A 57,671-nucleotide genomic window follows, 5' to 3' on the forward strand; every position below is an offset into this window, starting at 1 on the left:
GGGTGGCGGGGCGGGGGGGGGCGCGGGCGGCGCTCACCTTCGGAGGGTGGGGGGGGGGGGGGGGGGGGGGGGCCGGGCCGGGGGCCCCCCACGACCGGGCGGTGAAGGTGGGCAGGGAGGCGCTCACCCGCTCCGGGCTCGGGCCCAAGGACATTGATCTTCTGGTCACGACGCACACCACCTCGTGGACGATCCCGGGCCTGGACGTGAACCTGGTGGAGCCCTTGGGGCTGCGGCCGGATGTGGAGCGGATCGGGCTGGCGACCGCCGCGTGCGTCGGCGGCGCCCACGGCCTGGTCCACGCCGTACGGGCTCTGCGCGGCCGCCCCGGCGGGCGGGCCCTGGTGGTGGCCGCCGAGGACCTCTCCACCCTCTACCTCGCCGGGCCCGAGGAACTGCGTATGCAGGACGTGCTCTACGCCGGGCTTTTCGGGGACGCGGCGGGCGCGGCCGTCGTCCACACCGTGGAGGCGGCGGGCGCGGGCGACCTGGTAGCAGAGGACGTCTGGGAGCTGGTCCTGCCGGACAGTTCGGGTGCGTACTGGGGCGTGATCCATGAGCACGGTGTCACCTTCGATTCGGGCAAGGAGGCCACGACCGCCCCGGGCCGGGTGCTGCCGTACCTGACGGGGTGGCTGGACGGCCGGACGGTGGACTGGGCGGCGGTGCACCCGGGCGGGCCCGGGATCATCTCCGGGACTCTCTCCGGGCTCGGCCTGGACGAGGAGAAGGCCGGGCAGCACGCCCGGGATTCCTTGGCCGGCGGGAATCTGGGCGGGGTGGCGGTGCTCGACGTGCTGGAGCGGACGCTGGGCGAGGGGGCGGTGAGCGGGCCGGGGGTGATGGTGGCCTTCGGGCCGGGGTTCACTGCGGCCGGGTTGTACGTACGGCGGGTGGCGGGTCCGGCCGGAGCCGGGTGAGCGTGCCTGGAGCCGGGTTCGAACCGGCACACCCCGAGCGGGGCAGCGAGTTTTAAGGTCGCCGTGTCTGCGTTCCACCATCCAGGCCGGGACGGTCAGGGGTGCGGCGGGTCCAGCCGCAGGCGGTCCAGGACGTCTCGGCGGGCGAGTCCGGGCATGCACATCCGCCACATCGCCGCGACCTGCGTGTGCAGCTGGTCCCGCTCGGTGAGGGCCAGGGCGAGGAGCTGCACGCCGCTGTAGCAGCCCACCAGGGTCCGGGCGTCCTCCTCGGGGTCCGCGTGGTCCTGGAGTTCTCCGGCCTCGCGGGCGGCGGTGAGGATCGCGGCGACGGCCTCCAGCGGGGCCTGGTAGCTGTCGCGGGTCAGGTACGGGCCCGGCTCGATGCTCAGGCGTACGGCGGCGCGCAGCACGGCATCGTCCAGGATCGCGGTGGTGTACCGGTAGCTGACGTCCACCAGCACCTGGCACCACAGGGCGGGGGCCAGCTCGGCGGACTCCTGCGCCACCTGCTCGAAGAAGACACGTTGCCGTTGCAGTACGGCGTCCCCGACGGCCTTCTTGCTCGCGAAGTGGTGGTAGACCGAGCCTCGCGAGACCCCGGCGACCCGCTGGATCTCGGGGATGCTGGCGCCCGTGTAGCCCTCGCGGTCGATGACGATGCCGGCCGCCTCGATGATGCGCCGCGCGGTCTGCTCGCGCCGCTCGGCTCTCTCCCCGCGCTCCTGCGTCATCGCCCTCACGTCCTCCTCGGCTGGCGCCGACGCTACCCGCGGTCCCGGAACCACGCCCACGCCCACGGCCGCCGCCTCCGTCTCAGACACAGGCACATCCCGCAGGCTGCGCGGCCTCCGGGCGGGGCCCGTTGCGGCGGGGTGCCGCGGCACGGCAGCGGAACCACGCCCACACGCGCTTGCCGCCGCAGGCGCGAGGGGACCAGCCGTGGTCATGCGCGAGGGCCTCCAGGAGCAGCAGTCCGCGCCCGTGGTCCGCTCCTGCCTCGACCGCGACGGGAGCCGGGGGAAGGGGCTGGTCGCTGGGGTCGGTCACGGCCACCGTGACGTGCCCGTCGGCCGGGTCGACGAAGACCTCGACCTCGATGTCCTCGGCGCCTGCCGCCCGGCCCTCCGTGGTGGTGAGAGCGACGGCGTTGGCCATCAGCTCGGACAGGACCAGGACGACCGAGTCGCGCAGGTCCGGGGGCAGCAGCGGAGCCGCCCACCGCCGGGCCGTGCCCACCGAGGCGGGCACGGGCGGCAGAAGCAGACACGTCATGGCGGAGTTCCTCCAAACAGGTGAGTCTCCCGGTGTCGGAGACAGACAGGTCAGTCGGTGAACTTCCTCCAGGTAAACCCCGGCGAGGCCGGAGCGGAACGGCCCGGCCTGGTCGCGACCAAGGCTGGCCGCCACCGCCACCCATGCCCGGGTATGGGTAGATTTGGGGTTCTGCTGAGGTCAGGAGCGCTGATGGTGGGCTATCGATCGCCGGACATGCCGCTCCTACTGGAGCGGTGGCGGGCCCGCCGGCGCGTACGGGACCTGCCCGCCCCGCCGCTCGGCGCCGACCCCGCCGGATCCGTCACCACCGCCCTCATGGCCGAGGTCCTCGACGTGAGCCTGCGCCACTATCAGCGCCTGGAATCGGGCGAGCGCCGCATGTCCAGCGACACCATCGCCGCGATCTCCCGCGCCCTGTCCCTGCACCCCGACGAGATGCAGGCCCTCTACCGCTGGGCCGGACGCCCTGTCCCGCCCCTGCTCTCCCCTACCGCCCCCGACGTCCCCGAGGACCTCTCCGACCACATCCGCCGACTGCCCTTTCCTGCCCTGGTGGAGGCTCCGGATTTCGGGATCCTCGCCGTTAACCGGCGCGCGGAGCGGGCCTGCCCCTGGTCCGCCCGCCCCGGCGCGAACGTGATGACGGACCTGTTGCTGCCTGGGCCCGGGCGGGACCAGTGCGCCCAGTGGGCGGAGCACTGGGCGCCGCCCCTGCTCGCGCAGCTGCGCCAGGGCGCCCTTGCCAACGGGGCGCTGCGGGCGATCGTGGACCGGGTGTGCGAGGACCCGGAGGTACGGGCTCTGTGGGAGCGGACCGCCGACCTGCGACGCCATGCCTACGGCACGACCAGGCCGATGTACCTGGAGGGGGCGCCCACCAGCCCCGCCTGGGTCCGGATTATGGGGTGGCAGCCGATGCACGAGCCGAGCTTGCGCGTGATCACCGGCGAGCCCGGACACGCTCCCGCCGAGGCGGTAGCCCCGAACAAGTGACCTCCACCAGGGTGCGGCGTTGAGTGTGTACGGCCCCGCCGAAGCCAGAAAGTGAGGGAACTGCCGGTGAACGCCATCGCCATCCGCCCCAATGCCACCGGTAAGCGGCTGCTGATCACCGCTCCGTACCATGCCCCCTTCCAGGCGGACCTCAAGGACATCGGCGGCCGGTGGAGCGAAGTGCAGGGCACGTGGCAGTGGAGCACGGACGCGCGGGACGAGGAACGTGTCCGCGCCCTCCTCCGGTCCCACTTCGGCACCGACGGCTCGCCCCAGGACATGGCCGTCCGCGTGTCCGTCCACGTCCCTCTGCACACGTACGAGCTGCCGTTCACCCAGGGAGGGAGGGCCCAGTTCGCGGGCCGCACCATCGCCTGGCGTCCCACCCGCAACGCCCCGGTCAAGCTGGGCAGCGACGTCATCCTGGTCGCCGGGAAACTCCCTGCCAGCGGCGGATCCACGAAGTACCCGCAGATCGCGGCGGGCCCGGACGTGGTCGTGGAAGTACGCGATCTGCCGCGCGTCATGCTGGGCATGCACGACAGTGGCGAGTACGTGATCGTCAGAGAAGAGACCGAGGACGCCGGGGAAGCGGACACGGACCAGCTGCGCGCCCGCCGGGAAGAACTCCTCGCGCAGGTGCGGGAACTGGACGACGTCCTTGGTGAACGCGATCCTGAGGGCGAGACCCGGCGCCGGCAGCAGGCGGACGAGGATACGGCCCGCTCCGTCACCGTGCGCCTGGAGCGCGAGCACGTCCGGGACAAGGCCGCCGCCATCCGTGAACTGGTCCTGGAGCAGCAGCGGCAGGAGCAGGAGCGGGCCGCCGCCGAGCGGGCCGAACGGTGCCAGCCCCTCTCCTGCCGCTGCGGCAAACACACCTGCCCCCCGGTCGGGGACACTCCCGCCCAGTACGCGGAGGCGAAGGGGGTCTCGGCGGCCACCGCCACACAGTGGTGCAGGAGCGGCAGGATCCCCGCCGCCCGGCACAACGGACGCTGGTACGTCGTCGACCACTGAGAACCTGGCTCTGGACGCGAGCCCGGGTAGGGCGGCTGGCGTATGGGCTTGGTGACGGAACGCCCCCGCGCAGTCCGCTGCCCGCCGGTCCGGTGGATGTCCGTGCAGCATCTACTCCTGCATGGTGGCGGGCAGGATTGCGGGGCGGCCGTCATGATGCAGGGCGGCGGTGCCGTCCGCGATGGCGTCGACCTGGCGGTAATACTCCTGCCGCAACAACCGCTCCTGCACGCTCTCCTCCAGTCCCTGCGGACCGAATCCCATCATGCTGTCGAGACCCTGCTCGGACTCGGCCTGGAGGCTGTGCTGGACCAGCAACCTCCTGGCCAAGTCCAGGCCCGCGAGATGCGGATAGCGGCGGTGCAGCTCGGCCTGACCGTGGTGCTCGTCGTAGCCGTAGGCCCGGTACTCCGCCGCGACCTGTGCGTCCGAGCGAGCGCTGTCGTCAGCGAGCGCGGTGGACAGGGTGCGGCGGCTGAGCCCGGTATGGGACTCGGCCTGCTCCATGTCCATCCTCCACAGACGCCGGTCGACCGTTTCACCGGCCGTGGCGAGGACGGCCCGGTGGTCGCGGATGGCCTGGCCCATCTCCGCGACCGCCGCCCGGCGCATCGTCTCGGCCGCCCCGGCCCGCTCCCCCGCCGCACGCAGCCGCCGCTGGGTCTGCTCGTAGGAGCCCATCACCCGGACCGTCTCCCCTACGTCGCCGCGTTCTGTGCCCATCAGCCCATCAGTCCCTTCAGTTCGTCCATCTCAGCAGGGGCGAGGGTGCCGTTGACGGCGCGTACGGCCACGTCCCGGTTGTCGATCCACCAGGCGGCCTCCGTCTGCCGCAGCGCGACGGCCGTCCATGCCTCCGCGGCCGCCCGGCCGCACTCCTCGCCCACCCGGGCCGTGATCCGCCCCTGCATCGAGGTGATCGCCTCGGCGCGGACCCTTTCCGCCCACGCCACCTGCTTCACGCTCCCGGACAGCGGCGGCCACCCACACTCACGAGCCGCCGCCGCAGCGGCCTCGGCCTCCTCCCCGCGCCTGCGCTTCCGCGTCTCCCGCCGGCACTCCGGGCACGGCTGCTCCGCCAGCCACGCGGCGGTACGGGCCCGCTCCCCCCGCACGTCCGTACCGCCGATATCCGCCGTCACTCGATGCCCACACGCATGATCAATAGGCGTCTTCATGGGAAGCAGCTTCCCATGAAGACCCACTTTCGGGAAGCAGCTTCCCGCTAAGGGGGCATCGCTCGCCCCGAACGCTTCTCTGGAAGGCTCATCTCAGGCTCGTGCCCGATGACCTGCGGATTCAGGGCTTGAAACAGCTACTGACCCGTTGGGGGTCCTGCGCCGCTCTCATCAGGTCACGCTGCGGGAGTCGGGTGCCGGTGTGGGGCTGCGGTGCCGCTCACGGCGTGCCGCAGCCCCACACCGGTCACTGGCCGCGTTCGGTACGCCGCCGCCCGCGCGTGGCGGGGCGGGTGGCGGCCTCCTCGACTTCCTGCGCGGTCCACTGCCGGTCGGGGTTGTCCGGATCGGTGAGGCGGTTGCGCAGGGTGGGATAGGAGACCGCGCACTCCGGCCGCCTACTGATCTCCGACAGGGTGTAGTGGCCGCCGAACACGTCGTACGAGGCGGCGGCGGGCCGTCCGGGCCCGCGTGAAGAAGGTGGTGTCCTGCGGGGTGCCTTCGCCCTCCGTGTCTCCGCCGGCGGGGCGGGGACCTCCTCCGGCTCCTGTCGCGCGGCGGCTCCGCTCCGGGAGGGAAGTGCGCCCGCCGTCATGAACGTCGCGCGGAGCTTGGCCCGTTGGACAGGACTGAGCGGGAGGCCCTGAACGGCACGGTCCACGGCCGCGTGCAAGGCGGTGTCCCACACCTGGCTGGCGGCTTCCCTGAGCCACCCGTCACCCGTCGCGTCCCCTCCGAGGGTCTCGTCCCAGGCCGGTTCCAGGTTGGTCAGCGTCAGCTTCTGGCGCACCATATCGGCGCGGTGCCCGCCGGTCATCTCCTTCCCTGCCCGGCGGAGGTTGCCCTGGACGACCTCGGCGTACCGGGCGCGGGCGGCCATCACCTTGCGCTGTTCGGGGTCCGCGAGCTGTCCGGCGGTGCCCAGGTCCACCGGCGCCACCGGATCGTTGTCGATCACGGCACGCTGCGTGCCCCAGTCGATCGCGGCGAACACGGCCCGCAGGCGGGTGCCGGGGCTGATGATGCCGCGCTCGGCCGCCTCGACCGTGTGCCGCAGTACGGCACTGGTCTGCGGGCGGCCGGGGTTGGGGCCGAGGATCAGAGCGGCGGCCCACGGCTTGAGCAGGCCCAGGTCCTCGTCGGTGAACCGCATGGGGGTGATCCCGCGCCCGGATGCCGGGGTGCTCCAGGCGGTCATCGGATCGTGGGCCTGGGCCAGGTCCAGCGCCCGCCCCTCGATCCGGTCGCCGTCGTGCAGCGCGAAGCTGTCCACGCCGCCGCCGTCCTCGGCGGGCGGGCACAGGCGTACGCGCCGGGTCGGCCAGGTGAGCCAGTCCAGGCGTCCGCGCGGTGCGCGGGTCCGCACCGAGGTGGGCGGCTGCTCCTCTTCCCAGACCGGGGCGTCGCCCGGGGCGCGGGGCTGCGGCGGCAGGGCCAGCAGCAGCAGCTCCTTGAGGGTGTGGGCCTCGACGTGCAGGTGGGTGACGATGCCCGCCGGGCCGGGCCGGGCTCCGTAGACCCGGTTGCTCCTGCCCAGCGGGTCGCCGGGGGCCGCTCCCTTGATGCCGGCGGTGTCGTAGGACAGCAGCCAGAGCAGGTTGCGGGCGGCCTCGGCCGCCTCCCAGGCCGGGTAGGCCTGCACACCGTCCCGGGCGGCGCGGAGCTTGCCGCTGAACCAGGCCCCGGAGGCGCCGCCGAGGGAGGCGGGATCGAGGCTGTGGGCACCGCGGTTGTAGACACTCAGAGCCCCGCACTGGAAGGCCGGGTGCGTGGGGTGGAACAGGTCCAGCCGGTGCGCCCAGCGGTCCATGTAGGCGGTGATCCGCTCGGCGTCGAGCGCTTCGGCCCGCCAGGCGGCATCCCACTCGGGGACGGTGCTCGGTCCGCACGCCGCGTCCAGGGATGCGGCCATCAGCCGGAGCAGGGCGATCGATTCGCTCTGGCTGGTGGCGTCGAAGCGCAGCCGGTGCGCGCGGACCAGGGCCTCGGTGAGGCCGACGCTGCTGAACTCGCTGGTGTCCAGGTCCCAGACAGGGATCCAGGGACTGGAGGTGAGAGGGAAGGTCGGGTGATGCATGCGGATGCTCCTGGAACAGGGCTGGAGACCGCCCGGCGGGCGGTCTCCAGCGAGAGGCGAAGAGGGGCGTGGTCAGCGGGGGTCGGCGGAGGGGAGGAAGAGGCTGTCGGCCGCGCTCCTGCGGCGCTCCTTCGCCGTGTCGACCAGCATCTCCAGCAGGAAAGCGTTCTCCTCGGTGACGTCGCTGGAGCTGAACCACTCCTCGATGCCGCCGTCGCCGTCGCTCTCGCCCAGGGTCTCCAGGACCTCGGAGCGGGAGAGGACCACCTGGTGGCGGGAGACCAGGGCGGCAGACCAGACCGCGAGGTCCAGTTCGTCGCCCGTGCCGTCCTCGGTGCGCTCCAGGTACATCACCGGCTCCTCGGTCCGCGCGTTGATCAGCCGGTTCACGTCGTCGGCACCGATGCCGGGAAGCTGGGGCAGCGGGCCGGGCACACCGTCCACGTCCGTCACGTCGAACCGCTCCAGGTTGCCGTCATGGTCCATGCCCATGTTGGCGGCCGAGTCGCGGACCATCTCCTCGTAGCGGGCGTCCGCTTCCGCCTCGGAGTCGTACTCCTCCAGCTCCCGGGAAGCCTCGTCGTGGTAGTCGACGGCCCACCGCTCGGCACCGGTGCCGGGGGCGGCGTAGTGGTGGAGCCGGATGTAGAAGGCCTTGCCGTCCTGCTCGGTCCTGCGGTCGGCGCTCGCGCCGTTGATGAGGGCCTCGACCTGCTCGGCGTACTCCTCGGCGACGTCGCTCCCGGCGTTGGTCGACACGATGTTGCGCATGTGATGCTCCCTGGTGGAGTTCCCGCCCTGGCCGGCGGGCGCTTCGGGTGCCGGGGGCGGACTTCCCCGGCACCACACACGCTACCGAAACTTTTAAAAACCACACAAGAGTCTTCAGCGTAATTTTTAAAGTTAAGGCATGGGGTCATGCGTTCGACACTCCCGGCGGGAGCGATTCGCCTGCTCGTAGGCTGGAGCCGACGCTCGCGGAAGGACTCTCCATGGCCGGTCGCACCCCGCCCCCGGTGGCGGTGACCATGCCGGACGGGCAGGTTGTCCAAGGGCGGCTGCACGAGCGGCGCCAGACCGAGGACGGCTGGCTCTACAAGGTCGGCATCGTCCTGTGGCAGGCCCCAGACCCCGACCGGCCCGTGCCCGGGGAGTACGTCGCCTGGATGCCCTCGACCTCCGTGCAGCCGCTGCCCGGTACGGACTACTCCACGGTGCCCACCACCCGCCTCCAGCAGAACATCCCGGCCCCACCCGTACGCCGGGTGGAGCCCGCGACGGCGTGGACGGTCGAGTACGAGCGGACGGCTGCCAGCTCGGCGGTCGCACGGACCACGGTGCACCGCTCCGACTGCTGGTCGATCCGGGGGCGGCGCGAAGAGATCACGGACGAAGGCCAGGCCCGCGAGGCGATGGCCGCCCCGCACGCTCGCGGCTGCATCCTCTGCGGCACGGACCGGTCACTGGTCTGAAGTTCCAAGGCCTTCCTAGGAACCCCCCGAACGCCGTGAGCGAGCCCGGGGTGATCAAAGCCCCGGTCTGGGGCACCGCCCGGCGTGTTCAGCGCGAATCCGGTACGCAACCGGACACAGTGAGCCGACCGGGCATCGGCCCTGGACGTCAAGCGATCGGAGACACCGGTGTCAGTGAACGGGGAGACAACGAGGCTGGCCGAGCGGGAGCAGCAGGTGGTGGTACAGCTCGCGGGAGGTAAGGAGGAGCAGGCCGCCGTAAGTCTGCTGAGCGACTACCGGGGCGGCCTGTGGATGCGACGTTTCGCCGTGGACCAGACGCCCCGCAACCGGCCGTGGATCATTCACCACGAACACGACCGGCCCCTCATCGACCTCAGCAGCGACCAGCCGCGCGTCGACTGGAACGCAATCTGCCACCTGGTGACCGACAAGAGCTCCTGGGTGTACCGGGCCTCCGAGAGCGAAATCGCCATCCTACGGTTCGCCGCCTCTCTCATGGGGGCCAGCGTCAGCCTCCAGAGCATCACGCGCGCGCTCGCCCTCTCCCTCCGGTTCTACGACGACGAAGACGAAGACGAGTACGGCATGGAGCTCCTCCAGCGTGCTCTGAGGGAGGCCGTGGCCTTCTGACCGGGGGCCCTCCCGCTTCCCGTCAGCCCTGCGACCAGTCCGGCACGGACGTCACGGGCGGTAGACCAGGGCCATGACGACGCGGTGGGCGGTGCGGAGGCGGTCCTGGCACCCGTGGCACACCGGGTGCTCCTCCCACCGGCGCTCCAGCGGCATCTGCCACAGCGTGCCGCACCGCCAGCACGTGCGGCCATGCCGCTCGTCCAGGCACGGTCCGCACAGCCCTTCCTCGCCCAGCAGGGCGTTGGAGGCAGTGCGGCAGCGGCGGCACACCCGCCACCGTGCCATCTCCCGCATCTCCAGCGGACTCTGGCGGCGCATCGGTACGGCGTGCCCCGGCGCGTACCGGGGAATCAGGCGCCCGCCCCGGCTTCGCTCGTACGCGGCGGGCGCCTGCCCCGGACGCAGGTGCATCCGCGCTGCCTGGAGCTGCTGCTGGGTCCATAGAATCCTCGGCGCCTGCCCCGCGCCGTAGACCAGTGCGGGGGCGGAAACGTGCGGCGCGGAAAGGAACTCCGGAAGGCCACCAGCCGCGTCTCCGGCCCGGTCCCCCAGCGCGGCCGCCTGGCGGAGCAGGTCGGCGGTGACGGCGTGTAGGGCATCCCGCCAGCCTTCCGCGTACCCGGCGCCCTCCGATTCAGGGTTCCCGTCGTCGGCCCGCTCGGCCACGGCCTCGGCACCACGCTCCAGGGCACCGGCCTCCACCAGCGCCAGCAGCGCCTCCGCCTGGCCGAGCCCGGAGGCCTGGATCGCCGCTGAGGCCCGCAGCCGGGCCGCGACGCCTCGAACGGTGTGGTCCCCGGGGGCGGGGGCGGATGCGGGGACCGGCCGGAGACGAGTCATATCCGGCTCAACGACGGACAGGCAGTTCGGTGACCTGGGGCGGGGCCCTACTCGGGGTCGGCGACAGCTCCGACGGTGAGCTGACGGACGGTGCGGGATTCCTTCGTCGGGCGCAGCGGGGCGCCTTCGGGGCCGCGGACGTACTCCACCACGGTGATCTCCTCGTGGTGGTGGTGCTGCTTGTCGGGATCGTCCCGGTGCAGGTGCGGGTTCATGCAGTGGGAGCGGTCGTACTCGGAGATCACCTGCCGGTAGTCCAGCCTCCGGCCGCTGGGCACCGACACGGCGGGGGCCGGTTCGGTGAGCTGGGGGCGGCGGCCCCGGAGGGTGACGAGGTGGACGGAGGAGTCGTCCTGGATGCCCTTGCGCCGGTCGCGGCGCAGATCGGTCGGCTTGCGCGGCTGGACGCGCTGCTGGGTGATCGGGCGCTTGGTGACCTGTTCCTGGGTGATGAAGTCCCAGCACGCGTAGACGACGTGGGCGACCTCGTCGGTGGTGCCGATGTGCATCGGGCCCGGGGTCTCGGTGGCGCCCGTGGTGGTCTCGTTGTCGGCCAGCAGTGGAGGCGTGCCAGGCACGGCGTGGGTGGGGCGGGTCCAGAAGGTCAGCCACCACGTCGGCTTCGCCCGGCCGTCGAAGGCCTCGATGTGGCGCGGGGTGCCGTCGGGCCCGAACCAGCGCCAGAACGGCTGACGCGGCCCGGCGACCGGGGTCGGCCGGATGTGCTCGGGGGCGTGCGCGAAGTCGGCCGCCCACGGCCCCCAGGACACCGCGACCACTTCCGCCGGCCGTTCCTCGCCCTCCGGAACGGTCCGTACGAGCGGCTTGCCGAAGGCGATGAACCCCCGGGTGGCGGGCACCCGGTGCGGTGCGAGCGGCCCCTTGCGGCCCCGCTCGGCCTTGCGGATCGCGGCCTCGGTCATCTCCTCGTCCACGTGGTACAGCCGGGCCCGGGCAAGCCGGTCGGTCTCCTGGGCGAGCAGCACCCGGGCCGCGTCGTCGGCGGAGTTCAGGAACGGCACGAGGGTGCCGGTGTTCTCGAACAGCGCGAGGGCGAGCCGGTTGACGGCGGGCTTTCCCTGCTGCGCGCTGATCAGCCGGGCACGCAGGTCGGGCAGGCGCCGCGGATCGATCGGCTCGGCGGCGGCCGCAGCGGGGAAGCGGCCGGGCCCGGCTTCGAGCAGCGCGTGCACCCCAGCACCGACCGCGATCAGCTTCTGCCCGTTCCCGGCGGAGACCGCACAGCGCGCGCGATCAGCTCGCGGAGCTGCACGTCGCCTTCGCCATCGATTGCGGACTGGAGCAGGCTGGCGACGGCCGGGGGCGCGGCGGGCAGGTTCCGGGAGACGCTGAAATGCCCGTAGCCGCCCGCCTGCCAGCGCTCGGCCGCCTCCCGGCACATGCTCAGCAGCACCGAGACGACAGGCGCCTGCCGGTCCAGCAGGGCGACGTGCGCGCCGAGGGCGCGGAGCTGGTCGGCCAGCTCCGCGGTCGGCCCGGACAGGGCCTCTCCCGCCAGCGCCGCGAAGCGCTCGGCGAGAGCCACATCCTGCGTGGTGGGGACGGGACTCGGGGAGTCGAAGATGCCGGACATGCCCGCCAGTATCCCAGCGCACTGGCGCGTACCGGATCCGTTCCCGGATAGCCCTATCCCGTGGGGAGACGAGCCCACGGCCGCCAAGTGCAACGTCGCCGAGGCCGGCATCGGAACGACCACGCCCGTCAGCCGCTACCAGTCCGGTGTCAGCCCGTACGGCGTCGTAGACCTGTGCGGCAACACCTGGGAATGGTGCTCGACCGAATCGGAGCCCGGGCGTTTCGAGCTCAAGGGGTCGGCCTACACCTCGCCCTTCGAGCGCGCCGCCCCGTTCCTGCACAACGCGGCCAACGCCACCATGAAGGACAACGACACCGGCTTCCGCTGCGTGACCGCACTGCCTGACAGCCGGTAGAGTCCCAGGACGCCCGGGTGCCACGTTTGGTCCCGGGCCGGGGGTGAGGACCAGATCGCGTTGCTGCAGCGCGGACGACGGCCACGATGCCTGGAGTGGCGGTGTCTTCGTCTCTCCGACATCGTGGCGCTTCGGCGCCCCCGCCTTCAAGTTGCCGCAGATGATCTCCGGTGCGGGAGGCGCGCGGACGCCTACTGGGCGAGAGGCCAGTAGATGAGGTCGTTGCGGACCCAGCCGCGCAGCCCCTTGTGGGCGCCGGAGTTGACCTTGATGTAGAGCCAGGGGACCTTGGTGACGTCCGTCTGCCGGAAGCAGTCGACGAACACCTTGCCGCCCTTGGTCAGCTGGCCGTATGACCCGTACGAGGTGCCCGGTCCCTTGCGCAGGTTGACGTTGACGACCGCGACTTTGCCGTTGAAGTTGGAGTCCTGCGTGCACTTGGAGTGCCCGCCGACTGCATTTGCCGCCGGGGCCAGGGCGACGGCGCCACCCAGCAGAATGGTGACGGTCAGGCCTGCGGACAGAGCGCGCTTGCGAATACTCAAGGGACTTCTCCCGTTGTTGTGAATTTTTTGAAAGGGCAGTCATTGCGCGCCCTCGACCGAAGGGAGGAAGCCTTCATGGACGGTGCGGGCGGCCGTGGTGAGGAGGCGGGCCAGGACCTCGGGCTCGGTGGCCGAGGGGACGGAAGCCGGCCAGGACGAGCGGTCCTCACCGGTGCGCGACAGACGTGAGCGGTAACAGAACTGCGCCGCAGGGTCAGTGAAGACCGATTAGGAGTGCTTGCACGGGGACTGGTTGTCTGCCCGGGTGCCTCGCGGCAGGCGTCGTCGTCCTCTGATGATCAGGGGGCGACGGGCGTCTTTGCGGTCGCCCGGCGAGGACTGCGTCGGCGCGGAGCCGGTCGCCCTGTACGTGGGTCGCCGGCCGAGCGGATGACGTGGATCGCGGCGCGCTGCTCGCGGTTGGTGATGATCCGGCCTCCGCGGCCGTTCCGTCCGCAGAGCTCATTCTTCTTGCGGAGAAGGCGGCGCAACCACGAGACGGAGCACTTCAAGACGTAGGCGGTCTCCTGGACCGTCATGTACTCCTGCTCGGGGTCCTCGGGGGCAATTGGCATCCCGTAGAGCTCGTAGGCTTTGGTGGCCATCGTCCTGTCCTTTCAGGCTCGTGTGCTTCGTCCGGACCCGACGCGAGGTACTCGTCAGTGGTGCCGATGGCCGCGCGGAGGGTGACGTGGGGCTGTCCCATGCATCTACGACTGCCGTCTTCGAGGTGACGAAGGCGCTACTCCGGCCTGTGGTGCCAACTGTGCACGCGTTCCGTGCAGATCACGTCCCCGTCAAACCCGTAGGTCAACGGTTGGTGCACTCCGGCTATCTAACCTTAGTCAGTATCTGTTGTATAGATCTCGATAGCCGTCTAGTGAGCTATTGTCTGACTGTGTAGTGTAGTTGAGTGGGTCTGGATAGTCCTATCTGGTTCTTTCGGGTCAGGAGTCGATCCATCTCTCGGTCGAGCCTGTTTGGGGACGCCGGTCTCTCCAGGGGCACGTGGCAACGCGTCGAGGAGGGAGTTGGTGTCCGCGAGGTGGTCAGCGCAAAGGCCGACCGAGCGCTCGGGTGGGCTGCGGCGGCCGTGCTGCGGGGGCTGGAGGGGCCGAGCCACTCCTTGTCGGCTCCGCCGCCGGCGAGTCGGCATAGACCGGGGCGGGCTCAGGGCGGAGGCCGTCCTCGATGCTGCGAGGAAAGTGATGCCAGATGCAGCGATCGGGGAGCTTGGCGCTTCGGTGAGCAGTTCACGGAGGCGTTGCGGAGGTCCGGTGATGTGTCGGGATGAGAAGGACTTGCTTCAATCCCCGGACAACCTTTTGCGCCTCACCGCGGCGTAAGTAGCAGGAGAAACGGTGTGCGCCTGCCATGAATGCCCGGCCACTCATCCACGGCAGAATGGGTGGCGGAAGGGATCAGTGGATGGAGTGTCCGCTGGCACGCGTGCACCGATCATCGAAGTGGGAGATGACAGGTGCCGTACACGGAAGTTCGCGGGAACAGTATCCGCGTGAAGTGGTGGACCGGGGAGTATAAGCTGGACGACGACGGCAAGCCGACGGCCACGAAGCTGTACGGGTCAGCGTCTAAGAATCTGGACGGTATACCGTTCGCGGATGAGGACGAAGCCTTCACCTTCGGCCTCGACCGAGAGTCCGACGTGCGAAACCGTCGGGGTCAGAGGGTGGCCGCCCCGATCAACATGGCGGAATACTGTGACCTTTGGCTCGAAGGGGTCAGTCTGCGTAGTAGAAGCATGTCGTCGTACGAGTCCCGGCTGTCGGCTGTGGTCCGCCCCTATTGGGCGCAGAGCAAGGTGGACGAGATCACGCCCATCCAGTACGACGCCTTCAGAAATTTCGTGCAAGCAAAATACTCCCACAACTATGCGGCGGCGGTTCTGGGCATATTCAAGATGCTCATGGACGATGCGGTAGTGAAGTACAGATACCGTGAGGAGTCGCCCATTGTGGAGCAGAAGCGACGAGGCTTGTACAAGAAGAAGCAGGTCCGCCGAGTGAAGCGGCAGCTGTCCACCCGAGCCGTGCATCAGGCGGCCCAAAACGCTTACTACGTTTGGGGATTCGCTGGGTGGACCTACATCTGGACCATCGCCTTCACCGGACTGCGGCCGCCTGGTGAGTTGTACGGACTGCAACGCGGCTACGCCTCGCCGTACTGGCCGGCTTCCGAGCCGGACGAGGAACTGCGCGAGGAAGCTCTCCAGCAGTACGAGTCACTGCACGCTCTTCGCGTCCAGTACCAGACCTACCGGGCGAGCGGCCAAGCGGTGCTGGCTGCGCCGAAGTACGACAGCTGGAGGACGGTCGTCATCCCGCCGTTCCTGCACGCGATGCACGGGGCACTTCTGGCATCACACGACCAGCCGTGGATGTTCCTGTCGATGCAGGGCAAGCCGCTTTTGGGAACGGACTTCGACAACACGTACTGGTTCCCGATCCGGGACGGCGCCGAGGAGCGAGTGCTCCGGCGCGGGTACGAGCGGTGGGCGCGGCCTGCGCTGCCAGCCGTCGCGGAGTTGGCCGGAGAGGACATCTATCGGCTGCGGCACTGGCACAAGGCGAAGCTGGACGAGCCGGGCGACATCCCGCGGGTGGCAATCGAGGGGCGGATGGGCCACGAGCTGCCGGGGGTGGAAGGCACCTACAGCGAGGTGACCGTTGCGATGGAGGAGCGGATAGTTGGGTATCTCCAGACGGTATGGGAAAAGGAAGTGGTGGGAGCCGGACTGTGGACGCCGAGTTTTCCCATACCTCTCCCAAACAACCCCGCGCTTCCGGCTCAGCCGCTGTTCAGCGCCCTTCCCGTCCTGAAGTACGAGTGATGATGATGATCGCTGTTGTCACGGCTGTCGCCCCCACCGTTCACCGGCCGGCACGCGACTCTCTTGTCGCACAGTCGTCAACCCCTCTCGGTCCCGGCCCGGAGGAACGACCACCGGGCGACGTGCTGACCGTGTACCCCCGAACAGCCGTTCATGCGGGCAAGCCCCGCCGGATTGCGGCGGATCGTCGAGGAGCAGACATACGTAATACTCGACGCATGAGATCAGGCGTTACGCACCCCGGGCGCGGCCCGCACCGCCCGGACCCCGTGATCCGCCGGGCCACCGCGCGTGACGCTCGTCGGCTCACCCGGCTGGTCCGGACGTCACGCGCCTACGAGGGCCCGTACGCCCCGATGGTCGCCGGATACCGCGTGGGCCCGGACTACATCGAGGCGCACCGGGTCTTCGTCGCCGCCGACCGTGCCGACGACCGGGTCCTCGGCTTCTACGCGCTGCTCCTCCAGCCGCCCGAGCTCGACCTGATGTTCGTCGCCGACGAGGCGCAGGGGCTCGGCATCGGGCGGCTGCTCATCGGCCATCTGCGGGAGGAGGCACGGCGGGCGGGCCTGACCGGTGTACGGATCGTGGCGCACCCGCCCGCCGAGGGTTTCTACCGTGGTGTGGGCGCCGAACCCGCCGGCACCGTCCGGGCGAATCCGCCCGCGGTGATGTGGGACCGCCCCGAACTCCTGCTCCCCGTGGGGGGCTGAAGGCCCGGGCTCAGCCTCCGTAGGGGCGGGTGATGATCTCCATGCCGTGACCGCTCGGATCGGGGAAGTAGACACCCCGGCCGCCGTCGTTGTGGTTGATCTGGCCCGGGAGCTTCTGATGCGGATCGGCGTAGTACGCGATCCCCAGCTCCTGGATCTTGTCGAACGCCGCGTCGAACTCCGCCTCCGAGATGAGGAAGGCGTAGTGCTGCGGGGTGATGGACGCTTCCGGGATCGTCGCGAAATCCAGGGTGACGCCGTTCGCGAGGACGACGGGGATGAACGGGCCCCATTCCTCTCCGACTTCCAGACCCAGCAGATCCGCCAGGAACGCGGCGGACTCGCGGTTGTCGCGGGAATGAATGATGGTGTGGTTCAACTCGACCGACACAGTGGAATGCCTCCAACGGGCATCTCACGGGCTACCTCCACGCCTCACCCGGACGGTGACCGACGCGCGATGCCGTGAGCGTGATCCTAGACGAACGGTGGGTGGCGGTCGAGTGGATTGTGGGCGGCGATCTCGGTGGATTGGTTCTGTGCGACCGGGGCATCTGTAGTCCCGGATCGAACGGGTGTATCAGCGCCCGGTCATGTCGAACAGAGGGGGTCCCCGTGTCGGAGGCCATTGGCAGAGGCCGCGAGGAGACCGAGGACGAGAGGGCGGACCGGCAGTGGTCCGAACTGCTCCAGGAACTGCGCGTCGCCCAGACCGGGGTGCAGATCCTCTTCGGTTTCCTCCTCGCCGTGGTGTTCCAGCCGAGGTTCGGCGACCTCTCGGAGCTGGACCGCGACATCTACGTCGTCACGGTGGTCCTCGGCTCGGCCACCGTCGCCGCGCTCATCGGCCCTGTCACCTACCACCGGCTGCTCACCGGCCGCCGGATGAAGCCGGAGACGGTCATCTGGGCCTCGCGCATGACCGTGCTCGGACTGGTGCTGCTCTTCCTCACCATGTGCTCGACCCTGCTGCTGATCATGCGGGTCGCCCTCCACAACACGTTCGCGCTCTGGCTGGTCGGCGGGATAGCGCTGTGGTTCCTCGCCTGCTGGTTCATCTTCCCGCTCTGGGCGCTGGCCCGCGGCCGCTCCGGGGTGCGCGAGGACGACCCGTTGACCAAGGGCTCGTCCGCCCCCAAGCAGGACTGAGCGCTTCAGCTCTCCGGGCCCACCGGGCCGCGCCGGTCGGTGACCGTGAACAGCGCGCCGTCAGGGTCCCGCAGGGTGGCCTCCCTGCCGCCGAGGACGGACCGCTCCTCGACCAGGGAGCCGCCCTGCCGTTCGGCCGCCGCGACCGTCACGGGGACGTCGTCCACCGGGAACTGCACCTGCCAGTGCGGGCGCACCACCGGATCGACGGCGGCCTCCACCGCTCCGGAGCTGATCCGGGCCAGCGGCCGCCCCTCGCACCGCACGATGACCTCGTCACCCTCGTACGCGACGTCGCAACAGCCGGGACGTCCGCTCGCCCAGTCGAGTACCTCGCCGTAGAAGATCGCGGCGTCGAAGGCGTTGCGGGTCCGCAGCCGCAGCCAGGCGTGCGCGTGGCCGTCGGGGGCCGGCGGGGAGGCGGAGGGCTCGATGCGCTCCCAGAGGCCGAACGCGGCACCGTCCCGGTCCGAGGCCAGGACACCGCGCCCCTTGCCGAGCGTCAGCGGCCCCACCGCCACCGTGCCGCTGCGCTCCCGGACCCGGGCGGCGGCCACGTCCGCGTCGGCCACCGAGAAGTACGGCGTCCACGCGACCGCGACCTGGTACGCGGTCGACACGGCGAAGATGCCCGCCACCGGGATGTCGCCGCGCCGGGCGACCGAGAACTCCGCGCCGAGGTGTCCCGGGCGGAACGACCAGCCCAGCACCTCGGTGTAGAACCGCTGGGCGGACTGAAGGTCCCGCGTCATCAGGGTGACCCAGCACGGCGCCGCGGGGCCCGTCAGGGGCGCTGCCGAGGGGGCCGTACGGGGATCGCTTCCGGTCATGGTCCACTGCCTTCTCACGGGTGTGCGGCGCGGGGGCGGCCGCTTGCGGTCCAGCACCCACCCTCGGACGGCCCGTGCGGCGGCGCAACGCGGGCCGCGCTCAGAGGCCCGTGCGCGGCGGGGCGTTCGTGATGTCCAGGAAGACCTGGTCGGCCTGCGGCCACCGCTCGCCCATCGCCTGCCGGATACGCATCGAGACCTCCTCCACCTGCTCGCTGTCGATGCCGGGGGCCAGGTCGATGCGGGCCGCCACCAGGACGGAGTGCATGCCCAGGCGCATGGTGAGAAGTTCGGCGACGTTGTCGATCTCGTTCTGGCGCATCAGGAAGCCCACGAGTTCGCGTTGCAGCTCCGGATCGACGGACTCACCGATCAACTGGTCCCGGGCGTTCCGGCCGAGCCGGAAGGCGACGTAGACGAGGAGCAGCCCGATGCCCAGGGAGGCCGCCGCCTCCCAGACCACGCTTCCGGTGGCCAGGTGCAGGGACATACCGGCGATGGCCAGGCTGACGCCGAGCACCGCCGTGCTGTCCTCCGCGATGACCGTCCGCAGCGCCGGATCGATGGCGGCGCCCTTCTTGCCGCGCGCCTGGTGCAGGGCGCGGGTCAGGGAGGTGCTCTCGGCGATGAAGGCGACGCCGAGCACGATGAGCCCGGCGGTGTAGCCGGTGGGGGATTCGTCGTCGTCGCGCCGCAGTGCGTGGAGCCCCTGGTAGAACGAGAAACAGCCGCCCATCACGAAGATGCCGACCGCCGCGATGAGCGCCCAGAAGTAGCGTTCCTTGCCGTAGCCGAACGGGTGATGGGCGTCGGCGGGGCGGCGGCTGCGCCGGAGGGCGGCGAGCAGGAAGATCTCGTTGAGGCTGTCGGCGACCGAGTGGGCCGCCTCGGACAGCAGCGCGGGCGAGCCCGAGATGAGCCCGCCCGCGGTCTTGGCTGCCGCGATCACCAGGTTGGCCGCGAGCGCGACCAGAACGGTGAGGCGGGTCTGTCGGTCGGCGGCCGACCGGCTCATCACTACCTCCGGTGACGAGGGGGCCGGCGGATCCGTCCCCCGTGGGGGAACGGATCAGCTCCGCGGAGGATCCGTATCGGTGCGCGGATCGTCCTGGTGGGGAGGGAGCGGCGCGTTGCCGTGGTCGTCGAGCTGGTGCGGGGTGAGGGCGCTGCCGTCGTCGGGGAAGCGGTCGGATGCGTGCGGGTCGTGCGCGTCGATGTGCGTGCGCCCCTCCGGCTTCACGGGCTGTTCGTGGGGGAGCGGCGGCGGCAGCTCGGTGTCCTTCTTCCGCTTGCCGAGCAGGAAACCGCCGATCAGCAGACCCACCACGGCGAGCGCGGCGATGGGGAAGAGGACGGCCGCCAGCGCGCCCGTCCCGTCGGCGAGTGGGGCGGCCAGTGCCTGCGAGGCTCCGTTCGATACGTCCATGGTTGCCGCATACCCCGGGGGAAGGCTGTCAGTCGGCCAGTCACATCAATTCATGTTTTATGAGTATGCCACGGGAAAAACGTTTCGTATGGTGCGAATCGGCTGTACGACGGTGACCGAACAGGCCGGACCCCGAGAGCTGGTAGGGGATGTGGCGGCCGCGGAGAGCGCGGGATTCACCGAGATCGCACTGGTCCAGGTGGGCGGGGAACACCAGCAGTCCTTCATCTCGTGGGCGGAGAAGTCCCTCCTGCCCGCTCTGCGCGAGCTGTAGCCCTCTTCGGCTCTCCCGTGTCGCCGTCGGCCCGGTGCGGGGTGAGCCTGGACACGAAGGCCGGCACCCCATGGAAGGAACCTTCGTGAACAGCACCCCCGAACGAAGCGGCGACGCAGCCACGGCCGGCCACGGTGAGGAGGTGCTGGTGTCGCTGAGCCGGTGCGACCTCGCGGACGCGCGGAGCGTGTTCGGCGTGCTCGGCAGCGCCTTCGACTCCGACCGGGACGCGGGCGACGAACCCGAGGCGACGACCGGACCCCGCCCGACCGTCTGGGTCACCACCGTCGACGTGTCCGAGCCGAAGGCCGCCGCCGAACCCGTGACGCTGACCGCCCCCGTCACCGTGGACGCCCAGGGCGGCTACTGGGCCGTCGACCGGCTGAGGGAGCACCTCACCGGCGCGTTCGCGGTACGCGTCGTCGGTACGGCGGCGGGGGACCAGGAGCAGGAGGTACGGCTGCGCCTGGAGAACCGCTGACGCGCCCCCGTCGCCCCGACAGCAGCCCGAAGTGAAAGGTGTTCGCGCATGGATTCCCTCGCCCTGGAGACGGTCACCGCACCGGAACCGGTCACCGTCGAACGGTCCACCGTGACCCTGTACATCAACGGGGAGGAGACCGAGGTGACCCTCGACCACCGCACCACGGTCCTGGACCTTTTGCGGGAGCAGCTCGGCCTGACCGGCGCCAAGAAGGGCTGCGACCACGGCCAGTGCGGAGCCTGCACGGTCCTGGTGGACGGCCGCCGCGCCAACAGCTGCCTGCTGCTCGCCGTCGCCCAGGACGGCTCGGCGATCACCACGGTGGAGGGCCTCGCCGACGGCGACACCCTCCACCCCCTGCAACAGGCGTTCGTCGAGCGCGACGCCCTACAGTGCGGCTACTGCACCCCCGGGCAGATCTGTTCGGCCGTCGGCATGCTCCAGGAGGCCGCCGACGGCCACCCGTCCCACGCCACCCCGCCCGACGCCCTGACCTCGGAAACCGCCCCCCTGGACGCGGACGAGATCCGCGAGCGGATGAGCGGCAACCTGTGCCGGTGCGGGGCCTACCCCCGGATCGTCGAAGCCATCGAGGACGTGACCCCGTGAAACCGTTCGGCTACCAGCGACCCACCACCACCGCCGAGGCCGTACGGCTCTGCGCCGAGGGAGCCGGAGCCCGGTTCCTGGGCGGCGGCACCAACCTCGTCGACCTCATGAAACTCGGCGTCGAGGAACCCGGCCTCCTCATCGACGTCACCAAGCTCCCGCTGGACCGGGTGGCCCCGGCCCCGGACGGCGGCCTGCGCATCGGCGCCACCGTCCGCAACAGCGACCTCGCCGCCCACCCCGACGTACGCCGCGACCACCCGGTGCTCACCCAGGCGCTGCTCGCCGGGGCCTCGGGGCAGCTCCGCAACACCGCCACCACCGGCGGCAACCTCCTCCAGCGCACCCGCTGCACCTACTTCCAGGACGTCTCCAAGCCCTGCAACAAACGGCTCCCCGGCTCCGGCTGCCCCGCCCGCGAAGGCTCCCACCGCGACCTCGCGATCCTCGGGCACTCCACCGAGTGCGTGGCCACCAACCCCTCCGACATGGCCGTGGCCCTCGCCGCGCTCGACGCGAGCGTGGTGCTGCTGGGGCCCGAAGGCGAACGGACCGTCCCCGTCACCGAGTTCCACCGGCTGCCGGGGGAGAACCCCGACCAGGACACCGTGATCAGGCCCGGCGAGCTGATCACCGAGGTGGTGCTCCCGCCGCCCGCCTCCGGCACGGTCTCCCGCTACCGCAAGGCCCGCGACCGTGCCTCGTACGCCTTCGCCCTGGTCTCCGTCGCCGCCACCCTCCAGGTGGCGGGCGGCCGCGTGGAGCGGGCCACGCTCGCGTTCGGCGGTGTCGCCCACCGGCCGTGGCGCGCCCGCCGGGCCGAGGCCGAGCTGCTCGGCGCCCCCGCCACCCCCGCCGCCTTCCAGCACGCCCTGATCGCCGAACTCGCCGAGGCGCGGCCCCTGCGCGACAACGCCTTCAAGGTGGACCTCGTCCGCCGCGTCGCCCAGGACGTCCTCGCCGAACTCAGCGACCCGCACGCCACTGAGGCCGACCCGACCCGCTGACCCCCACCGACCGGAGGCCCCGCCGCCATGTCCCACGCCCCGCAGCTCACCGGTGCGCCCGTCGTCCGCAGGGAGGCCCGGGACAAGGTCACCGGCACCGCCCGGTACGCGGCCGAGCACACCCCGCCCGGCACCCTGTACGCCTGGCCTGTCCCGGCCACCATCGCGGCCGGCCGGGTCACCGCCGTACGGGCGGTCGACGCGCTCGCCGTCCCCGGCGTCCACACCGTCCTCACCCACGACAACGCGCCGTCCCTCGCCGAACCCGAGGACCCGATCCTCGCCGTCCTCCAGAGCGACCGGGTCCCGCACCACGGCTGGCCGATCGCCCTCGTCGTCGCCGACTCCCCGGAGGCGGCCCGGACGGGCGCGGGACGGCTGCTCGTCGAGTACGAGAGCGATGAGCACGACGTGACCCTCACCGAGGACCACCCGGGCCTCTACACACCCGAGCAGGCCAACGGCGGCTTCCCCGCCGTGCGCAGGCGCGGCGACTTCGAGCGGTCCTTCGCCGCCGCCCCCGTCCAGGTCGACGCCACCTACCGCCTCATCTCGCTCCACAACCACCCCATGGAGCCCCACGCCGCCACCGCGTGGTGGGAGGACGGGCACCTGACCGTCCACGACTCCAGCCAGGGCTCGAACGCCGTACGTACGAGCCTCGCCCGGCTCTTCGACCTGGACCCCGTACACATCACCGTCGTCTCCGAGCACGTCGGCGGCGGCTTCGGCTCCAAGGGCACCACCCGCCCCCAGGCGGTCCTGGCCGCCCTCGCCGCCCGGCACACCGGCCACCCGGTCAAGATGGTCTTCCCCCGCGCCCAGCTCGCGGAGGTCGTCGGCCACCGGGCCCCCACCATCCAGCGGGTCCGCCTCGGCGCCGACCTCGACGGCGTCCTCCAGGCCCTCTCCCAGGAGGTCGTCACCCAGACCTCCACCATCAAGGAGTTCGTCGAGCAGGCCGCCGTACCCGCCCGCACGATGTACGGATCGCCGGACAGCACGACCACCCACCAGGTGGCCGCCCTCGACGTCCCCAGCCCCTCCTGGATGCGCGCGCCCGGCGAGGCCTCGGGGATGTACGCACTGGAGTCGGCCATGGACGAACTGGCCTCCGCCCTCGGCATGGACCCGGTCGAACTGCGGCTGCGCAACGACCCGGCCACCGAACCGGACAGCGACCGCCCCTTCAGCAGCCGGGGCCTCGCCGCCTGCCTGCGTGAGGGCGCCCAGCGCTTCGGCTGGGCAGGCCGCGACCCCCGCCCCGCCGCCCGCCAGGAGGGCCGCTGGCTCCTCGGTACGGGCGTGGCCTCGGCGACGTACCCCGTCCTCGTCTCCCGGTCCTCCGCCCGCGCCCACGCGGCCGCCGACGGCACCTTCCGGATCGAGGTCAACGCCACCGACATCGGCACCGGCGCCCGGACCGTCCTCGCCCAGATCGCCGCCGCGGCCCTCGCCACCGACGTGGAGAGCGTCGACGTGCGGATCGGCTCCACCGACCTGCCCACCGCCCCGCTCGCCGGCGGCTCCTCCGGCACCGCCTCCTGGGGCTGGGCCGTGCACAAGGCGGCGACCGCCCTGGCCGGCCACCTCGCCGACCACCGGGGCCCGCTGCCCGCCGAGGGCTTCACCGCCATCGGCGACACCGAGGAGGAGACCGCCGCCGAATCCCCGTACGCGCGGCACGCCTTCGGCGCCCACTTCGCCGAGACGGCCGTCGACTCCGTCACCGGCGAGGTCCGGGTCCGCCGGCTCCTCGGCGTGTACGCCGCCGGGAAGATCCTCAACGCGCGCACCGCACGCTCCCAGTTCACCGGTGGCATGGTCATGGGCATCGGCATGGCACTGACCGAGGGCTCCGCCATCGACCCGGTCTTCGGCGACTTCACGGCCAAGGACCTCGCCGCCTACCACGTGCCCGTCCACGCCGACGCCCTCGGCATCCAGGCGCACTGGATCGACGAGGACGACCGCCACCTCAACCCCATGGGCTCCAAGGGCATCGGCGAGATCGGCATCGTCGGCACCGCCGCCGCCATCGGCAACGCCGTCCGCCATGCCACCGGGGCCCGGATCCGCGAACTGCCGCTCACCCCGGACCGCCTGCTGCCGTACCTGGTCTAGCGGCCGGCCGAACGGCCCTCACCAGGGCCGACAGCTCATCTGTTGCGCGGACGGCACACCCGAGTCACCCTGTTGAGTGACCCAGAAGTGATTGATGCTCACGCTTCGTGTTCGGGGGTCGTTGGTACGACGGGGTGAAGCATGTGGGCCTCGTGGTGAGGAGCCTCGACGATGACCGTTCCACTCGACCGGCACTGTTCGGTCGAACTGCAGGTGTCGGCAGAGCGCGTTTCCCAGGTGCGGCGCATCGTCGCCGCGCACCTTCGTCACTGGAGTCTCGAACTCCAGGTCCGGCCGGTGTGCCGGGCCATGGACGAACTCCTGACCAACGTCCACCGGCATGTCGGCGACGCCAACACCTGCGTCCTCGAACTCCGCTGGACCGGCCGGCACGTCACCGTGTCCGTCGCCGACAACAGTGCCCGGATGCCACGGCTGCTGCCGTCCGGCGGCGGACTGAGCCGGGTGATGGCCCTCAGCGACAGTTGGGGCACCTGCCGGACCACGGACGGCAAAGTGGTCTGGTTCACCCGCTACGCCCAGGCGCCGCAGACCGCGGGACTGCTGCCGCACCCGCCGCTGCCCGGCGGACGCGAGTCGCGCCGAGCCCCGCTCGCGGCATTCGTATAACTCCCCGACAGCTCGCACTCCCCGGCCGACGCGGAACGTGCCCCCCACCCGGCACGCATGATCCGCGTCGGCCGGGTACGTGCGGGGGGAGGGGCCGCGTTGCGCCCGACCACACGGCGCGGCACCGTCGAAGTACCGATGCAAGGAGGCCACTGCCATGCCCATCGCGACGGTCAACCCCGCGAACGGCGAACTGATCAGGTCCTACGACGCGCTGGGCGAGGAGGAGACCGAGCGCAGGATCGCCGCCGCCCACACCACCTTCCAGCAGTACCGCACCACCCCCTTCGACCAGCGCGCCGCCTGGCTGAACCGGGCCGCCGACCTGCTGGACGAGGACCGCGACACCGTCGCCCGCACGATGACCCTCGAAATGGGCAAGCCGGTCACCGCGGCCCGCGCCGAGGCGGCCAAGTGCGCCAAGGCGATGCGCTGGTACGCGGCCAACGCCGAGCGCCTGCTCGCCGACGAGCACCCCGACCCCGATGACGTACAGGATTCCGGTGCCTCGCGCGCCCTGGTCCGCTACCGTCCGCTCGGGGTCGTCCTCGCCGTGATGCCGTGGAACTTCCCGCTCTGGCAGGTCGTGCGCTTCGCCGCCCCCGCGTTGATGGCGGGCAATGTCGGCCTCCTCAAGCACGCGTCGAACGTGCCGCAGACCGCGCTGTACCTGGAGGAACTGTTCCACCGCGCCGGATTCCCGGCCGGCTGCTTCCGTACGCTGCTGATCGGCTCGGGCGCCGTCGACGCCGTCCTGCGCGACCCCCGGGTCGCGGCGGCCACCCTCACCGGCAGCGAACCGGCGGGCCGCGCCGTCGCCTCCACCGCCGGTGACGAGGTCAAGAAGACCGTGCTGGAGCTCGGCGGCAGCGACCCGTACGTCGTGCTGCCCTCGGCCGACGTCGAGAAGGCCGCCGCCACGGCGGTCACGGCGCGCGTCCAGAACAACGGCCAGTCCTGTATCGCGGCCAAGCGGTTCATCGTCCACGCCGAGGTGTACGACACGTTCGCCGAGCACTTCACCGCCGGGATGCGGGCCCTCACCGTCGGCGACCCCCTGGAGGAGACCACGGACGTCGGGCCGCTCTCCAGCGAACAGGGCCGCACCGACCTGGAGGAGCTGGTCGACGACGCCGTGGAGCGTGGCGCGACCGTCCTGTGCGGCGGCGGCCGGCCCGACAAGCTCGGCGGCGGACTGGAGAACGGCTGGTTCTACAGCCCGACCGTGCTCGCCGGGATCACCCCCGCCATGCGCATCCACCGCGAGGAGACCTTCGGCCCCGTCGCCACGCTCTACCGGGTCGCCGACCTCGACGAGGCCGTGCACCTGGCCAACGACACGCCGTTCGGGCTCAGTTCCAACGTGTGGACGCGGGACGCGGGGGAGCAGGAGCGGTGCGCCCGCGACCTGGAGGCGGGCGGGGTCTTCTTCAACGGGATGACCGCCTCGCACCCGGCCCTCCCCTTCGGCGGGATCAAGCGCTCCGGTTACGGGCGCGAACTCGCCGGACACGGCATCCGCGAGTTCTGCAACGCCACCACGCTCTGGTACGGCCCCGAGAAGTCCTGACGCGGCCCCTCCCCTTGCGCCGCCATCCCACGAGGAGACCTGCTCCGTGAGCGACACCCCCACCCCGCCCGCCCTCTCCGACGAGGAACTCGCCGCGCTCGACGCGCACTGGCGCGCCGCCAACTACCTCGCCGTCGGCCAGATCTACCTGATGGCCAACCCCCTCCTCACCCGGCCCCTCACCCCCGAGGACATCAAGCCGCGGCTGCTCGGCCACTGGGGCACCTCACCGGGGCTCAACCTCGTCCACACCCACCTCAACCGGGTCGTCAAGGACCGGTCCCTGGACGCGCTCTGCGTCTGGGGGCCCGGCCACGGCGGCCCGGCCGTCCTCGCCAACGCCTGGCTGGAGGGCAGCTACTCCGAGACCTATCCGGACGTGCCCCGCACCACCGAGGGCATGGGCGCGCTCTTCAAGCAGTTCTCCTTCCCCGGCGGGGTGCCCAGCCATGTCGCGCCGGAGACGCCCGGCTCCATCCACGAGGGCGGCGAACTCGGCTACGCGCTCACCCACGCCTACGGGGCCGCCTTCGACCACCCCGGTCTGCTGGTCACCTGCGTGGTCGGCGACGGTGAGGCGGAGACGGGCCCGCTCGCCACCTCCTGGCACGCGAACAAGTTCCTCGACCCGGTCCACGACGGGGCCGTGCTGCCGGTCCTCCACCTCAACGGCTACAAGATCGCCAACCCGACCGTCCTGGCCCGGCTCCCCGAGGACGAGCTCGACCAGCTCCTGCGCGGCTACGGCCACGACCCGCTCCACGTCACCGGCGACGACCCGGCCACCGTCCACCGGGCGATGGCCGCTGCCATGGACGCCGCCGTCGACCGGATCGCGGCCCTCCAGCGCGCGGCCCGCGAGGACGGAGCCACCGAGCGCCCCCGCTGGCCCATGATCGTGCTGCGTACCCCCAAGGGCTGGACCGGCCCCGAGGAGGTCGACGGGCTGCCCGTCGAGAACACCTGGCGCTCCCACCAGGTCCCCCTCTCCGGCGTCCGCGACAACCCCGAGCATCTGCTGCAACTGGAGGCCTGGCTGCGCTCCTACCGCCCCGAGGAGCTGTTCGACGCCGACGGCCGCCCCACCGAGCAGGTCCTCGCCTGCGTCCCCGAGGGCACGGCGCGGCTCGGCTCGACCCCGTACGCCAACGGCGGTCTGCTCCTGCGCGACCTGCCGGTCCCCGCCCTGGAGGACCACGCCGTACGCGTCGACACACCGGGCTCCGCCTCCCACTCGCCGACCCAGGTGCTCGGCGGATTCCTGGCGGACATCATGGCCGCGACGGCCGAGCGCCGGGACTTCCGGGTGGTCGGCCCCGACGAGACCGCCTCCAACCGGCTCCAGGACCTCTACCGGGCGACCGGCAAGGCCTGGCAGGCGCGGACCCTGCCCACCGACGAACACCTCGCCCGCGACGGCCGGGTCATGGAGGTGCTCTCCGAACACCTCTGCCAGGGCTGGCTGGAGGGGTACCTCCTCACCGGACGGCACGGGCTCTTCTCCAGCTACGAGGCGTTCGCCCACATCGTCGACTCGATGGTCAACCAGCACATCAAGTGGCTGCGCACCTCGCGCCGGCTGCCCTGGCGGCGCCCCATCGCCTCCCTCAACTACCTGCTCACCTCGCACGTCTGGCGCCAGGACCACAACGGCTTCTCGCACCAGGACCCCGGGTTCGTCGACCACATCCTGAACAAAAGCCCCGAGGTCGTCCGCGTCTATCTGCCGCCGGACGCCAACACCCTGCTCTCCGTGGCCGACCACGCGCTCCGCAGCCGGGACTACGTCAACGTCATCGTGGCGGGCAAGCAGCCGACCTTCGACTGGCTCACGATGGAGGAGGCCCGTGCTCACTGCGCCCGGGGGGCCGGGGCGTGGGAGTGGGCCGGGACCGAGGACGGCAGCCGCGAGCCGGACGTGGTGCTCGGCTGCGCCGGGGACGTCCCCACCCAGGAGGTGCTGGCCGCCGCCGACCTGCTCCGCCGCCATCTGCCGGAGCTGGCCGTGCGGGTGGTCAACGTGGTCGACATCGCCCGTATGCAGCCGCACGAGGAGCATCCGCACGGGATGACGGACGCCGAGTACGACGCCCTGTTCACCCGCGACAAGCCGGTGATCTTCGCGTACCACGGTTATCCGTGGCTGATCCACCGGCTCGCCTACCGCCGGACCGGTCACGCCAACCTGCATGTGCGCGGCTACAAGGAGGAGGGCACCACGACCACGCCCTTCGACATGGTGGTCCGCAACGACCTGGACCGCTACCGGCTGGTCATGGACGTCATCGACCGGGTGCCGGGGCTCGGTGTCCGCGCGGTCGCCGTACGCCAGGCGATGGCCGATGTCCGCACCCGCCACCACGCCTGGATCCGCGAGCACGGTGTCGACCTGCCCGAGGTGGAGGAGTGGAGCTGGAGCGGCTGAGGTACTTCGGGCGATCATGGTGGGTGTCCGCCGCCCGCCCCGCCCGCCGGAGAGAGCCCTACATGAAGCTGCGTTGCGCCGTGATCGAGGACTTCCAGTCCGCCGCCACCACCGTCGCCGACTGGTCGCCCGTCACGGCGGAGGTGGAGGTGGTCACGTTCACCGAGCACCTGGGCTCGGTGGACGAAGTGGCCCTCGCCCTCGCGGAGTTCGACATCGTCGTCACCCTGCGCGAACGGGTCCCGTTCCCGGCGGAGGTGTTCGCGCGGCTGCCCCGGCTCCGGCTGCTGATCGCCTCCGGTATGCGCAACTCCGTGATCGACTTCGTCGCCGCCGAGCAGCACGGCGTCACCGTCTGCGGCACCGCCAGCTCCTCCACCCCGCCGGTCGAACTCACCTGGGCCCTGTTGCTGGGCCTCGCCCGCTCCATCGTCCCCGAGGCCAACGGCCTCCGTGCGGGAGGTCCTTGGCAGTCCACCGTCGGCGCCGACCTGGACGGCCGCACGCTCGGCCTGCTGGGCCTCGGCAAGATCGGCAGCCGGGTCGCGCAGGTGGGCCGGGCCTTCGGCATGGAGGTGGTGGCCTGGAGTCAGAACCTCACGGAGGAACGGACGAAGGAGGTCGGCACCGCGCTCGCCGGGTCCAGGGAGGAGCTGCTGGAGGCCGCCGACTTCGTCTCCGTACACCTGGCGCTCAGCGAGCGCACCCGGGGGCTCATCGGCGCCGCCGAACTCGCCCGGATGCGGCCCACCGCCTACCTGGTGAACACCTCGCGGGCCGCCATCGTCGACCAGGACGCCCTGCTCGCGGCCCTGCACGCCGGGACCATCGCGGGCGCCGGGATCGACGTGTTCGACACCGAACCCCTCCCCGCCGGCCACCCGATGCGCACCGCCCCGCGGCTGCTGGCCACCCCGCACCTGGGGTACGTCTCGCGCGCCAACTACGCGACGTACTACGGCCAGGCGGTCGAGAACATCCGGGCCTTCCTCGACGGGGCGCCGGTCCGCCGCATCGGGTGAGGGGGCCCGGTGCGGCTCCGGCCGGACCTCCTCGCCCTCCTCAGAACCGCAGCGCCGCCGCGATCCGGCCGTGCTCGGCCAGCGAGTCGTCCGCGACGAAGACCACGTCGGCCCCGCCGTCCAGCGCGGCTTCGATCAGCTCGTCCACGATGTCCTCGCGGACCTCCGGGTCGTCCGACTGCGTGGTCCCCTCGGCGGCCGGCTCCAGGTGTCCGTCGGTCACCCGCTTGGTCGTCTGGAAGTGCTCCTCCACCGCCACCAGCCCCACCCGGCCCTCCCGGACGGCGGCCCACACCTCGTCGAGCCCGCCGGCGAACGTGTGGGCGCTGCGGGCGTTGTCGAGGCGCCGCTCGACGTCGGCCGTGGCCTGCCGGGACCCTTCCTCCAGCGCGGGCCGCAGCTCCTTGAGCACCTCCGCCGGCGGCAGGTCGGCGGGCGCGCCCTTGGCGACGCGTCCGACGGCCCCCTTCGCGCTCTCGCCGACCTCGTCCAGCAGGGAGAGGGCGGGCGGCAGCCCCATCACGTACAGCGGACGCGGGTCGGCGGCGAGCAGGGCGCGCAGCTTCTGGTCGACGGTACGGAAGAAGTTCCGGGTGTCCTCGTACGTGAACGTGCTCGGGGTGTCCCCGATCCGCTCCTCGCGCTGCGGGTTGGGCGCCTCCTTCGGCGCGGTCAGCGGGAAGCCGTCCAGCTCCCGCACCTCGATGCCACCGTCCGTGCCGTTCCACAGGGTGGCGTGGTCGGCGGCGACGGTGAGCGCCCAGTACGGACGCGCCTGGGCCTTCGCGGCGACCAGGTTGCGGGTGAGGTAGCTGTCGCTGAGCACCACCCGTTCGGGTGCGGTGCGCGGCAACTGCCAGATCTGGTGCTCGTCCGCCGTGGCCAGGACGATCAGCGAGTCCAGGGCCCGGCGCGGGTCCACCTCGTCGACCGCCCGTTCCAGCTCGGCCTTGATGGCGGCGGCCGTCTCCCGGCTCACCTGCGGATCGGCGTCCAGGCGGTGGCCCGCCTCCGCCACCAGGTTGCGCAGCCGCACCGGGTCCTGGTTGTTGTCCGGGGCCGTGCGGTGGGTCGGCATGGTCAGGGACAGGGCCGGATAGGGCCGGGTCGCCCGCAGCTCCCGCAACAGGCCGGCGGTCAGGGCGTCCGTGTCCATCGTTCCCTCCCAGGGCTCGAACCCGCTCCCGTATGAAGCGGGTGCTTCGACGAGTCAATTCATACCGTTTGATTCTAATATGGGCGAGTTGGTGATCATTCTTCTCGTGCTCTTCCTCCCTCCCGATTGGACGGCATGTCCGTGACAGCGCATCCCTTCCCGCGCGGGGCCCGCGCGGGGCCCGCGCGGGGGTCGCCGCCGAGACCGAACGCGTCCGGCAGGAGGCCGTCAAGCGGCTCGACGGTGTCGAGGGCCGGGGCGACGCGATCGCCGACTTCTCGGTGAGCGGGCTGCCCGTCGACGCGGCGGAGGAGGTCCGCAGCGCCCGCGTCCGGGTCACCAACCCCACGGACGAGGCCGCCTTCTACGCGGTGAAGGTGGAGTTCGTCGACACGGAGGACAAGGTCCTCGACACGGTGGTCGTCGGGGTGGAGGACGCCCCGCCGGGCCGTACGGTCGACGCCCAGGCCAACAGCCGCAAGGCCGCCGGGGTGAAGGCCTTCCCCCGGGTCGCCCAGGCCGAGCGCGGCTGAGGGGCGGCGCGGATGAGTGCCGCCGACGCGGTGACCGACTCGCTCAAGAGGATGCGCGCCGAGTTCGGTGACCTGCCCGGCGGCCGGCCGGCCGACTACATCCCGCAGCTCGGCCTCGCCGACCCGGACGCCTTCGGGCTGGCCCTGGTCAGCATGGACGGCCACCGCTACAGCGCGGGCGAGGCCGAGGTCCCCTTCACCCTCCAGTCGGTCTCCAAACCGTTCGTCTACGCCCTCGCGCTCTCCGTCCTCGGCCTCGACGAGGTGAGCCGGTGGGTGGGCGCCGAGCCGAGCGGTGACGCGTTCAACGCCATCAGCCTGGAACCCGGCACCGGCCGGCCCGCCAACGCGATGGTCAACGCCGGGGCCATCGTCACCACCGCCCTGATCCCCGACACCCCCGGCGAACCCGCCTTCGAACGCATCCTGCACTGCCTCGGCCGCTTCGCCGGGCGTGAACTGGACGTGGACGAGGAGGTGTTCACCTCGGAGTCCCTGACCGGCGACCGCAACCGGGCGCTCGCGTACCTGATCCGCGCCACCGGCACCCTGCCCGTCGACCCGGTCCTCGCGGTGGACCGCTACTTCCGCCAGTGCGCGGTACGCGTCACCGCCCTCGACCTCGCGACGATGGCCGCGACCCTCGCGTACGGCGGGGTCAACCCGGTCACCCGCGACCAGGTCGTCTCCGCGGAGGTCGCCGCGCGCGTGCTCGCGGTCATGGCCACCTGCGGCATGTACGACGGCTCGGGGGAGTGGCTCCTGCGGATCGGGCTGCCCGCCAAGAGCGGGGTCTCCGGCGGCCTCATCGCGGTCGGCCCGGCCCGCTTCGGCCTCGCCACCTACAGCCCGCCGCTGGACACCACCGGTACGTCGGTACGCGGCCAGGCGGCGCTCAGGGCGCTCTCGGAGCGGTACGGACTCCACCTGATGCTCAACCCGGCGCTCCCCGGCTCCACGGTCAGCCTCGTCACCACCGCCGACGACCTGCCGTCGGCGCCCTCGGCCGGCCAGGAGAGAGCCCTGCACGAGAAGCTCGGCGTGGTCGTGGCCCAGGGGGCCATCGACTTCACGGCGGCCGAGCGCGTGCTGTACGCCCTGGACGAGACGGGGACCGACGGAAGGGGGTCGGTCGTGCTGGACCTGCACGCCGTCACCTCCATCGACTCGGTCGCCCTGGGGATGCTCCACATCGGCCTCGGCCGGCTCTCCAGCGACGGTCGGCGCGCGGCGGTCGTCGACCCGCGCGATCTGCTCGGCCCACCGGACGTCGTACGGGAAGGCACCGGCCAGGACCTGCCGCGCTACGCCACCCGCGAGGCGGCGGTGGAGGACTGCGCGAAGGTCCTGGCCGAGGGGGAGTGACCCGGAACGGGGCTACCAGATGGCCTCGACCCACTCCGGGTGGTCGATGAACGGGTTCCGGTTGTGCTGGAACCGCTCGAATATGACGTCGTTACGGCGCTTCTCGAAGGTGTCCGGCGGGTCCTCCTGGCTCCACTGCTTCAGCACGGACAGCTTGCCCATCTTGGGGGCGGAGCCGTTGTTCACCTGGTCGTTGGGTTCGAGGTCGGCGAAGGAGTCGTTGCCCTCGTAGCGCACCGCCATGTAGAGGATCATGCGGGCGACGTCGCCCTTGACCGCGTCGCGCGGCTCGAAGGAGTCGCCGTCGGTGTAGTTGCCGGGCGCCTCGCCCAGTTGGCCGCCGCCGTTGTCGAAGTCCTTGTTGCCGCGGGTGGAGTTGACCGAGACGTCCTCGGGGCGCAGATGGTGGATGTCGGTGCCCGGGCCCGTGGCCGTACCGAAGTCGCCGTGCGACTTGGCCCAGACGTGCTCACGGTTCCACTGGTCGGCGTTGCCGCCGTTGTCGTTCTTGGACTGGGAGCGCCCGGTGTAGAGGAGGATCACGTTGGAGGAGTTGGCGGGGTCCTCGTCGGTGGCCTTCAGCGCGTCCCACACCTGGCTGTAGGAGAGCTTGGTCTGGTCGCTGATGATCGTGTGCAGCACGGCCTTGAGCTCGGTGCCGGTCTTGCCGAGGGCGTCCTGGTAGTACGTGTCGTCGAGCGCGGCGGCGAGGGTGGCGGGACGGTCGGGCGGGGTGTCGGCGGCGGGCGCGGCCGCCGCGGTGCCCGCGAGGACGGCGGCGGCGGCCGCGGTGGCCAGCAGCGGACGCGCGTAGAACGGATGGCGACGGGACATGTGGGGTGTCCTCTCGGAACGCGGGCACCACGGCTCCCGCCCTGGGTGGGGGCGCTCGTCGGGGCGGCCGGGCGATGTGTGGTACGCGGGAGCCTTCCACACGCACCGTGGCCCGCGTGTGAACGCTGTGTACCTATCATGTGCAGGTCAAGCTTGGGCCTGGTCGGGCCCCTGGAACGGGAACGCCCCGGGGCCCGGAAGGCCGTTACCCGGCGGTGGCCCAGTCGCGCAGGGCCCGGACCGATTCGAAGTCGGCGACGTTCTTGTCCAGGGGGTCGTCGGTGTACTGATGGATCCGCCAGGACGCCTCGATCCTGGGCCTGCCGGCGGAGACGTAATCGGCGATCCACAGCCCGTCGCCCGCGTAGTCGCTGGTGTCGCGGGTGCGCCAGAAGGCCCGGTTGCAGTACAGCAGGACCCGGTGGCCGGGCCGCTCCCGCTTCACCTCACGGAGGAAGCGGTCCTTCTCCGCGCTGCTCGCGCGCGTCCCGCCGCCGGTCTGTTCCCAGTCGACAGCGAGCAGATCGCCCTCCTTCTCCGGGGTCCTGTCCAGGAAGTACGCCACCTGGTCCTTGATCTCCCCGGGCCAGAGGAAGTGGTAGAAACCGACGACGCACTCGGCGTCCCGGGCCCGCTTCACCTGGGCGTCGAGACGTGGATTGACATAGGTGCGGCCCTCGGTGGACTTGACGAAGACGAAATCGAGGCCGTCCGTGTCGTAGGAGGGCTGGTAGGCGCTGACGTCGACGCCGTGGAGCATGGGCACCGCCTCAAGAGGTGAGAACCGACATTCCGGTTCTGCCCACTCCTCGTACGGCCCAATGACCGGTTCACTCTCCTGGGTGGCCCACCGGTCCCGGCCTCCTCGGATGCGGCCCGGCCCGCGCGGCGCGAGAATTGCCGCAAGGACGAGGAGGAGGCGGCATGAGCGAAGACCCCGAATCCGTATCCGCGGCCGGGCCCGAGGCGTCGGGTGTCACCCCCGACCGGCTCCTGCACACGGGTGCGAGCGACAAGCCGAGCGCGGAGGACGTGGTGCTCGCCTCCGGGCGGGACCTGACCCCCGAGACCCTGGAGTGGGCGCGGCGCAAGCTGGCCGATGAGGGGCGCTCCGCCCTCGACAGACAATTGCCCTGACGGAGCGCGCGGCCCGGCCCCAAGGCCCGGCGGCGGATGCCCGGCGGGCCGGGAGCCAGGGCGATACGACCGAGGGGCCGGGGAGCGTGTGGGGCGCCCCCGGTTCCTCGGTTAGCCTGAGTGACATATGAACCGTTTGACGACCTCACAGGGCACTTTCGAGCTCGCCCGCTTCCCCGAGCACCCCAGCGACCCCTTCCGGGCCTGGGACGCCGCCGACGAATACCTGCTCCGCCAGTTGACGGATCCCGAGACGGGACCCGTCGACCTCACGGGCACGGTCGCCGTCGTGGGGGACCGGTGGGGCGCCCTGGCCACCGCGCTGGCCGCCCACCGGCCCGTCCAGATCAGCGACTCCTACCTGGCCCGGCGCGCCACCCAGGCCAACCTGGCCCGCAACGGCCTGGACCCGGACGCCGTGACGCTGCTGTCCTCCCGCGACACCCCGCCGGACCGGATCGACGTGCTGCTGGTCCGGGTGCCGAAGTCCCTGGCGTTCCTGGAGGACCAGCTCCACCGGATCGCTCCGGCCCTGCACGCGGGCACGGTGGTCATCGGGACCGGCATGGTCAAGGAGATCCACACCTCCACCCTCAAGCTCTTCGAGCGGATCGTCGGCCCGACGCGCACGTCCCTCGCGGTCCGCAAGGCGCGGCTCATCTTCGCCACCCCGGACCTCGATCTGCCGCGTACGCCGAGCCCGTGGCCGTACCGCTACGAGCTGCCCGCCGACATCGGCCCCGTCTCCGGCCGTACCGCCGTCAACCACGCCGGGATCTTCTGCGCCGAGCGCCTGGACGTCGGCACCCGCTTCTTCCTGAAGCACCTGCCCACCCGCGGCGGCTCCGTCGAGGTCGCCGACCTGGGCTGCGGCAACGGGGTCCTCGGCCTCTCCGCGGCGCTCGCCAACCCCGACGCGCACGTCACGTTCACCGACGAGTCGTACGGGGCCGTCGCCTCCGCCGAAGAGACGTTCCGCCTGGGTACGCCGGAGGGGGCGAAGGCGGACTTCCTGGTCGGCGACGGACTCGCGGACCTCGCCCCCGGCAGCCTGGACCTGGTGCTCAACAACCCGCCGTTCCACTCCCACATGGCGACCACGGACGCCACCGCCCGCACGATGTTCGTCAGCGCGCGCACCGCGCTGCGGCAGGGCGGCGAACTCTGGGTGGTGGGCAACCGGCACCTCTCGTACCACACCCACCTGCGCCGCATCTTCGGCAACTGCACCACGGTGGCGGGCGACCCGAAGTTCGTGGTCCTGCGCGCCGTCAAGCGCTGACGGCGGAGATCAGGCTTCCCGGCCCTTCCGGATTCTTGCAACACGTTCTACTGTGTGCGCCGCCGCACACGGGCGACGCAGCCGCGAGACTCCGGAGGGGCCGTGCACCTCGAATACACGCCTGGGCAAGAGCAGTTGCGCACCGAACTGCGTCACTACTTCGCCACCCTGGTCCCCGACAACGCCTACGCCCGGTACGCGGAACCGGCCGCCCAGAAGCGCTTCTACCGCGAGACGGTCCGCCGGCTCGGCACCGACGGCTGGCTGGGCGTCGGCTGGCCGAAGGAGTACGGCGGCCGGGGGCTCACCCCGATCGAACAGTTCATCTTCTTCGACGAGGCGGCCCAGGCGGGCGTACCGCTGCCGCTGATGGCGCTGAACACCGTCGGGCCCACGATCATGCAGTTCGGCACCGACGAGCAGAAGACGTACTTCCTGCCGAAGATCCTCGCCGGGGAGATCGACTTCGCGATCGGCTACAGCGAACCGGACGCCGGCACCGACCTCGCCGCCCTCAGGACCCGCGCGGTCCGCGACGGGGACGCGTACCTCGTGAACGGACAGAAGATCTGGACCACCAACGGCGACACCGCCGACTGGGTCTGGCTCGCCGTCCGCACCGACCCCGACGCCCCGCCGCACAAGGGCATCACCATGCTCCTGGTCCCCACCAGCGACCCCGGCTACTCCTGCACCCTGATCAACACGCTCGCCTCGCACGACACCACGGCCAGCTACTACGAGAACGTCCGCGTCCCCCTCACCCACCGCGTCGGTGAGGAGAACAAGGGCTGGCGGCTCATCACCAACCAGCTCAACCACGAACGCGTCACCCTCGCCGCCCACGGCACCATGGCGGTCCGCGCGCTGCACAACGTCCAGCGCTGGGCCGCCGACACCCGCCTCACCGACGGCCGCCGCGTCATCGACCTCCCCTGGGTCCGCACCCGCCTCGCTCGCACCCACACCCGCCTGGACGCCATGAAACTGCTCAACTGGCAGATGGTCTCCGCCCTCCAGAACGCCACCCTCACCCCCCAGGACGCCTCGGCGGTCAAGGTCTACGGCTCCGAAGCCCGCCGCGACGCCTACGCCTGGCTCATGGAGGTGGTCGGCTCGGCGGGCCCCCTGAAGGAGGGTTCCGCAGGCGCGGTGCTCCACGGCGAACTGGAACGCGGCTACCGGTCGGCGGTCATCTTCACCTTCGGCGGCGGCAACAACGAGATCCAGCGCGAGATCATCTCCTGGATCGGGCTGGGGATGCCCCGGGTTCGGCGGTAGTCCTCCTACGCGCGGCGGCACCGTGCACCACGTGGGCCGCGCTGGCCGAAACCTATAAGTGACGTATCCCACAGCGGAACAGACGTGCGAACACGCAACGGTCCGCAGGCCATACTGATGGTCATGACACCGACGGCCACCTCCGTGGGCGCCTGCTGTTCGCCGCTGCGCGCAGGCCTCGGGCAGAGTCCTTGCGTTCGCCCTTTTGCTGCCGCGTCATGCCCGGGTGGCGTGGCAGGAAGGATCGCGTCATGAGCCTTCGCGCGCTCGCCCGCATGTATGCCGACGGCGAGATATCGACGGCGGCGGTACTGGCCGAGCTCGGCAGACGCGTGGAGATTCCTCTGTCCGAGGGACAGCGCGGCCTGTGGGCACTTGGCCGGATGGAGCCGGAGACGTACGCCTACAACGTTCCGCTCTGCTTCTCGTGTGCGGACGTGGATGTCGCGGCACTTCAGGCCGCGTTCCGCGACACGCTTTTCCGGCATCCGCTCCTCTCGGCCACGGTGTGCGAGACCGATGACGGGCCGCGTCTGTGCCCCGGGGACGCGGAGGGTTTCTCCGTCGAGTCCGTGGACATCTCCGAGGTGCCGGCCGGTCGCGTGCTGGACCTGGTGAAGGAACGGGCGAGGCGGCCGTTCGACCTGGCCGGTGGTCCCTTGACCAGGCTGGCCGTCCTGCGTCGCTCCGCGTCCGAGGCATACGTTCTGCTGGTCGTCCATCACCTCGTGATCGACGGGGTGTCGGGCCGTCTCGTCATCGACACGCTGTTCCGTTCGTACCGGGCGCGGGTCGAGGGGCGGGACGTGCCGATCGAGACCGGCTCCGCCTCCTTCGGTGAGTTCGTCGCGTGGGAGCGGGACATGCTCGCCGGTGAACGTGCCGAGGAGGACCGCGCGTTCTGGGTGCGGGAGCTCGCCGGCGCGGAGGTCCTCACCGGGTTACCCACGCAGGTGGCGCTGGAGCCGGACGCGCCGCATGTGGGCGAGGTGCACACCAGCCGGCTGCCGGAGGAGCAGGCCGCCGCCATCGCGGCCTTCACCGCCTCGCAGGGGATCAGCCCCGGGATCTTCTTCCTGGCGGCCTTCCTGACGCTGCTGCACCGGTACACCGGAAGCGAGGACCTCGTCATCGGGATGCCGGTGGCCGGGCGCCCGACGGAACACTTCGATCCGGTCGTCGGCTGCTTCATCAACACACTGCCCGTCCGGAGCAGGCCGGACGCCGCCGAGGAGTTCACGTCGTTCGCCCGGCGCGTACAGTCCACGGTGCTCGACGTGCTGGAGCACGGGGCCTACCCGTTCCACCGGATCGTGGGCGATCTCGGGGCCCGGGGCGTGAATCCGCGGTCACCTCTTTATCAGATCGTGTACAACTACCAGGATTCCGCTCTCTCCGGATACCTGGGCGAGCGGGCCCGCGCCACCGGCGAGAGCGACTTCGAGCTCGTCGACGGGCTGTACCAGGTGGGTGAGTACGACCTCACGGTGGACGTGGCTCCCGGTGACGGGTTCCTGGTGAACTGGAAGTACCACCCCGACGCCTTCGCCGCCGACGCCGTCGCGGGCATGGCAGACCACTTCGCCACCCTGGTGGACGGCATTCTCGACGCGGACGGGCAGGCGCCGATCGGCGGGCTGAACCTGCTCGGTGACGAGGAGCGGCGCCTCGCCTCCGAGGTATGGAACCGCACCGAGGCCGACTTTCCCGCGCATCGGACGTGCTGGGACCTCTTCGCTCAGCAGGCGGACGCGAACCCGGACGCCCCGGCGGTCACCTGCGGAGAGCGGGCTCTCACCTATCGCGAACTCGCGTACCGAAGCTCGGCGCTGGCCCAGGCGCTGACGCGTCAAGGCGTCGGCCCCGGGGACGTCGTAGGGGTCTGCTACGAACGGTCACTCGACCTGGTCGTGGCCCTCCTCGCCGTCATGAGGCTCGGCGCGGTCTACCTGCCCCTGGACAGCCGACAGCCGGCCGAACGCCTCTCCTACATGGTCGAGGACAGCGGCGCGCACCTCGTCATCTGCCATGAGGCGGTGATGGACAGGCTGGCCGCCGCAGGGATGCCGGAGGTGAGGCTGTACGCGACGGACCGCCGGGATGATCAGGCCGCCCAGGCATCGGCGGCGGCGGGGGAGCCGACCGCCGATGCGCCGGACTCGCGAGCCGCCGCCTACATCATTTACACCTCAGGCAGTACGGGGAAGCCCAAGGGCGTCGTCGTCCCGCACGCGGCGCTGACCAACTTCCTGCTCGCCATGGCACACACGCTGGAAGTGACGTCCAGCGACCGGCTGTTGGCCATCACCACGCACAGCTTCGACATCGCCGCCCTGGAGCTCTACCTTCCGCTGATCACCGGTGGGCAGGTCTGCATCGCTGACTCCGGCACGGCCGCCGATGCCACCTTGCTGGCCGAGAAGGTCGCCGACTGGCGGCCCACCATCATGCAGGCCACCCCGGCGACCTGGGCCATGCTGGTGCGCGTCGGGTGGCAGAACACCGAGGGCGTCAAGGTGTTGTGCGGCGGCGAGGCGTTACCCGACGCCCTGAAGGACCAACTCGTGGCACGCGGCGAGGCCTGGAACCTGTACGGGCCCACGGAGACGACCATCTGGTCAGCGGCCAAGCGGCTGAGCCGTGCGGAGCCGGTGACCATCGGCAGCCCCATCGCCAACACCCAGCTGTACGTCCTCGACCAGAACCTGAGCCCCCTGCCGGTCGGCGTGACCGGCGAGCTGCACATCGGGGGCGACGGGGTCGCCCTGGGCTACCACCGGAAGCCGGAACTGACGGCCGAGCGCTTCCTGGACAACCCGTTCGCGCCCGGACGGCTGTACCGGACCGGCGATCGCGCGCGCCGACTGCCGAACGGCGAGATCGTCGTCCTGGGCCGGATGGACCACCAGGTCAAACTGCGCGGCCACCGCATCGAACTCGGTGAGATCGAGGCGGTGCTCGATGCCCACCCGGCGATCGGCCGAAGCGTCGTCCTGCTCGAACACGCCGGTCTGTCGGACAGGCTGACGGCGTACTGCACCGGGAACGGGGACGCGCCGGTCGACGCCGCGCTGCTGCGCGCCGAACTCGCCAAGACCCTCCCCGCCTACATGCTGCCCGCCGCCTTCGTGGCCCTGGACGCCTTTCCGCTCACGGCGCACGGCAAGGTCGACCGGGCGAAACTGGCCGAGGCCGCGCAGGCGGTGCCGCTCCCGGCCGCCGGGAGCCCGGTGGCTGGCGTCCCGGTGGCCGACAGTCCGGTCGTCGGCGGTTCGATGGCCGACAGTTCGGTGGTCGGCGACCCGCTGGCCGACAGTTCGGTGGTCGGCGTCCCGGTGGCCGATAGTCCGGTGGTCGGCGACCCGGTGGCCGCGCTCGGCATCGAGCGGACCGTGCGGGGGATCTTCGAAGAGGTGCTCGGCTCGCGTGACCTCGATCGCGCCGCAGGCTTCTTCGACGTCGGCGGAGACTCGTTCGCGGCCATCGAAGCGGTGGCGCGGATCAACCGCGAGTTCGGCCTCTCGCTGCGGCCCACCAGCCTTTTCGCACACCCGTCCGTCACGGCGATGGCCCGGCATCTGACGGGGCTGCTGCCTGCTGACCAGGTACCTGTCGGATCGGCGGCACCTTCGGTGCAGGTGGTCGAGCCCGAGCAGCGCCCTGATCCGGGCCCTGCCACTCCGGCGGCCGACGACGCCGCACTCGACGACACGATCGCGGTCATCGGCATCTCCTGCCGGTTCCCGGGAGCCATGGACCACCGCGCCTTCTGGTCCGCGCTCGTGGAAGGACGTAGCGGCTCCACGTCATGGTCGGCCGAGGAACTGCGCACACTCGGAGTGCCGGAGGAACTGATCACCCGGCCCGGATACGTGCCGCAGCGGTCGGTCGTGGACGGCAGGGCGGAGTTCGACGCGGCGTTCTTCGACATCTCCCCCCGCGACGCCGAGTTCATGGATCCGCAGGCGCGCCTGCTGTTGCAGCACGCGTGGCAGGCGTTGGAGGACGCCGGTTACCGCCCGGAGGACGTTCCCGGGACCAGCGTCACCACGTCCACGAGCACGAACTTCTACCAGGCCCTGCTCCCGGCCCTGATGGCGAACGCGTCGGGCCCACGGGTCCTGGCCAGCTCCGAGACGTACGCCGCGTGGCTGTTCGCCCAGGGCGGCACGGTGCCCACGATGATCTCCACGAAGCTGGGCCTGCGGGGCCCCAGCATGGCGGTGAGCACCAACTGCTCCTCCGCTCTGAGCGCGGTCCACGTCGCCTGTCAGGGGCTCCTGGCCGGCGACGTGGACCAGGCGATCGTCGGCGCGGCCAGCCTGTTCTCCGCGGGGGAACTGGGATACGTGCACCAGCCGGGCCTGAACTTCTCCAGCGACGGGCGCAGCCGCGCGTTCGCCGACGGCGCCGACGGCATGTCCGGCGGCGAAGGTGTCGGCGTGGTCGTCCTCAAGCGCGCCGCTGAGGCGATCGCCGCCGGTGACCACATCTACTGCCTGATCCGCGGAATCGCGGTGAACAACGACGGTGGCGACAAGGCGGGGTTCTACGCGCCCGGTGTGCGCGGCCAGGCCGAGGTGATCCGCAAGGCGCTGGACAAGGCGGGCGTGGACCCGTCGACCATCAGCTACGTCGAAGCGCACGGCACGGGCACGAGGCTCGGCGACCCCATCGAGGTCGCGGCGCTGACCGAGGCGTACCGCCACTCCACGGATCGCAGCCAGTACTGCGGCATCGGCTCGGTCAAGAGCAACATCGGCCACCTGGACGCGGCCGCGGGGATCGCCGGCCTCATCAAGGTGGCCCTGTCCTTGCGGCACGGAGAGGTTCCGCGGACCCTGCACAGCGACGTGCCGAGCTCGGAGATCGACTGGGACGAGTCGCCGTTCTTCGTGGCCGACCGGAATCTTCGGCTGGACGGCGGCGATGGGCCCGCGCGGGCGGGGCTGAGCTCCTTCGGGATCGGCGGCACCAACGTGCACGCGGTACTGGAACAGGCGCCGACCGGTGCCCGGGCCGCCGGACGCCCCGGCCCCCAGGCGGTGGTCCTGTCGGCCCGCGACGGGGAGCGGCTCGGCGTCCTCGCGCGGCAGCTTCTGGAGTTCCTGCCCGGATACCGGGAAGCGCACGGCGACCTGGCGTCGCTCGCGTACACGCTGCAGGTCGGGCGGCGGGCGATGGCCGAACGTGTGGTCTTCGTCGCGAACGACCTCGACGGCCTGGTCGCCACCCTTCAGGACTACGTCGGACGCGGGGCGCGCGGAACGGTGTTCGAAGGTACGGCCCGACGGCCGGAGGACGAGCTGCGGGCCATGTTCGACCGCCCGGGGGAGTTGCGGGACCTCCTCGCCCGGTGGCTCGAACGCGGGGAGTGGGACAAGATCGCGCCCCTGTGGGTCAACGGCATCGACGTCGACTGGCAGGCCCGCCACGGCGCGCATCCGCCGGTGCGGGTGAGCCTGCCGACGTATCCGTTCGCCGCGAAACGGTACTGGCCGGCCGCCGAGGAGGTGCCGGTTCCCCGGGCCGCCGGACCGCTCGGCGTCGTGCCGGTCTCCCGGGCCACTGCCGACCCGCTCGACGCGGCATCGTTGCTCGTGGCCGCGGCCGAGCCTGAGAGCGTCGAGACGTTCCTGTCCGGTCGCACGTCCGCCACGGACGAGCTGGACAGCCACGCGCGCCCGCTCGTACTCGCACAGCTCGTGGCGGCGGGGCTCTTCGACGCGCCCGTTCGCCGTGACCTGGTCGGGCAGGAGATCACACCGTCCTTCGCCCCGTGGCTCGACCATACGGTGACCGTGCTGCTGGGCCACGGAGAACTCGTGCGTGAGGGCGCGTTCGTGGCGCCCAGGGAGAGCGCGCCAGGCCTCGAACAGGCGTGGCGCGCCTGGCGTACGTGGAAGGACGCCCGTGCCGAAGATCCGGAGCTGGCGGCCAAGACCGGTCTGACCGAGCGCATGATCGAGGCCTTGCCCGCGATCCTGTCCGGGCGGACGAAGGCCACGGCGGTCATGTTCCCGGGCGGCTCGTTCGAGCTGGTCGAACCGGCGTACCGGGGGAACGCGACGGCCGACTACTTCAACGACGTGACGGCTGGCGCGGTGCGCGCGGAGGTGGACGCCCGCGGCGACGGGATCCGGCTGCTGGAGATCGGAGCGGGCACCGGCAGCACCAGCGAGCGCGTTTTCGCCCGGCTGGCGGGCCGCGACGTCGCCGAGTACCGCTATACGGACATCTCGAAGGCGTTCCTGATCGACGCTGAGCGGCGGATCGCCGGCCAGGTGCCGTACGTGTCCTTCTCGACCTTCGACGTGGAGCGGGAGCCCGGCGCACAGGGACTCGACCCGGCCCACTACGACATCGTCATCGCCAACAACGTCCTGCACGCCACCGAGGACATCGTGCGGGCCGTGCGTCACGCCCGAGCACTGCTGCGGCCCGGCGGAGTCCTCGTACTCAACGAACTCGCCCGGAACGACTGGTGGTCGCACCTGACCTTCGGGCTCCTCGACGGGTGGTGGCGGTTCACGGACGGAAGGCGTATCCAGGGCGGACCGGCGCTGTCCTCGGACGCGTGGCGCGAGGTGTTGCGGGAGTGCGGGTTCGACACGGTCGAACTCCTGGCGGAGCCCGCCCGGGATCTGGGCCAGCAGGTGTTGCTGGCGCGCGTCGGTTCGCCCGTCCCGCGCCGGGATCTGCGGCCTGCCGCGTCCGGTTCGGTCGAGGAGCACGTCCGCGCGGCCGTCGAGCGGATCCTGGCCGAAACGCTGAAGCTCACTGCGGACGAGCTCGCGGCCGACAAGCCCTTCGCCGACTACGGACTGGACTCGCTCACCGGCGTCTCCCTGGTGCAGCGGCTCAACGAGTCGCTGGGCACCGACCTCGATCCGAGCGTGCTGTTCGAGAACCCGTCGGTCCGGCGGCTGACGAGCTTCATCGTCGACGAGGAGGGCGCCGCCGTCGCGGTCGTGGTGCCGGAGCCGTCGGTGGTACCCGTACCGTCGGTGGTACCTGAGCACTCCGCCGTACCCGAGTCGGCTGCCGTACCCCGGCCGACGGCGGTATCCGCGCCGTCCGGCGGTGGCCGGGAGCCCGTCGCGATCGTCGGCATGAGCGGCCGGTTCCCGGGCGCCCGGGACACCGACGCGTTCTGGGACCTGCTGGCCTCCGGCCGGGACGCCGTCGCCAAGGTGGACCGCTGGGACCTCGCGTCGCTGGGCAGCGTCTGCCTGGACGGCGGTCTCCTGGACGGCGTCGACGAGTTCGACCCGCTCTTCTTCGGGATCTCCGGTACGGAGGCCGTCTACATGGAGCCGCAGCAGCGGCTGTTCCTCCAGGAGGCGTGGCGGGCGCTGGAGGACGCCGGCCACGCGGGCGAGTCGCTCGACCGCGACCGGTGCGGTATCTACGTGGGTTGCGCCGCAGGCGACTACCTGGATCTGACGGGGCCGTCCGACTACCCGGGCCAGGCGCTGTGGGGCAACATGAACTCGCTCGTGCCGTCCCGCATCGCGTACTACCTGGACCTGCACGGGCCGGCGATCGCGGTCGACACCGCATGTTCCAGTTCGCTGGTCTCCCTCTACCTGGCATGTCAGGCGCTGTGGGCGGGCGAGGTCACCACGGCGATCGCGGGCGGGGTCTACGTCCAGAACTCGCCGCGGCTGTATCTGGCGGCGTCGCGGGCCGGGATGCTCTCCCCGACCGGCCGGAGCCGGGCGTTCGACCAGGCGGCCGACGGATTCGTGCCTGCCGAGGGGGTCGGTGCGCTGGTCCTCAAACGGCTCTCGGACGCCGAGGCGGACGGCGACCACATCCACGGCGTGATCCGTGGCATCGGGATCAACCACAACGGCACGACCAACGGGATCGCAGCGCCGAACGGGACCTCGCAGGAACGCCTGATCCGGCAGATCTACCAGGACTTCGCCATCGACCCCACGGGGATCGGGCTGGTCGAGGCGCACGGCACCGGGACCAAGCTCGGCGATCCGGTGGAATTCCGGGCGCTCGACCGCGCGTTCCGCGGCTTCACGGACGCCGAGCGGTTCTGCTCGCTCGGCTCGACCAAGGCCTCCATCGGTCACGCGCAGGCGGCGGCCGGCGTGATCGGTGTCATCAAGACACTGCTGGCGATGAGGCACGAGGTGATCCCTGGTCTGCCCCACCACACGGAGACGAACTCCAGTGTCACGCTGGCCGGCAGCCCGTTCTTCGTGCACACGGAGCCGAAACGGTGGGCCGTGCCCGAAGGCGCCAGGCGGCGCGCCGCGGTCACGTCGCTCGGCGCGAGCGGAACCAACGCCCACGCCGTCATCGAGCAGCCGTCGAAGCCGCCCGCACCGCCGCGCAACAGGCAGGGCGGGGCCCGGCTGATCGCGCTGTCGGCGGCGACCGAGGACGCCCTGCGTGAACAGGTGGCCCGGCTCGCGCGCCACTGCCGCGAGCATCCGGACCTCGATGTCGGCGACGTGAGCCACACCCTTCTGCTCGGCCGCAGGCATCTGCGGCATCGATGGGTGCGTGTGGTCCGGGACATCGCGGAACTGGAGAGCCGGTGCACTGCCTGGCTCTCCGGGCAGGACGTCCCGGCGCAGAGCGCGGACTCCATGGTGCAGGCGCTCGCCCAGAGGTTCCTCGACGGTGAGGCACCGGATTTCGCCGAGTTGTTCCGCGACGGCCGCTACCGCCGCGTTCCGCTGCCCGGTTACCCCTTCGAGCGGAACCGCTATGCGCTGCCGAACCGCGCGGCGGCGGACGACGGGCCGCGACGCGATGAGGAAGTCCTCACCGGTGACGAGTTCTACCTGCGGGAACATCAGGTGCAGGGAACCGGGATCGCCCCGGGTGCGATGTATCTGCGGTGGGCCGCAGTAGCGGCGAGGCGGACCGCGAGCGACGCGGTCCGCCTGCACGACGTCGTCTTCCTGCGACCTCTCGCGGTGTCAGGCGTGCCGCGCGCACTGCGGGTCGATCTTCGCGCCGACGGCGGCACCACCCGGTTCACGGTGTCCTCCACGGAGGCCGCCGGAGACGAACCCGTACTCCATTGCCAAGGCGAGGTGTCCGCCGTGGAGCCGACGGCCGCGCAGGCGCTCGACCTGCCCGCGCTGCTCCGGGATTTCCGGCCCACGGCGTTCGACCCCCAGCGGTTCTACGCCGAGTGGCGGGATCGCGGCATCTTCTACGGCCCCACGTTCCAGGGGGTCGTGGCGGTCCACCGTGGCGACAACGCGGTGCTCGCCGAGCTGCGGGTGCCCGGCATGGCGTCAGGAACCGCGGACGGCCACGTTCCGCACCCGGCGCTGGTGGACTCGGCGATGCAGTGCATGCGACTGCTCGACGGCGACGGCGACGACGGTGACGATCGGCTCGGGTTGGTGTTCAGCATCAAGTCGGCCGAAGTCCTCGCCCCCGGCGCGACCACGATGTGGGCCCTGATACGCCGTGCCGAGGACGTGCGCGGCGCGGACCGGATCGACATCGACCTCGCGACCGACGACGGCACGGTGTGCCTGCGTCTGCGGGGCATCGCCGGCCGTCGAACCGAGCGGACGCCGGGCCCGGCGCGCGCCGAGCAGACTGCGGACCCGGCGGACGGCGCCACCACGCTGGTGCCGGTGTGGGATCCCGTTCAGCCGACGGAATCCGCAGCCCGGCCGCGGAGTTCCGCATCGGTGGGCATCATCGCGTCCCCAGGGCAGGCGCGCGACGTTCTCCTCGCGCGCTTTCCCGGCGCGCACCTGGTCGCGGAGCCGTCGCAGCGTACGTACGACGACCTGGAGACGTCTCTCCGGTCGGTCCCGGAACTCGACCAGCTGATCTGGGTGGCGCCCGGCGCCGTGGACGACCGGTCCGGTGCCGGCGTCGTCGAGAGCCAGGCGGGCGGCTCGCTGCACGCCTTCCGTACGGTGAAAGCCCTTCTGGCCGCCGGGTACGGCGACCGCTCCTTGGGCCTGACCCTGATCACCGAGCGGGCGCACGCCATCCATGAAGCCGAGGCAGTCGACCCGGCGCACGCCGGTGTCGCCGGCCTGGCGGGCTCGACGGCGAAGGAGTACCCGAACTGGCGGGTGCGGGTGGCGGACGTCGAGGACTATGACGCGCCCTCTCTCGACGCGGTGCTCGACCTGCCCGCGGATCCGGACGGCAACCTGCGGATCCACCGCGACGGCCGGTGGCACGGGCAGCGGCTGATGACGGTTCAGCCGGAGCCGGTCCCGCCGACGTCGTCCCGGCTGCGGCAGGGCGGCACGTACGTCATCATCGGCGGGGCGGGCGCCCTCGGCACGGTCATCAGTGAGTACCTGATCCGCCGGTACCACGCCCAGGTGGTGTGGCTCGGACGCAGGCCGCAGGACGCGCGCGTCGAAGCCGCCATCGCTTCTGCGACCGGCGCGGACGGACTCGCGCCGCTCTACCTGCGGTGCGACGCGACCGACCTCGCGTCCTTGCGCGCGGCGAAGGACGAGATCGTACGACGGTTCGGCGCGGTGCACGGCGTCATCCACTCGGGCCTGGTGTTCTCGGGGGCGAGCCTGGCCCGGATGAGCGCGGAACAGTTCGAGGACGTGCTGCGAGGCAAAGTCGACGCGAGCGTCCGGTGCATGCAGGTGTTCGGCGGTGAATCGCTCGATTTCGCCCTGTTCCTGTCCTCGATCAACTCCTATCTCAAGGCCATCAAGCAGGCGAACTACGCGGCCGCCTGCACGTTCCTCGATGCGTTCGCACTGACGGTGCAACGCGACTACGGCGCTGTCGGCAAGGTGCTCAACCTGGGCTACTGCTTCAACAACGCACCCACCGAGGGGGAGCGGGGCGCGGTGGTCGGAGCGCAGGCGCCGCTCATCCAGCCGGACGAGCTGACGGCGGCGATCGAACGGCTGTGCGCGGCGCCGGTCAGCAGGCTGACGTTGATGAAGTTCAGTCCCGCGCTCAACAACCGCGGCATCGTCCTGGGCGACGACGACGTCATCCTCCCCACCGCCGTGGAGCCGGACGCCGCGCCCGCCGACGTCCGGGGACCGGCGGCGGTCCCGGGCGGCGAACTGGACCGGCTGCGCCTCCGCATCGCCGAGCTGACCGCGCTCGCGATCTGATCGCGGCCTTCGAAGGGACTGATCATGAAACAGTTGCTGCTCGACTTTCTCTGGTCCCATCTGCGCACGCTCGGCGCGTTTCGTATGTCGGGGCAGACTCCGCAGGCCGCACGGGAGTCGGCGGGCCTCGCGCCGGGGTACGAAGCCTGGTTCGACGAGTGTCTGCGCGTCTTCGAGGAGGCCGGCTACCTCGATCGGCGGGACGGCGTGATCCTGCTCGACGAGGCCACGCCGTACCGGCCGATCGAGCAGCTATGGCGCGCGTGGGAGACGGAAAGGCCCACGTGGCAGGAGAACCCCGACCTCGCGGCCACCCACCTCCTGGTGGAGACCACCTTGCGTGCCTTCCCCGAGATTCTCACCGGACGGCGGCCGGCCACGGAGGTCATCTTCCCCGGCGGATCGCTGGAGCTGGTGCAGAACGCCTATGCGACCAATCCGGCGTCGGCGTTCTTCAACCAGGTGCTGGCCGCCGATCTGGTGGCGCGGCTGCGACGGCGACAGCGGGTACGAGGCCGGGCGGCGGACGGCGCGCGCATCCTGGAGATCGGCGCCGGCACGGGTGCCACGAGCGCCGTCGTCCTGGAGGCGCTGCGGTCCGCCCGGCTGGACGTCCGCGAGTACCGCTACACCGACATATCAAGGGCCTTCCTGAACCACGCGGAGCGCTCGTTCGGCGCGGCGAATCCTTCGCTGACCTGCGGAATCCTGGACATCGAGCGCCCGGTGGCGGATCAGGGCCCGACCTTCGGCGGGTACGACGCCGTGGTCGCCGCCAACGTCCTGCACGCCACCCGGGACATCCGCCACACCCTGCGCAACGCCAAGGCGCTCCTCCGGCCCGGCGGACTGCTGGTCCTGAACGAGCTGACCGCGAACAACCTGCTCAGCCAGTTCTCGTTCGGCCTCCTCGACGGATGGTGGCGCTACGAGGACCCGCACCTGCGGATCCAGGGCAGCCCGCTGCTCTCCACGGCCGACTGGCGGTACGTCCTGACACAGGAGGGGTTCCGCGCGATCACTCTGCCCGCGCAGGACGCCGAGGACCTGGGACAGCAGATCATCGTGGCCGAGAGCGACGGCGTCATCCGGCAGCCGGCGGCCGTAGCGCGCCCGTCCGCGCCGGACGCGGTGCCGGTGCGTGAGAGTGCGGCGCGGGCCGTGGCCGATCCCAGCGCCGGGAGCGAGCCCGGAGACCGGCTGCGCGTCCACGTCGAGTCCGTCGCCCTCGATGTGCTGGCTGAGGCACTGGACATCCCGCGGACGAGAATCGCGCGGGACGAGCCCTTCTCGAACTACGGCCTCGATTCGATCTTCGCGGTGAACGTGGCCCGGACCCTGGGCGGGACGCTCGGGGTCGACCTCGACATCACGGTGCTGTTCGAGCACAACACCCTGGCGGAGCTGGGCGAGTTCATCGCCTCGGAGTACGCCGAGGAGCTGCGGGACGCGGTTCCGCCGGAGCCCGCACCACCGGACCGGGCGCCCGAACGGGCGCAACCTCGACCTCAGTCTGATCCTCGACCTCAGGTTGAGACTCAACCTCAGCCTGAGTCCGACGAGGCCGCGCTCGACGGCATGGCGATCGTCGGCATGTCCGCACGCTTCCCCGGGGCCGACGACATCGACGCGTTCTGGCGGATCGTCGAGCACGGCGGACGGTGCATCACCGCACCGCCGGAGAAGCGTGCGGACTGGGCGTCGTACCACGGCGACGAGGCAGCCGCACTGCGGGGCGGATTCCTCGACGGTGTGCATGAATTCGACCCTCTCTTCTTCCGTATGTCGGTGACCGAGGCACGCCAGGTGACGCCGGAACTGCGCCTGCTGCTGATGGCGTCGTGGAACGCCGTCGAGGACGCGGGCTATCGGCCGGCCGAGCTGCGGAACCGGCCCACGGGGGTGTTCGTCGCCACGACGCAGAGCGAGTACCGGCCCGCGGCCATGGACCTGATGAGCCTGCCGTCGCCCGCGATGGTGCCCAACCGGATCTCGTACCTGCTCGACCTGACCGGCCCCAGCGAGCAGTGCGACACGACGTGCTCGTCCTCGTTCGTGGCCCTGCACCGGGCGATCCGGTCCATCCGCGACGGCGAGTGCGAGCAGGCGCTCGTCGGCGGGGTGAACCTGGTGATGTCGCCCGCGGGTTTCGGCGGGATGCGGGCCGCGGGGATGCTCAGCCCGAGCGGCGACGTCCGGCCGTTCCAGGAGGGTGCCGACGGTACGGCGCGCAGCGAGGGCGTCGCCGCCGTACTGGTCAAGCCACTACGCCGGGCCCTGGAGGACGGGGACTTCGTCCACTGCGTCGTGCGCGGTACGGGCGTCGCCCACGGTGGCCGGGGCGTGTCCTTCACGGCACCGAACATCCGGGGCATGAAGACAGCCGCCGCGCACGCCTACGCCGACGCCGCGATCGATCCGGGCGCCGTGGACTACATCGAGACCCACGGCATGAGCTCGATGCTGGCGGACAGCGCGGAGCTGGCGGCGCTCGGTGCCGGGCTCCGTAGCGAGGACGACAGCGAGGACGACAGCGAGGACGTGACGTATCTGGGCAGCGTGAAGCCCTGCATCGGACACACGGAGGTGGTCTCCGGCCTGGCCGCCCTGGTGAAGACCGCGCAGGCGATGCGGCACGGCGTGATCCCGGCGCTCCCGGGCTTCGGGAAGCTGCACCCCGACCTCTCCCTCAAGGGGACGCGGCTGCGCATCGCCGAGCGGAACCTGCCATGGCCCGAGCGCACCGACGACGCCGGCCGGCCGCTGCCGCGCCGCGCGGGCATGCACAGCTTCGGGATCGGCGGTGTGAACGCGCATGTCGTGCTGGAGCAGCACATCGCCCCCGCGCACCCGGCCGAGGACCCGGGCCCGCAGGTCCTCGTACTCTCGGCGCGGAACGTCGACGCTCTGCGCGAGCGGGCGCGCCGGCTGACGCGTCGGCTCGACGACGCGGATCCGCGCTCCTGGGCGGACATCGCGTACACGTCGCAGGTCGGCCGGGAAGCGATGAGCTGCCGGCTGGCGTTCGTCGCGCGGAGCACGGACGAGGCCGCTCGCCTGCTGGGCGGTTGGCTCGACGGCGACCCGGACACGCTCGCCCGTGTGGCGTTCGCCGACGGCGTCGATCCCGCTGCCCGCACCGGGCACGACGGGAAGCCGACGCGGCTCGACGACGTGGCGGAACACTGGGTCGCGGGCGCGTCCATCGACTGGGGCCTGCTGCATCGCGGGGCTCGACGCAGGCGGATCCGCCTGCCCGGATATCCCTTCGCACGGCTGACGTGTTTCGCCGAGCAGGCGCCGCCATCGGATCAGGCCGCGCACACCGGCGATGGCTCTCCTGGCGGTGCGGGCGGTGCGGGCGGTGCGGGCGGTGCGGGCGGAGTGGACGCCGAGGACCGCGAAGCCTTCGTCGCCGACCTCGTCGCCTCGGTGCTGGGCATGCCGCGCCACGACATCGACGGCACGAGGTCGCTCGCCGACTACGGTCTCAACTCCCTGCTCCTGGTCGCGATGCTGGGCCGGATCAGCAGTGTGTTCCCGGGATTCCGGCCCGAATGGTGGCAGCCGCACGACACGTTGAACGACGTGGTCGCGAGGCTGTCCGAGGCGCAGGCCCGCTCCACGCGCGTGCCGCCCCCCGAGCTGGTGCGCCTCAACGGCGCGACCGAGGGCAGGCCGGTGTTCTGGATCCACGGCGCCTTGGCCGGCGTCGAGTCCTACCGCACGATCGCCGAGCGGATCGACCGCCCGTTCTACGGCATCCAAGCGCGCGGCCTGCTGACCGAGGACGCGCCGATCGAGGGCGTCACGGCCATGGCCGCGTACTACACCGAGGTCATCCGCTCGGTGCAGTCAGAGGGACCGTACGACGTCGGCGGGTTCTGCCTCGGCGGCATCGTCGCCTACGAGGTGACGCGACTGCTCCAGGAGCAGGGCCAGGACGTGGTCTCGCTGACGATGGTGGACTCGCCCGACGAGACCGGCCTGGCGAAGGCGAACGCGAACGGGTTCCAGTCGGCCCGGAGCGCGGCCCTCCAGGTCGTCAACTCCCTGCTCTGGCCGGCGGGGGAGAAGGACCCGGCGGTCCTGCGCACCCGGCTCGTCCACCGGGACGCGATCGCGGAAGACCTGGACGAGGACGCGTTCGTCCTGCGGCTCGCGGAGCTGGCGGCCGAGCGCGGCCTCGCCATGAGACCTGACCGGACCGCGCGGTTCGTCGGACGCAACATGGCGATCCAGCTCGCCTACCGGCTCGGCGAACACACCATCAGGCCACTGCCGCGGCCGGAAGCCGTGGCGTGCACCTATTTCCGCAACCGGAGCGGGCTCTTCCTGGGTGAGGTCGAACCCTACTTCCAGCTCGCCGGCGAGACCTTTTCCCTCGATCACGTGAACTACCGGCAGGACTGGGAGCGCGAGCTGCCGGGCCTCCGCCTGGTGGAGATCGACGCCGCGAACCACATGACCATCCTGAACGACGCGGAGCCGCTCGCCGCGATCGAGGAGACCTGCCTGGCGCTCTACGCGCCCGACGAGATCGGGGCTACCCGTGGCTGACCGGACCGCCGCCCAGACGTACGGCCGCCACGAGCCGGTGGCGATCGTCGGCATCGGCTGCCGACTGCCGGCCCGGATCGAGGACCCCACCGCACTCTGGCAGGCCCTGCTCGACGGTGTCGACGCGGTGCGTCAGGTGCCGGCCGACCGGTGGAACGCCGCCGCCTGGGCCGCCGCGGAGGCGTCCGGCGGGGCGGCGAACCGCCGCGGTGGATTCCTCGACGACGTCACGGGATTCGACGCCGAGCACTTCTCCATCCCACCGGCCGAGGCCCGGCAGATGGACCCGCAGCAGCGGATCGCCCTGGAGGTGGCGTGCGCCGCCGTCGAGGACGCCCGGCGTTCCACCGCGAGTCTCGCGGGCACCCGCACCGGCGTCTTCATGGGCGCGATGTGGCAGGAGTACCCGCTGTTCACGCAGGGCGCCGCCGAGGCGATCCACGCCCACTCGGCCATCGGCTGGGACAACTCGGTGATCCCGTCCCGCATCGCGTACGCGCTGGGGCTGCGCGGCCCGGCGATGGGCGTGGCGACCGCGTCGAGCTCCTCCCTGGTCGCGGTGCACCTCGCCGTGCAGAGCCTGCGCTCCGGCGAGTCGGACTACGCACTGGCCGGCGGCGTCAACCTGATGCTGCATCCGAACACCTCGGTGGCCCTGACGAAACTCGGCACGCAGAGCCCCGCCGGACTGTCCCGGGCCTTCGACGCCGACGGCGACGGCTACGCCCGGGGCGAGGGCTGCGCGGTGGTCGTGCTGCGCCGGCTGTCCGACGCGCTCGCCGACGGCGACCGCGTCTACGCACTGGTGCACGGCAGCGCCGTCAACAACGACGGCGCGACGGACGGACTGACCGCCCCCGGCCGCGAGGCGCAGACGGAGGTGCTGCGGTCCGCGTGGGAGAACGCCGGCGTCGCGCCGAAGGCGGTGTCGTACGTCGAGGCGCACGGCACGGGTACCCCCCTGGGCGACGTGACGGAGGCGGGCGCGCTCGGCACCGTGTTCGGGCCCGGCCGGCCCGCGCCGCTGCGCATCGGCTCGGCGAAGACGAACTTCGGCCATCTGGAGCCGGCGGCCGGGGTGCTCGGGCTCGTCAAGGCCGCGCTGGCGGTGCACCACGGCGTCCTTCCGCCGAGCCTGCACTTCCGCACACCCAACCCGCGCGTCGATTTCTCCGCCGAACGTCTGGAAGTGGTCACCGAGGCGACCGCGTGGCCGGCCGGGCCGCGGTTCGCGGGGGTGAGCAGCTTCGGATACGGCGGCACCAACGCCCATGTCGCCCTCGGCGAGGCACCCGAGGACGCGCCGGTACAGGCCACACCGGATGCGGGCGGTCCGGTCTGCCTGGCGGTGTCCGGCACGGGCCCGCACGCGCTCGCGCGCAACGCCGCACGGCTGGCGAGCCACCTCGGGCAGTCGCCCGGGACGAGGCTGTCCGACGTCGCCCACTCGTTGGCGACGACCCGCACACACCACCCCACGCGCGGTGTGGTGATCGCCGGCACGACGGACGAGGCGGTCGCCGGTCTGCGAGCGCTCGCCGCGGACGAGAGCCACGACGCGGTGGTGACGGGCGAGGCCACCGAGCGCGGCCGCGTCGCGTTCGTCTTCCCCGGCCAGGGCGCCCAGTGGTGGGGGATGGGCCGGGCGCTGTGGGAGCAGAACGACGCGTTCCGCGAGGCCGTGACGGCGTGCGACGAGGCTCTCGCCCCGCACACCGGGTTCTCGGTCGCCGCAGTGATACGGGGACAGGACGGCATCGCGCCGCCCTTCACCCGTACGGACGTGGTGCAGCCGGCGCTGTTCGCGATGTACGTCGGTCTCGCCGCGATGTGGCGCGCCTGGGGCGTCGAGCCGGCGGCGGTCGTCGGCCACAGCCAGGGTGAGGTGGCCGCGGCGGTCGTCAGCGGGGCGCTGAGCCTGGCCGACGGCGCCCGCATCGTGGCCTTGCGCGCCCGGGCCGTGCACGAGCATGCGCCGGACGGGGCGATGGGACTCGTGGAGCGCCCGGTCGCCGAAGTCACCGAGCAACTGGCGGCCTACGGGGATGCGTTGTCCGTCGCGGTGGTGAACACCGCGCGCTCGACCGTCGTGGCCGGAGACGCCGAGGCGCTGGACCGCTTCCTCGCGCAGATGGAGGCCACCGGCGCGTACTGCCAGCGCGTGGACGTGGACTACGCGTCGCACAGCCCGCACATGGACGCGCTGCTGCCCGCGCTGCGCGAGCAGCTCACGGGCCTTGCCCCCGAGGATCCGGGGATCGCCTTCTATTCGAGCGTGACGGGGGAGCGGGCATCCGGGCCGGAGCTCGGCGCGGACTACTGGTGCCGCAACCTGCGCGAGCCGGTGCGGTTCGATCGCGCGCTGGAACGCCTGCGGGCGGACGGGTTCGGCACCTTCGTCGAGGTGAGTCCGCATCCGGTGCTCCAGATAGCCCTGGCGCAGGGCACCGAAGCCGACGGTACGGCCGTCGTGGTGGGCAGCCTGCGCCGCGATCGCGGCGGGCTCGAACAGCCGCTGCGGGCGCTGGCGGAGCTGCACGCCCAAGGGGTCCCGATCCCCTGGCAGCGGGTGTTCCCGGCCTCGGACACGCGCAGGGCGGACCTTCCGACGTACGCGTTCGAACGCCGCCGCTACTGGCTGGACGAACACGACGACGCGACACCGGCCGCCAGCAGCGCTTCGTGGCGCGAGGACGTGATGGCACTGCCCGAACCCGAGCGTCCGGGATCGCTGGTCGCGCTCGTCACGGAGGAGGCCGCGGCCCTGCTCGGGCGGCCCGCCGAAGGTATGCGCCCCGACCTGACGCTGCGCGAACAGGGTTTCGACTCCCTCATGGTGGTCGAGCTGCGCAACCGGCTCAGCGCACGGACCCGGGTCCCGCTGCCCACCGTGCTCGCCTTCGACTACCCCACACCGCAAGCCATCGCGGCACTGCTGCTGACGCACGCCGATACCCAGGACCGGCAGGACCCGCAGGACCCGCAAGGCCCGCAGGACCCGCAAGGCCCGCAGGACCAGGCCCCGGACGTCTCGCCCGCCGTCGCCGCGGAGTCCGTACGGCCCGACGATGACGACCCCGTCGTGATCGTGTCCATGGCCTGCCGGCTTCCCGACGGAATCGACACGCCCGAGGCGTTCTGGGAGCTGCTCGCCGATGGCCGCGAAGCCTCCTCCCCGTTCCCGCAGCGCTGGGACGGGTGGAACCTTGGCACGATCGAGGAGACGGAGCGCGCCGCCACCGGCAGGCGCTTCGAGCGCAAGGGCGGCTTCGTACGCGACGCCGAGGACTTCGACGCCGCCTTCTTCGGGCTCAGCCCGCGTGAGGCGCTGTCCCTGGACCCGCAGCAGCGGCTCGTCCTGGAAGTCGTATGGGAGGCGATCGAGCGGGCCAACCTGCGCACCGCGTCCCTCGAAGGCAGCAACACAGGCGTCTACCTCGGCGCGATGAGTTCGGACTACGACGTCGCCCGGCGCTGGGATGTCGACAGCAGCGACGGCTACAAGATCACCGGCAACGGGTCGAGCCTGATCTCCGGGCGGGTCTCCTACACCCTCGGTCTCTCCGGGCCTGCGCTCACCATCGACACCGCGTGCAGCTCGTCGCTGGTGGCCCTGCGCCTGGCGTGCGAGGCGCTGCGCAGCGGTGAATGCGACCTGGCGCTCGCCGGCGGAGTGACCGTGATGAGCACCCCGCAGATCTTCGTCGAGTTCAGCCGCCTGGGCGGGCTCGCGGCCGACGGCCGCTGCAAGAGCTTCGCCGACGACGCCGACGGGACGAGCTGGGCGGAAGGCTGCGGCGTCCTGGTGCTCAAGCGGCTCTCGGACGCGCGGCGCGACGGTGACCGGGTGCTGGCCGTCGTACGGGGCACCGCCATGAACCAGGACGGCCGAAGCCAGGGGCTCACCGCGCCGAACGGCCTCGCGCAGCAGCGTGTGGTCCGCAGTGCCCTGACCGACGGGGGACTGGCCCCGGCCGACATCGACGCCGTCGAAGCCCACGCCACGGGCACGGTGCTCGGCGACCCGATCGAGGCCGGCGCCCTCGCCGCGGTGTTCTCGGGCCGCGTACGACCCCTGCACCTGGGATCGGCCAAGTCCAACATCGGCCACGCCCAAGCGGCCTCCGGCGTCATCGGCGTCATCAAGATGGTGCTGGCGCTCCAGCACGAACTGCTGCCCCGTACGCTCCACGCGGAGAAGCCGAACACCCGGATCGACTGGACCGGCGGCGAACTGGAGCTTCTGCGGCAGCCGAGGAAGTGGCCGCGGACCCGGCGGGTGCGTCGCGCCGGCATCAGCTCCTTCGGTATCAGCGGCACGAACACGCACGTCATCATCGAAGAGGCACCGGAGGCACCGGAGACATCGGAGGCCGTCGTCGCGGACCGGCCCGAC

42 protein-coding genes, 1 tRNA gene and 2 pseudogenes (1 of these 45 running past the window's edge) are annotated in these 57,671 nt (G+C 71.5%); 26 read left to right on the top strand and 19 right to left on the bottom strand.

The features are described from left to right. The first annotated feature begins 101 nt into the window (after positions 1-101). The gene (locus ACFWRT_RS21960; protein ID WP_381121341.1) at positions 102-920 is read left to right on the top strand and encodes a PhlD; all 819 of its coding nucleotides are present in this window, start codon (positions 102-104) and stop codon (positions 918-920) included. A gap of 3 nt (positions 921-923) precedes the next feature. On the opposite strand, the gene ACFWRT_RS21965 is transcribed toward ACFWRT_RS21960, so the two are convergent. The 3 genes from ACFWRT_RS21965 to ACFWRT_RS21975 all read right to left on the bottom strand — a co-directional run bounded on the left by ACFWRT_RS21965 (position 924) and on the right by ACFWRT_RS21975 (position 2,195). Further along, positions 924-1,007, bottom strand: a tRNA-Leu gene (locus tag ACFWRT_RS21965). An 8-nt stretch (positions 1,008-1,015) separates the two neighbouring features. Next, positions 1,016-1,654: a ScbR family autoregulator-binding transcription factor gene (locus ACFWRT_RS21970; RefSeq protein WP_380949284.1), complete on the bottom strand. Its 639-nt coding sequence runs from the start codon at positions 1,652-1,654 to the stop codon at positions 1,016-1,018. A gap of 82 nt (positions 1,655-1,736) precedes the next feature. Further along, positions 1,737-2,195, bottom strand: coding sequence for an ATP-binding protein (locus ACFWRT_RS21975; protein WP_380949285.1), 459 nt, complete (start codon positions 2,193-2,195; stop codon positions 1,737-1,739). A 192-nt stretch (positions 2,196-2,387) separates the two neighbouring features. On the opposite strand from ACFWRT_RS21975, the gene ACFWRT_RS21980 reads away from it, so the two are divergent. Both ACFWRT_RS21980 and ACFWRT_RS21985 read left to right on the top strand, forming a co-directional pair. Next, positions 2,388-3,191, top strand: a complete 804-nt coding sequence (locus ACFWRT_RS21980; protein WP_380949286.1) for a helix-turn-helix domain-containing protein — start codon at positions 2,388-2,390, stop codon at positions 3,189-3,191. A 66-nt stretch (positions 3,192-3,257) separates the two neighbouring features. Continuing rightward, positions 3,258-4,211 carry a hypothetical protein gene (locus ACFWRT_RS21985; protein WP_380949287.1) on the top strand — a complete coding sequence of 318 codons (954 nt, stop codon included), beginning with the start codon at positions 3,258-3,260 and terminating at the stop codon, positions 4,209-4,211. Between the two features lie 111 nt (positions 4,212-4,322). On the opposite strand, the gene ACFWRT_RS21990 is transcribed toward ACFWRT_RS21985, so the two are convergent. From ACFWRT_RS21990 to ACFWRT_RS22005, 4 genes are all read right to left on the bottom strand, one after another. Then, positions 4,323-4,934 (bottom strand): hypothetical protein, encoded by a 612-nt coding sequence (locus tag ACFWRT_RS21990; RefSeq protein ID WP_380949288.1) that lies wholly within the window; start codon positions 4,932-4,934, stop codon positions 4,323-4,325. Further along, complete coding sequence (locus ACFWRT_RS21995) at positions 4,934-5,353, bottom strand: hypothetical protein (protein ID WP_380949289.1); 420 nt, start codon at positions 5,351-5,353, stop codon at positions 4,934-4,936. The genes ACFWRT_RS21990 and ACFWRT_RS21995 overlap by 1 nt, the downstream gene beginning before the upstream one ends. A 283-nt stretch (positions 5,354-5,636) precedes the next feature. Then, on the bottom strand, positions 5,637-7,466 hold the full coding sequence (casA, locus tag ACFWRT_RS22000; RefSeq protein WP_380949290.1) for a type I-E CRISPR-associated protein Cse1/CasA: 1,830 nt from the start codon (positions 7,464-7,466) through the stop codon (positions 5,637-5,639). 72 nt (positions 7,467-7,538) lie between these two features. Beyond that, entirely contained in the window at positions 7,539-8,237 is a 699-nt protein-coding gene (locus ACFWRT_RS22005; RefSeq protein WP_380949291.1) for a hypothetical protein, read from the bottom strand. A 221-nt stretch (positions 8,238-8,458) separates the two neighbouring features. On the opposite strand from ACFWRT_RS22005, the gene ACFWRT_RS22010 reads away from it, so the two are divergent. Together ACFWRT_RS22010 and ACFWRT_RS22015 are read left to right on the top strand one after the other, a co-directional pair. Then, positions 8,459-8,938: a DUF6233 domain-containing protein gene (locus ACFWRT_RS22010; protein ID WP_380949292.1), complete on the top strand. Its 480-nt coding sequence runs from the start codon at positions 8,459-8,461 to the stop codon at positions 8,936-8,938. A 168-nt stretch (positions 8,939-9,106) separates the two neighbouring features. Next, positions 9,107-9,571: a hypothetical protein gene (locus ACFWRT_RS22015; protein ID WP_380949293.1), complete on the top strand. Its 465-nt coding sequence runs from the start codon at positions 9,107-9,109 to the stop codon at positions 9,569-9,571. A 51-nt stretch (positions 9,572-9,622) separates the two neighbouring features. Here ACFWRT_RS22015 and ACFWRT_RS22020 read toward each other — a convergent pair whose 3' ends face one another. Genes ACFWRT_RS22020 through ACFWRT_RS22030 form a run of 3 tightly spaced genes read right to left on the bottom strand, consistent with a single transcriptional unit; the run spans position 9,623 to position 12,008 of the window. Next, positions 9,623-10,414, bottom strand: a complete 792-nt coding sequence (locus tag ACFWRT_RS22020) for a hypothetical protein (protein ID WP_380949294.1) — start codon at positions 10,412-10,414, stop codon at positions 9,623-9,625. A gap of 47 nt (positions 10,415-10,461) precedes the next feature. Then, positions 10,462-11,607, bottom strand: a complete 1,146-nt coding sequence (locus ACFWRT_RS22025) for a hypothetical protein (RefSeq protein ID WP_380949295.1) — start codon at positions 11,605-11,607, stop codon at positions 10,462-10,464. A 17-nt stretch (positions 11,608-11,624) separates the two neighbouring features. Beyond that, positions 11,625-12,008: a hypothetical protein gene (locus tag ACFWRT_RS22030; protein WP_380949296.1), complete on the bottom strand. Its 384-nt coding sequence runs from the start codon at positions 12,006-12,008 to the stop codon at positions 11,625-11,627. On the opposite strand from ACFWRT_RS22030, the gene ACFWRT_RS22035 reads away from it, so the two are divergent. Continuing rightward, on the top strand, positions 12,007-12,366 hold the full coding sequence (locus tag ACFWRT_RS22035; RefSeq protein WP_380949297.1) for an SUMF1/EgtB/PvdO family nonheme iron enzyme: 360 nt from the start codon (positions 12,007-12,009) through the stop codon (positions 12,364-12,366). The genes ACFWRT_RS22030 and ACFWRT_RS22035 overlap by 2 nt on opposite strands. Before the next feature lie 191 nt (positions 12,367-12,557). On the opposite strand, the gene ACFWRT_RS22040 is transcribed toward ACFWRT_RS22035, so the two are convergent. After that, on the bottom strand, positions 12,558-12,911 hold the full coding sequence (locus ACFWRT_RS22040) for an SH3 domain-containing protein (protein WP_380949298.1): 354 nt from the start codon (positions 12,909-12,911) through the stop codon (positions 12,558-12,560). Between the two features lie 299 nt (positions 12,912-13,210). Continuing rightward, positions 13,211-13,516 (bottom strand): DNA-binding protein, encoded by a 306-nt coding sequence (locus ACFWRT_RS22045; RefSeq protein ID WP_380949299.1) that lies wholly within the window; start codon positions 13,514-13,516, stop codon positions 13,211-13,213. Between the two features lie 911 nt (positions 13,517-14,427). Between ACFWRT_RS22045 and ACFWRT_RS22050 the strand changes: the two genes are divergently transcribed. After that, complete coding sequence (locus ACFWRT_RS22050) at positions 14,428-15,762, top strand: integrase (RefSeq protein WP_380949300.1); 1,335 nt, start codon at positions 14,428-14,430, stop codon at positions 15,760-15,762. A 218-nt stretch (positions 15,763-15,980) separates the two neighbouring features. Next, positions 15,981-16,475, top strand: a complete 495-nt coding sequence (locus tag ACFWRT_RS22055; protein ID WP_380949301.1) for a GNAT family N-acetyltransferase — start codon at positions 15,981-15,983, stop codon at positions 16,473-16,475. 10 nt (positions 16,476-16,485) lie between these two features. Here ACFWRT_RS22055 and ACFWRT_RS22060 read toward each other — a convergent pair whose 3' ends face one another. Then, entirely contained in the window at positions 16,486-16,866 is a 381-nt protein-coding gene (locus ACFWRT_RS22060) for a VOC family protein (protein WP_380949302.1), read from the bottom strand. Positions 16,867-17,090: 224 nt separating this feature from the next. Here ACFWRT_RS22060 and ACFWRT_RS22065 point away from each other — a divergent pair, with 224 nt between their 5' ends. Next, a complete protein-coding gene (locus ACFWRT_RS22065) occupies positions 17,091-17,624 on the top strand; it encodes a DUF6328 family protein (RefSeq protein ID WP_380949303.1) in 534 nt (177 codons plus the stop codon). 5 nt (positions 17,625-17,629) lie between these two features. Here ACFWRT_RS22065 and ACFWRT_RS22070 read toward each other — a convergent pair whose 3' ends face one another. The 3 genes from ACFWRT_RS22070 to ACFWRT_RS22080 form a co-directional block, all read right to left on the bottom strand. Beyond that, on the bottom strand, positions 17,630-18,454 hold the full coding sequence (locus ACFWRT_RS22070; RefSeq protein WP_380949304.1) for a VOC family protein: 825 nt from the start codon (positions 18,452-18,454) through the stop codon (positions 17,630-17,632). A gap of 100 nt (positions 18,455-18,554) precedes the next feature. Then, entirely contained in the window at positions 18,555-19,469 is a 915-nt protein-coding gene (locus ACFWRT_RS22075; protein WP_380949305.1) for a cation diffusion facilitator family transporter, read from the bottom strand. Positions 19,470-19,523: 54 nt separating this feature from the next. After that, the gene (locus ACFWRT_RS22080; protein WP_380949306.1) at positions 19,524-19,880 is read right to left on the bottom strand and encodes a DUF6479 family protein; all 357 of its coding nucleotides are present in this window, start codon (positions 19,878-19,880) and stop codon (positions 19,524-19,526) included. Positions 19,881-20,046: 166 nt separating this feature from the next. Between ACFWRT_RS22080 and ACFWRT_RS22085 the strand changes: the two are divergent. From ACFWRT_RS22085 to ACFWRT_RS22125, 9 genes and pseudogenes are all read left to right on the top strand, one after another. Further along, positions 20,047-20,154: pseudogene (locus ACFWRT_RS22085) on the top strand (LLM class F420-dependent oxidoreductase); the annotation flags it as partial. An 85-nt stretch (positions 20,155-20,239) separates the two neighbouring features. Further along, positions 20,240-20,635, top strand: coding sequence for a hypothetical protein (locus ACFWRT_RS22090; protein ID WP_380949307.1), 396 nt, complete (start codon positions 20,240-20,242; stop codon positions 20,633-20,635). Between the two features lie 48 nt (positions 20,636-20,683). Further along, positions 20,684-21,247, top strand: coding sequence for a (2Fe-2S)-binding protein (locus ACFWRT_RS22095; protein ID WP_380949308.1), 564 nt, complete (start codon positions 20,684-20,686; stop codon positions 21,245-21,247). Next, positions 21,244-22,254, top strand: coding sequence for an FAD binding domain-containing protein (locus tag ACFWRT_RS22100; RefSeq protein WP_380949309.1), 1,011 nt, complete (start codon positions 21,244-21,246; stop codon positions 22,252-22,254). Before ACFWRT_RS22095 ends, ACFWRT_RS22100 begins: the two co-directional genes overlap by 4 nt. Positions 22,255-22,281: 27 nt before the next feature. Continuing rightward, complete coding sequence (locus ACFWRT_RS22105) at positions 22,282-24,378, top strand: xanthine dehydrogenase family protein molybdopterin-binding subunit (protein ID WP_380949310.1); 2,097 nt, start codon at positions 22,282-22,284, stop codon at positions 24,376-24,378. Between the two features lie 171 nt (positions 24,379-24,549). Next, entirely contained in the window at positions 24,550-25,008 is a 459-nt protein-coding gene (locus ACFWRT_RS22110) for an ATP-binding protein (RefSeq protein WP_380949311.1), read from the top strand. Positions 25,009-25,165: 157 nt separating this feature from the next. Continuing rightward, complete coding sequence (locus tag ACFWRT_RS22115) at positions 25,166-26,578, top strand: NADP-dependent succinic semialdehyde dehydrogenase (protein ID WP_380949312.1); 1,413 nt, start codon at positions 25,166-25,168, stop codon at positions 26,576-26,578. A gap of 46 nt (positions 26,579-26,624) precedes the next feature. Next, positions 26,625-29,003 (top strand): phosphoketolase family protein, encoded by a 2,379-nt coding sequence (locus tag ACFWRT_RS22120; RefSeq protein ID WP_380949313.1) that lies wholly within the window; start codon positions 26,625-26,627, stop codon positions 29,001-29,003. A 62-nt stretch (positions 29,004-29,065) separates the two neighbouring features. Next, complete coding sequence (locus ACFWRT_RS22125; RefSeq protein WP_380949314.1) at positions 29,066-30,025, top strand: D-2-hydroxyacid dehydrogenase family protein; 960 nt, start codon at positions 29,066-29,068, stop codon at positions 30,023-30,025. Positions 30,026-30,065: 40 nt separating this feature from the next. On the opposite strand, the gene ACFWRT_RS22130 is transcribed toward ACFWRT_RS22125, so the two are convergent. After that, complete coding sequence (locus ACFWRT_RS22130; RefSeq protein ID WP_380949315.1) at positions 30,066-31,181, bottom strand: baeRF3 domain-containing protein; 1,116 nt, start codon at positions 31,179-31,181, stop codon at positions 30,066-30,068. Positions 31,182-31,366: 185 nt separating this feature from the next. On the opposite strand from ACFWRT_RS22130, the pseudogene ACFWRT_RS22135 reads away from it, so the two are divergent. Both ACFWRT_RS22135 and glsA read left to right on the top strand, forming a co-directional pair. After that, positions 31,367-31,714: pseudogene (locus tag ACFWRT_RS22135) on the top strand (hypothetical protein); the annotation flags it as partial. A 12-nt stretch (positions 31,715-31,726) separates the two neighbouring features. Beyond that, positions 31,727-33,079 carry a glutaminase A gene (glsA, locus tag ACFWRT_RS22140; RefSeq protein WP_380949316.1) on the top strand — a complete coding sequence of 451 codons (1,353 nt, stop codon included), beginning with the start codon at positions 31,727-31,729 and terminating at the stop codon, positions 33,077-33,079. A 12-nt stretch (positions 33,080-33,091) separates the two neighbouring features. Here the strand turns inward: glsA and ACFWRT_RS22145 are convergent, their stop codons facing one another. Beyond that, on the bottom strand, positions 33,092-33,913 hold the full coding sequence (locus ACFWRT_RS22145) for an endonuclease I family protein (protein WP_380949317.1): 822 nt from the start codon (positions 33,911-33,913) through the stop codon (positions 33,092-33,094). Between the two features lie 205 nt (positions 33,914-34,118). Further along, a complete protein-coding gene (locus ACFWRT_RS22150) occupies positions 34,119-34,673 on the bottom strand; it encodes a GH25 family lysozyme (RefSeq protein ID WP_380949318.1) in 555 nt (184 codons plus the stop codon). Positions 34,674-34,837: 164 nt separating this feature from the next. On the opposite strand from ACFWRT_RS22150, the gene ACFWRT_RS22155 reads away from it, so the two are divergent. The 6 genes from ACFWRT_RS22155 to ACFWRT_RS22180 all read left to right on the top strand — a co-directional run. Beyond that, positions 34,838-35,050, top strand: coding sequence for a hypothetical protein (locus ACFWRT_RS22155; RefSeq protein WP_380949319.1), 213 nt, complete (start codon positions 34,838-34,840; stop codon positions 35,048-35,050). A 127-nt stretch (positions 35,051-35,177) separates the two neighbouring features. Then, complete coding sequence (locus tag ACFWRT_RS22160; RefSeq protein WP_380949320.1) at positions 35,178-36,332, top strand: methyltransferase; 1,155 nt, start codon at positions 35,178-35,180, stop codon at positions 36,330-36,332. A gap of 102 nt (positions 36,333-36,434) precedes the next feature. Beyond that, positions 36,435-37,613 (top strand): acyl-CoA dehydrogenase family protein, encoded by a 1,179-nt coding sequence (locus ACFWRT_RS22165; protein WP_380949321.1) that lies wholly within the window; start codon positions 36,435-36,437, stop codon positions 37,611-37,613. A 251-nt stretch (positions 37,614-37,864) separates the two neighbouring features. Further along, on the top strand, positions 37,865-48,715 hold the full coding sequence (locus ACFWRT_RS22170; RefSeq protein WP_380949322.1) for an amino acid adenylation domain-containing protein: 10,851 nt from the start codon (positions 37,865-37,867) through the stop codon (positions 48,713-48,715). A 24-nt stretch (positions 48,716-48,739) separates the two neighbouring features. After that, complete coding sequence (locus ACFWRT_RS22175) at positions 48,740-53,275, top strand: beta-ketoacyl synthase N-terminal-like domain-containing protein (protein ID WP_380949323.1); 4,536 nt, start codon at positions 48,740-48,742, stop codon at positions 53,273-53,275. Beyond that, positions 53,268-57,671: the 5' portion of a type I polyketide synthase gene (locus tag ACFWRT_RS22180; protein ID WP_380949324.1), read on the top strand. Its footprint extends 4,083 nt past the window's final position; only the first 4,404 of its 8,487 coding nucleotides appear in the window; it begins with the start codon at positions 53,268-53,270; the stop codon falls past the right edge of the window. Before ACFWRT_RS22175 ends, ACFWRT_RS22180 begins: the two co-directional genes overlap by 8 nt.

The sequence above is a fragment of the Streptomyces cyaneofuscatus genome (assembly GCF_042718795.1).
GTDB classification, from domain to species: domain Bacteria; phylum Actinomycetota; class Actinomycetes; order Streptomycetales; family Streptomycetaceae; genus Streptomyces; species Streptomyces cyaneofuscatus_A.

Coding starts and splice junctions, on each gene's coding strand:
- ACFWRT_RS22125 (WP_380949314.1), top strand. CDS start 29,066: ATGAAGCTGCGTTGCGCCGTGATCGAGGACTTCCAGTCCGCCGCCACC.
- ACFWRT_RS22020 (WP_380949294.1), bottom strand. CDS start 10,414: ATGACTCGTCTCCGGCCGGTCCCCGCATCCGCCCCCGCCCCCGGGGAC.
- ACFWRT_RS21975 (WP_380949285.1), bottom strand. CDS start 2,195: ATGACGTGTCTGCTTCTGCCGCCCGTGCCCGCCTCGGTGGGCACGGCC.
- ACFWRT_RS22005 (WP_380949291.1), bottom strand. CDS start 8,237: ATGCGCAACATCGTGTCGACCAACGCCGGGAGCGACGTCGCCGAGGAG.
- glsA (WP_380949316.1), top strand. CDS start 31,727: ATGAGTGCCGCCGACGCGGTGACCGACTCGCTCAAGAGGATGCGCGCC.
- ACFWRT_RS22105 (WP_380949310.1), top strand. CDS start 22,282: ATGTCCCACGCCCCGCAGCTCACCGGTGCGCCCGTCGTCCGCAGGGAG.
- ACFWRT_RS22155 (WP_380949319.1), top strand. CDS start 34,838: ATGAGCGAAGACCCCGAATCCGTATCCGCGGCCGGGCCCGAGGCGTCG.
- ACFWRT_RS22160 (WP_380949320.1), top strand. CDS start 35,178: ATGAACCGTTTGACGACCTCACAGGGCACTTTCGAGCTCGCCCGCTTC.
- ACFWRT_RS22170 (WP_380949322.1), top strand. CDS start 37,865: ATGAGCCTTCGCGCGCTCGCCCGCATGTATGCCGACGGCGAGATATCG.
- ACFWRT_RS22115 (WP_380949312.1), top strand. CDS start 25,166: ATGCCCATCGCGACGGTCAACCCCGCGAACGGCGAACTGATCAGGTCC.
- casA (WP_380949290.1), bottom strand. CDS start 7,466: ATGCATCACCCGACCTTCCCTCTCACCTCCAGTCCCTGGATCCCTGTC.
- ACFWRT_RS21990 (WP_380949288.1), bottom strand. CDS start 4,934: ATGGGCACAGAACGCGGCGACGTAGGGGAGACGGTCCGGGTGATGGGC.
- ACFWRT_RS22010 (WP_380949292.1), top strand. CDS start 8,459: ATGGCCGGTCGCACCCCGCCCCCGGTGGCGGTGACCATGCCGGACGGG.
- ACFWRT_RS22030 (WP_380949296.1), bottom strand. CDS start 12,008: ATGTCCGGCATCTTCGACTCCCCGAGTCCCGTCCCCACCACGCAGGAT.
- ACFWRT_RS22150 (WP_380949318.1), bottom strand. CDS start 34,673: ATGCTCCACGGCGTCGACGTCAGCGCCTACCAGCCCTCCTACGACACG.
- ACFWRT_RS22075 (WP_380949305.1), bottom strand. CDS start 19,469: ATGAGCCGGTCGGCCGCCGACCGACAGACCCGCCTCACCGTTCTGGTC.
- ACFWRT_RS22095 (WP_380949308.1), top strand. CDS start 20,684: ATGGATTCCCTCGCCCTGGAGACGGTCACCGCACCGGAACCGGTCACC.
- ACFWRT_RS22035 (WP_380949297.1), top strand. CDS start 12,007: ATGCCCGCCAGTATCCCAGCGCACTGGCGCGTACCGGATCCGTTCCCG.
- ACFWRT_RS22130 (WP_380949315.1), bottom strand. CDS start 31,181: ATGGACACGGACGCCCTGACCGCCGGCCTGTTGCGGGAGCTGCGGGCG.
- ACFWRT_RS22055 (WP_380949301.1), top strand. CDS start 15,981: ATGAGATCAGGCGTTACGCACCCCGGGCGCGGCCCGCACCGCCCGGAC.
- ACFWRT_RS21970 (WP_380949284.1), bottom strand. CDS start 1,654: ATGACGCAGGAGCGCGGGGAGAGAGCCGAGCGGCGCGAGCAGACCGCG.
- ACFWRT_RS21980 (WP_380949286.1), top strand. CDS start 2,388: ATGGTGGGCTATCGATCGCCGGACATGCCGCTCCTACTGGAGCGGTGG.
- ACFWRT_RS22080 (WP_380949306.1), bottom strand. CDS start 19,880: ATGGACGTATCGAACGGAGCCTCGCAGGCACTGGCCGCCCCACTCGCC.
- ACFWRT_RS22145 (WP_380949317.1), bottom strand. CDS start 33,913: ATGTCCCGTCGCCATCCGTTCTACGCGCGTCCGCTGCTGGCCACCGCG.
- ACFWRT_RS22110 (WP_380949311.1), top strand. CDS start 24,550: ATGACCGTTCCACTCGACCGGCACTGTTCGGTCGAACTGCAGGTGTCG.
- ACFWRT_RS22175 (WP_380949323.1), top strand. CDS start 48,740: ATGAAACAGTTGCTGCTCGACTTTCTCTGGTCCCATCTGCGCACGCTC.
- ACFWRT_RS22045 (WP_380949299.1), bottom strand. CDS start 13,516: ATGGCCACCAAAGCCTACGAGCTCTACGGGATGCCAATTGCCCCCGAG.
- ACFWRT_RS22070 (WP_380949304.1), bottom strand. CDS start 18,454: ATGACCGGAAGCGATCCCCGTACGGCCCCCTCGGCAGCGCCCCTGACG.